The following is a 53,286-nucleotide window of genomic DNA, read 5'->3' on the forward strand; positions in this document are numbered from 1 at the left end:
AGCCGGCGGGCCATGCCTCGACGCATTCGCAGTCCCGGACGCTCGACCGCCACGTACAGCAGCGCCGCCACGGCCAGCGAGGCTCCGTTGTACAGGACGAACGCGGCGAACGGTGCGTTGGCCGCCACATCGCCCGCCACGCCGTCGAGCCACGCAACCACCTGGCGATGCGTCAGGTACAGGCTGAACGCGAGTCGGGCGAGCACTCGGATGCCCGGCAGCGCCCGGCATCCGAGCGGCGTACACGGACTCAGTGCACCGAGCAGTAGGCAGGCGCAGCCGAGGGCCACGAGCGGATAGAGAAAAACGGCACCGCCACGGCCAAGCACATCGACCCGCGTGGCCGCGACAAGCAGCGCCAGGCCCGCGCCGAGTAGCACCCATCCGTGCGACAGCACGCGCGTCCACCAGGCTGGACGGAACGCGCGCAAGGCAGCCAGCAGGACACCGGCCAGCAACCCGTCGACCCGCGTCCATGTCGGGCTGTAGATCCTGCCGACGTAGCCCGCGACCGCGCGCGCTGCGTCTCCGCCCGGCGCGAGATGCGGCGCGATCGCATGCCGCCATTCCCAGTCGCGCAACAGCATGCCGGCACCGAACAGCAGGGCGGCACCGGCGCTTGTCGCGAGCACGCCCGGCATCCGTCCGCGACGCGCCAGCAGCCATGCAGCCAGCGGGAACAGCAGGTAGAAATGCTCCTCGACGCACAGCGACCAGGCGTGTGAATACGCCCGCTGCGTGAGGTGGTCGGGCAAGACGTTCATGGTGAAGGTGAGGAATTGCCAGGCGGGCGGCATCGTCCCGGCCTCGCGCCATGCCGGCAGCGCGAGATACAGCGCCAGCACCGCGAGGTAGGCCGGCAGGATGCGCCACGCCCGGCCCGCGACGAAGCCCGCCCAGTCCGGCGTGCGGCCGACCGCCAGGTCGCGCAGCACGGGCCACCCGATCAGGTAGCCGCTGAGCACGAAGAACAGGTCGACACCCATCCAGCCATGCCGCCCGGGGCCCGAGACGTCGATGCCGTGGCTGGACAGGTGGTACAACATGACGACGCCGATGGCGATGGCGCGCAGCAGATCGAGGCCGGGCGCGCGGGGCGACGGCGAAGGCGACGGCGAAGGCGAAGTCGGAACGGGTGATGGATGCATGGCGCGCAAGTCTACCCGAGCGTAAGGCGTCAAGACTCGGCAATCATCACCGCGTCTCGGCGAGTGCGTTGGCGGTCGCGACCCGCCTGTCGTATGCTGGCGCCGATTCCATTTCTCCTGTTCACATCATGTCCCGCGATACGATCGTCGACACCAGCAAACTACTGAGCTACGTGCTGCGCCATCGCCCGGACAGCATCGGCCTTCAGCTCGATACCAACGGCTGGGCCGATGTCGACGCGCTGTTGCAGCGTCTGGCGGAACATGGCAAGCCGGTCGCGCGCGAACTGCTCGACCGCGTCGTCGCGAACAACGACAAGCAGCGTTTCGCGTTCGATGCCACCCGTACCCGCATCCGCGCCAGCCAGGGACACTCGATCCAGGTCGACCTGGCCCTGCAGCCGGCGCAACCGCCGGACGTGCTGTACCACGGCACGGCGAGCCGCTTCCTGAAGTCGATCCTCGCGTCGGGCCTGCGCGCCGGCAACCGCCAGCACGTGCATCTGTCGGGCGACGTCGGCACCGCTCGCCGCGTCGGTGCACGCTACGGCTTTCCCGTCATCCTGCGCGTCGACACGGCCCGCATGCGCGCGGATGGCGCCGTGTTCTACCGCTCGGACAACGGCGTCTGGCTGACTGGTCCCGTGGCGCCGCGCTACCTGCGCGTGCTGGATGGGAACAGTCGCAACGGCGATTGAGAAGCGGCTCAGCGCTCGTCGGTCGCGGCAGCCAGCAGTTCGGCCGTGTCGCCCGCACCCATCCTGCGCGCCGCGTCGAGGATCGCATTGCCGTCCGCGTCCGGGCGGAACGGGTCGGCGCCGCGCGCCAGCAGCAGGCGGACGATGTCCCCGCGGTTGAACATGGCGGCGAACATCAGCGCCGTCTTGCCGTTCGGGCCCGCGTGGTCGACCGCCGCGCCGTGGTCCAGCAGCAGGGTCGCGATCGCCAGGTCCCCCTTGAAGGCGGCGCCGGCCAGCGGAGTCTGGCCGGCGTCGTTCATGAGTTCCAGATCGGCGCCATGCTCCAGCAGTACCCGGGCCGCGTCCGCATGGCCGTGGTAGCAGGCCAGCATCAGGAGGCTGTCGCCGCGTTCGTTGCGCAGGTTGGGCGGCAGGCCCTGGCCCAGCAGCGTCGCGAGTTCGGCGGCCTCGCCGGTGCGCGCGAAGTGGAAGACCTTGCGCACGAAGGCCAGCGTGTCTTCGTCGAGTTCGCTGGCCGATGGCGGATGAGGCGGTGGTTGCATCGTGGTCTCCTGTGCGTGAAAGCTCGACAGGATTAGAACATAAAGCCGCCGCGCGCACGGCAGCGCCGGATTCGCGCGATATCAAACCCGGCGCTGGAACTCTTCCAGGTGCCGTTCGATCTCAAACACATGCGGGTCGGGCTTGCCGAGTGCGCGCAGGGCCTTGGCCAGTTCCAGCAGGTATTCGCTGTTCGGTCCGCTCGGGCCGCGCGCGGTGGCGATTTGTAGCGCAATGTCGCGCTCACTCGCCGGACCGAGGTACGCGGCGTTTTCGTGCGTGGCGATGTAGACGAGGCCTTCGGTGGCGCTCCCATCCTCGAAGCGGATGTCGGTCGCCAGGCGCAGGTAGCCGTTCTTCTCGCGGTAGTCGAGGTGCGCGAATTCCTCGGGCGTGACGAGGTAGGCCATGCCGTGGCACGTCGCGTCCGGGTCCGGCACCAGGGTCACGACCCGGCCCGGCGCCGTCTCGGTGCCGCGGTGGTCGTGCGAGCCTTGCCAGAAGCGCCGCGTCCATCCCGTGATGCTCGCGGGGCGCCGTTCGATGTAGGGGAAGTCGGCCTTGAAGATGAGGGAGCCGTAGCCGAACAGCCAGACGCTGGCGTGGTTGTCGAACCTGCCCATGCGCTGGTTGATCGCGATGGTGTTATGGGACATCGATGAAAGGAGGTTGCGTGGAGGAAGCTGCATTCTAGCGCGGCCGTTCGGCGGCGTCAGGCGCGTGGCCGCAATGCGCCCGCGGGATTGTGGGCCGCGCCGACCCAGTCGAACAGGAACGCGATGAAGGCGGCCGCGGCCGGCGACAGCGACCGCTGTTCGCGTGTGTAGACGAAGAAGCGGCGCGTCAGCACGGGCGCGTCGAGCGGCAGCATGCGCAGGCCGTGCAGGCGCACGAGCGGCGCGGCGTAAGGCATGCAGACGGTGACGCCCAGGCCGGATGCCACCATGGCCAGCGCGGTGGTCATGTACGTGACTTCGTGGGCCGGCCGCAGCGTCGGCTCGTGCAGCGTGTCCGCGCTGCCGGCTGTCGATTCGGCGGCGCCGCCGTTGCCGTTGCCGCTGCCGCTGCTGCGGCCACGGCCCATGTCCGCCAGCAGCCGCTCCGTGAACTGGCCGCGCAGGGTGATCAGCGGATGCGCGGCCAGGTCGCTCCAGCCGAGCCGGCGGCGCTTCGCCAGCGCATGATCGGTCGGCAGCACCGCTTCGAACGGCATCTCCATCAGCTCGCGTGCTTCCAGTTGCGGGGCGTTGTCGCGTTCGGGGCCGATGCCGAAGTCCGTCTCGCCGGACAGCACGCGCGTCGTGACGGCCTCGACCGGCGAATCGGACAGGCTGATGCGGATGTCCGGGTAGCGCGTGCGCCACGCGGCGATCACCTGCGGGAGCAGGGTGCAGGCCATCAACTGGGGCACGGCCACGCGCACGATGCCCTTCCTGAGTTGCGCCTGGTCCGCAATGTTCGCAAGCGCACGGTCGAGATCGTCGATCATCTGGCTGAATAGGGGGGACAGCTCGTTCCCTGTTTCGGTCAAGGCGATACGCCGCGTGCTGCGGTCGACGACGCGGACGCCGAGCGTCTGTTCCAGCTCCTTGATCAAACCGGACAAGGCCGATTGTGTAACGTGCATGTACTGTGCGGCAAGCGTAAAGTTACCGGTCTTTGCCAGGGCAACAAGGGCGCGCATCTGGCGCAGGGTAGGATTCATCAGAAAGTCCGATAAATAGGACGGAAAATATTGTTTGTATGATAGTCCGTTTTAATTTTTAATGGCGGAAACACTTAATCGTTGAAGGAAACGCCATGAAACTCGCTACCCTGAAGTCGGGCGGCCGCGACGGTACGCTCGTCGTCGTCAGCCGGGACCTGGTCACGTGCCAGGCCGTCCCCAGGATCGCCCGCACCCTGCAGCAGGCGCTGGACGACTGGGACCATGTCGCGCCGACGCTGCGCCAGGTCTATGAGCAACTGAATGCCGGCAAGGCCACCGAGGCGGAATCCTTCATCGAGGAAGCATGCGCGTCGCCGCTGCCGCGTGCCTACCAGTGGGCCGACGGCTCCGCCTACATCAACCATGTGGAACTCGTGCGCAAGGCGCGCGGCGTGCAGGTGCCGCCGTCGTTCTATACCGATCCGCTGATGTACCAGGGCGGTTCGGATTCCTTCGTCGGCCCGTGCGATCCGATCGCCGTGCTGTCCGAGGAGTGGGGCGTCGACCTTGAGGCGGAAGTCGCGGTCGTTACCGGCGACGTGCCGATGGGGGCCACCGTGGAGCAGGCGGCCCGGGCCATCCGCCTCGTCATGCTGGTCAACGACGTCTCCCTGCGCAACCTGATACCGAAAGAGCTGGAAAAAGGCTTCGGCTTCTTCCAGTCCAAGCCGGCCAGCGCGTTCTCCCCGGTGGCCGTGACACCGGACGAGCTCGGCGATGCCTGGCGCGACAGCAAGTTGCACCTTCCGCTGCTGGTGACGTTGAACGACGAGCCGTTCGGCCGTCCCAACGCGGGCGACGACATGACGTTCAGCTTCGCGCAACTGGTCGCGCACGCCGCGAAGACGCGTGAGCTGGCAGCCGGTTCCATCATCGGCTCGGGCACGGTGTCGAACAAGCAGGGCAGCCTGCATGGATCGAGCATCGCCAACGGCGGCGTGGGCTATTGCTGCCTGGCGGAGCTGCGTATGTACGAGACGATCGAACACGGCGCGCCCGGCACGCCTTTCCTGCGCTTCGGCGATACTGTCCGTATCGAGATGCTCGATGCCGACGGCGCCAGCGTGTTCGGCGCCATCGACCAGGAGGTAGCACACTATCACGGGAGGAAGGAATGAAGCTCTATACCTATTTCCGCAGTTCGGCCGCATACCGGGTGCGTATCGCGCTCAACCTGAAGGGGCTGAAGTACGACGCGGTCCCGGTGCACCTTTTGCGTGGCGGCGGTGAGCAGCTGCAAGAGAACTACGTCAAGATGAATCCCAGCGGTCTCGTCCCCACCTTCCAGGACGACTACATCACGCTCACGCAGTCGATGGCCATCCTCGAATACCTCGAGGATGAATACCCGCAAGTCCCGCTGCTGCCGAAGGATGCTTCCGGCCGCGCGCGCGTGCGCGAGCTCGCGCAGATTATTGGCTGCGACATCCATCCTGTAAACAATCTGCGCGTGCTCCGCTACCTCGTCAAGGACCTCGGCCTGTCGGAAGAGATCAAGACGCAGTGGTACCGCCACTGGCTCGTGGGCGGCCTCGAGGTGCTGGAGAAGCACCTGGCGCGCGACCCGAGCGCGGGCCCGCTGTGCCACGGCTACCTGCCGACGATCGCCGACTGCTTCCTCGTGCCCCAGGTGTTCAATGCGCAGCGCCACGGCATCGACATTACTGTCTATCCGAACATCGCGCGCATCAATGCCGCGTGCGTCGAACTGCCCGCCTTCGTGGCGGCGCATCCGTCCAACCAGCCGGACGCCGAGTAAAGCGACCGGCAGATTGACGACGCGGCGCTGCTCAGTGCCGCGTCTGCGAGCCGAAAGTCGAGCGATCCGGCTCGGCCGGCGTCGAGATCTCTTCCAGCGTGTGATCGATGCCGGCCGAATGCTTGGCCGCCATGTCGCCAAGGGAAACGATGCCGATCACTTCCTGCGATTGCTCGTCGACGACGGGTACGCGGCGGATCTGCACGTCGCCCATCTGGCCCAGCACCTCGTCCACCGTCTGGTTCGGCGCGCAGGTGCGCACGTCGGTGCTCATCACGTCGCCCACGCGTGTCTGGCCCGGCGCCTGGCCGGCCGCCGTCGAGCGGACCGTGATGTCGCGGTCGGTGATCATGCCGACGAGCTTCTGGCCGTCCAGCACGGGGATCGAGCCCACATTCAATTCATCCATCATCTGCGCGGCGCGCTGCACGGTGTCCTGCGGCGAAATGCTTTGCACGTCGCGGGTCATCACATCCTGAATGGTCTGCATTTGAACTTCCTCCTGATCTTCACACGGCGATGCATGATGCATGCTTTCGCGAAGATCGGACGCTACGTTGACTCGCGGAACAGTCCGTGAATACGGGGCTTGTGCGAAGCCGGCTCGGCTACAATCTGCGGCTCTTTGACTCGCAACGACACCATGCCTATTCCCGCGCCCGTCCTCGAAGCCTTGCAGCGCGCCGACGCCTCGTGGCGCCCCCATCTGATCACCGGTCTCGACGCGATGATGCGCGCGACGCCGGACTACCTGCCGGACCTCGCCAGCGATCAATACCTGCCGACCGGCGGCCGCCTGTTTGCGGCGTTCGCACTGCCGCTGCCCGACGTGCGCTACGTGCTCGTGGGGGAGGGCCCGTATCCGCGCGAGGAGAGCGCGACCGGCGTGTGCTTCATGGACGGTGCCGTCGGACCATTGTGGTCGGAGACAGGCCTGTCGAAGCCCGTCAACCGCGCGACGTCGCTGCGCAACTTCATGAAGATGCTGCTCGTGGCCGAGGGCCGGCTGAGCGAGGACGACACGGGCGGCGCGGCATTGGCCCCGGTCGCGAAGGCGGCGCAAATGGATGGCTCGATCCAGACCCTGGCCGAGCTGCAGGACAACCTGCTTGGCCACGGGTTCCTGTTACTGAACGCTGCCCTCGTGTTCCGCAAGCACGTGCCCCCGGTCCAGGAAGCGCGTGCGTGGGTACCGTTCCAGCGCGCCGTGTTTGCCGCGCTGGCGGAACGGGCCGACAAGCCGACGCTGGTCCTGTGGGGCAAGATCGCGGAGCAATCGAACAAGGTGCCGGAGACGGCCGGCCTGCCGCAGATCCACGCCGAGCACCCGTACAACCTGTCGTTCATCCGCCACGAAGGGATGCAGAAACTGTTCGGGCCGATGCATTTGCTGCACCGCCGTTAAATTCGGGGTCAGAGCACATTTTTGCGCAATTGATCCAATGCTGTTCGACCGGCTGAGGGCAGGAGGGGGCGGCAACGATCTCCAGGCAGCCGCCATGTCGTCCGCTGACCGAAGCGCCAATGCCCGGCGCGAAACTTGGCAGGAAGCCATTGCCAAAAAAAGGGCTCTGACCCCGAATTGTCCTGACCCCGAATTGTCGAGGCGTTTGCTGCACCGCGGCTAAAAAAGAGGGGGCCAAGCAAAGGCTGGCGAAATACGCTATACTTGACTAAATCGATCAACTAATCAGGTTTTTCTCAACGTCCCGAGGAACGGATGAAAGCAGACGAGAGCCTGGGCGGTTGAAGAGAAGCAAGATTTTAACACTGTCTGGAAAACCAACCGGGGTTCTGATGCGTCTGACCACCAAAGGCCGTTTTGCTGTTACCGCGATGATCGACCTCGCCCTGCGCCAGGGCAATGGTCCGGTCACGCTGTCGGGCATCAGCCAGCGCCAGGCCATTTCGCTGTCGTACCTGGAGCAATTGTTCGGCAAGCTGCGCCGGCACGAGATCGTCGAGTCGGTGCGCGGCCCGGGCGGCGGCTACAGCCTCGCGCGCAGCGCCGACAAGGTGACCGTCGCGGACATCATCATCGCCGTCGACGAGCCGATCGATGCGACCCAGTGCGGCGGCAAGGAAAACTGTCACGGCGCCGATGCCGCCAGCGGCACCCGCTGCATGACCCACGAACTGTGGGCCACGCTGAACGCGAAGATGGTCGATTTCCTCGACTCGGTGACCTTGCAGGATCTCGTCGACCAGCAGAAGCAGAAAGAACAGAACGTCGTGGTGATGCATCGCCACGCGCCGTCGGACAATACTGAAGCTAAGCATATTGGAGTGAACTGATGAACGCGCCCTTGGACAAAAAAATCGAGCAGAGCTTCGTGACTGCGCCGCATTTCCCGATCTACATGGATTATTCGGCCACGACGCCGATCGATCCGCGCGTGGCGGACAAGATGATTCCGTACCTGCGCGAGCAGTTCGGCAATCCGGCGTCGCGCAGCCACGCTTACGGCTGGAGCGCCGAGGCGGCCGTCGAAGAGGCGCGCGCGCAAGTCGCAGCGCTCGTCGGCGCCGATCCGCGCGAGATCATCTGGACCTCGGGCGCGACCGAATCGAACAACCTCGCGATCAAGGGCGCGGCGCAGTTCTACAAGTCCAAGGGCAAGCACATCATCACGGTGAAGACCGAGCACAAGGCCGTGCTGGACACCGTCCGCGAACTGGAACGCCAGGGCTTCGAGGCAACCTACCTGGAACCGCAGGACAATGGCCTGATCACGCTGGAGCAGCTGGAAGCGGCGATGCGTCCGGACACGATCCTCGTCTCCGTGATGCTCGTGAATAACGAGATCGGCGTGGTCCAGCCGATCAAGGAAATCGGCGAACTGTGCCGCAAGAAGGGCATCATCTTCCACAGCGACGCGGCGCAGGCCACCGGCAAGGTCGAGATCAACCTGGAAGAGCTGAAGGTCGACCTGATGAGCTTCAGCGCGCACAAGACCTACGGTCCGAAAGGCATCGGCGCCCTGTACGTGCGCCGCAAGCCGCGCGTGCGCCTGGAAGCGCAGATGCACGGTGGCGGCCACGAGCGCGGCCTGCGTTCGGGCACGCTGGCTCCGCACCAGATCGTCGGCATGGGCGAAGCGTTCCGCATCGCGCAGGAAGAGATGGACACCGAACTCGCGCGCATCAAGGCGCTGCGCGACCGCCTGGCCAAGGGCCTGCTGGAGATCGAAGAGGTCTACATCAACGGCGACATGGAACACCGCGTCCCGCACAACCTGAACGTGTCGTTCAACTTCGTCGAAGGCGAATCGCTGATCATGGCCGTCAAGGACATCGCCGTGTCGTCGGGTTCGGCCTGCACCTCGGCGTCGCTGGAACCGTCGTACGTGCTGCGCGCCCTGGGCCGCAGCGACGAGCTGGCGCACAGCTCGATCCGCTTCACCATCGGCCGTTTCACGACCGAGGAAGACATCGACTTCGCCATCAAGCTGCTGAAGGAAAAAGTCGGCAAGCTGCGCGAACTGTCGCCGCTGTGGGAAATGCACAAGGATGGCATTGACCTGAACTCGATCCAGTGGGCAGCCCACTAATTCACCGAACAGAACACCAAGGAGCACTACCATGGCATATTCCGACAAGGTCCTGGACCACTACGAAAACCCGCGCAACGTCGGCTCGTTCGACAAGAATTCCGACGACGTCGGCACCGGCATGGTCGGCGCACCGGCCTGCGGCGACGTGATGAAGCTGCAGATCAAGGTGAACGAAGCCGGCGTGATCGAAGACGCGAAATTCAAGACGTACGGCTGCGGTTCGGCGATCGCATCGAGCTCGCTCGTGACCGAATGGGTCAAGGGCAAGTCGCTGGACGAAGCCCTGTCCATCAAGAACACGCAGATCGCCGAAGAACTGGCGCTGCCGCCGGTGAAGATCCACTGCTCGATCCTGGCCGAAGACGCCATCAAGGCGGCCGTCGCCGACTACAAGACCAAGCACGCGACCGAAAAAGCGTAACGTCGTAACCCCAAGCTGGAGAGTGAAATGGCTGTGACCCTGACCGAAAAAGCCGCAAAGCACATCAACCGTTACCTCGAACGCCGGGGCAAGGGCGTGGGCCTGCGTTTCGGCGTGCGCACGACCGGCTGCTCCGGCCTGGCCTACAAGCTGGAATACGTCGACGAAGCCAGTGCCGAAGATACGGTCTTCGAATCGCATGGCGTGAAGGTCTTCGTCGATCCGAAGAGCCTGGCGTACATCGACGGCACCGAGCTCGATTTCGCCCGCGAAGGCCTGAACGAAGGCTTCCGCTTCAACAACCCGAACGTCAAGGACAATTGCGGTTGCGGCGAAAGCTTCCGCGTCTGACCGGGAGCGCCGGAACGTGCAAAACCATTTCGAGCTGTTCCAGCTGCCGGCCAGGTTCGACGTCGACATGGACGCGCTGGACGCGGCCTACCGCGAAGTCCAGGGCCGCGTCCATCCGGACCGCTTCGTGAACGCGAGCGACGCGGAAAAACGCGTCGCGATGCAATGGGCCACGCGTGCCAACGAGGCCTACCAGACCCTGCGCAACCCGATGCTGCGCGCGCGCTACCTGTGCGAGCTGAATGGCGTCGACCTGCAGACCGAGTCGAACACCGCAATGCCGATGGACTTCCTGATGGAGCAGATGGAGCTGCGCGAAGCGCTGTCCGACGCGCGCGACGCGAAGGATGCCGGCGCGCTCGACGAGCTCGATGCGCGCATCCGCGGCGAGCGCAAGCAGCGCCTGGCGCAGGTCGGCAAGCTGCTCGACGCCGGGGACTACCAGCAGGCGGCGCAGGGCGTGCGGGCGCTGATGTTCCTCGATAAATTCGGCGACGAATTGCATTACGCGTTCGAGGCATTAGAGTCGTAGGGTGGGCTCTCCGGGCCCACGCGTAACGCCAACATGCGCGAACGTTACGCAACGCGCCGCGAACGTATCCAATAATAAAACCAGGTAACACGACCATGGCACTATTGCAGATCTCCGAACCCGGCATGTCGACCGCGCCGCACCAGCACCGGCTGGCGGTGGGCATCGACCTGGGCACCACCAATTCCCTCGTCGCGACCGTGCGCCATTCGATCCCGGAAGTGCTGACCGACGAGGACGGCCGCTCGCTGCTGCCATCGATCGTGCGCTACCTCCCGAACGGCCACGCCAATATCGGCTACAAGGCCATGGCGGCCCGCACCACCGATCCGAAGAACACCGTCGTCTCCGTCAAGCGCTTCATGGGCCGCGGCCTGAAGGACATCGCGCACGTCGAGAACCTGCCGTATGACTTTGTCGATGGTGGCCGCGAAGGCGGTCACGGGATGGTCCAGCTGAAGACCGTGGCCGGCGTGAAGTCGCCGGTGGAGGTCTCCGCGCAGATCCTGGCCACGTTGCGCCAGACCGCGGAAGACGCGCTCGGCGACGAACTGGTCGGCGCGGTGATCACGGTACCGGCATACTTCGACGACGCGCAGCGCCAGGCGACGAAGGACGCGGCCCAGCTGGCCGGCCTGAACGTGCTGCGCCTGCTGTCCGAGCCGACGGCCGCCGCCATCGCGTATGGTCTCGACCACGGCAAGGAAGGCGTGTTCGCCGTGTACGATCTGGGCGGCGGCACGTTCGACATCTCGATCCTCAAGCTGTCGAAAGGCGTGTTCGAAGTGCTGTCCACGGGCGGCGATTCCGCGCTCGGCGGCGACGACTTCGACCAGCGCCTGTTCTGCTACATCACCCAGCAGGCCGGCCTCGCGCCGCTGTCCGACGTCGACACCGCCACGCTGATGGTCAAGGCGCGCCAGGCCAAGGAACTGCTGTCGACGAACGAAGAGACGACCGTCGAGGCGATCCTGAAATCGGGCGAAGTCGTGCAGGTGACGATCACCGCGAAGACCTTCGCCGAGATCACGCAGCCGCTCGTCGCGAAGACGATGAACGCCGTGCGCAAGGCGATGCGCGACGCGAACGTGTCCGTGGAAGACGTCGATGGCGTCGTGCTCGTCGGCGGCGCCACGCGCATGCCGCACATCCGCCGCGCCGTCGGCGATTTCTTCAAGACGATCCCGCACGCGAACATCGACCCGGACAAGGTCGTCGCGCTGGGCGCCGCCATCCAGGCGAACCTCCTCGCGGGCAACCGCGCGGCCGGCGACGACTGGCTGCTGCTGGACGTGATCCCGCTGTCGCTCGGCATCGAGACGATGGGCGGCCTGGTCGAGAAGATCATCCCGCGCAACTCGACGATCCCGTGCGCCCGCGCGCAGGAATTCACGACCTTCAAGGATGGCCAGACGGCGCTGGCCGTGCACGTGGTGCAGGGCGAGCGCGAGCTCGTGTCCGACTGCCGTTCGCTGGCGCGCTTCGAGCTGCGCGGCATTCCGCCGATGGCGGCCGGCGCGGCGCGCATCCGCGTCACGTACCAGGTCGACGCGGACGGGCTGCTGTCCGTGTCGGCGCGCGAGACGCGCTCCGGCGTGGAAGCGTCGATCACCGTGAAGCCGTCGTACGGCCTCGGCGACGACGAAGTCGCGCGCATGCTGCAGGACTCGTACAACTCGGCGCAAGTGGACATGGTCGCGCGCGCGCTGCGCGAAGAACAGGTCGAGGCCGAGCGCATCCTGCTGGCGACGCAGTCCGCGCTGGATGCCGACACCGAGCTGCTCGACGAAGAAGAGCAGGGCGCGATCGCGCGACTGATGCAGTGCGTGCGCGACGCGACGGCGCGCTCGAACGATACGTCCATCGACGCGGACTCGCGCCAGAACGTGCTGCACGACGCCGTGCAGGCGCTGGCGCGCGGCACCGAGGAATTCGCCGCGCGGCGCATGGACAAGAGCGTGCGCAAGGTGCTGGCAGGTAAAGCGCTCGATCAGGTTTAAACTCGAACGGTAAACAACGTCGTTCCCGGACTGGCCGTCCGCCTTGACGGGAACCCAAGCTGAGCATCAGGAATCGCAACGTGTGCGGTATCGCGGGTGTACCGACTTCGGTAACTCAACTTGGGTCCCCGCCTGCGCGGGGACGACGGTTTTGGGGACGCGGGCCAAGGTCGGCAACCCGGGAACAAACAAACACAAGAGGTCAAGAAGTGCCACAAATCGTCATCCTCCCCCATCCCGTCTTCTGCCCCGAAGGCGCCGTGCTCGAAGGCCAGAGCGGCAAGTCGATCTGCGACACGCTGCTCGAGAACGACATCGAGATCGAACATGCCTGCGACCGCGTGTGCGCATGCACGACGTGCCACGTGGTCGTGCGCGAAGGCTTCGATTCGCTGAACGAGCAGGAGGAAAAGGAAGAGGACATGCTCGACAAGGCCTGGGGCCTCGAGCCGAACTCGCGCCTGTCCTGCCAGGCCATCATCGCCGACGAAGACCTCGTCGTCGAGATCCCGAAGTACACGATCAACCACGCAGCCGAGAACCACTGATCACGACGGGGGACACATGAAGTGGACCGATGTCACGGCCATCGCCGAGGCCTTGTACGAACAGCACCCGGACGTCGATCCGGCCACCGTGCGCTTCGTCGACCTGCATAACTGGGTCGTCGCGCTGGACGGCTTCGACGACGACCGCACGCGCGGCGGCGAACGCGTATTGGAAGCCATCCAGGCAGCATGGATCGATGAAGCCCGCTAAAAAAGAAGCCCCGACAATTTATCAACTGGCCCCGGAAATCAAGCCGGGCCAGTCGATCGAACTGCTGAAGGAACTGCACATCCTCACGCGCGACGGCAAACTGAACCAGGACAGCCGCCGCAAACTGAAGCAGGTCTACCACCTCGTCCAGTTCATCGAGCCCTTGCTGAAGGATGTCGGGGAAAGTGCGACCGTGGTCGACCACGGCGCCGGCAAGTCCTACCTCGGCTTCATCCTGTACGACCTGTTCTTCAAGGGACGAGAAAGCGGCGGCCATATCTACGGCATCGAGACGCGCGAGGAGCTCGTGCAGAAGTCGACGGAACTGGCCGCACGCCTGGGCTTTCCGGGCATGTCGTTCCTGAACCTGTCCGTCGCGGAGTCCACCGAGTCCGACAAGCTGCCGGCCACGATCGACGTGGTGACGGCGCTCCACGCCTGCAACACGGCGACGGACGATGCCATCGATTTCGCGCTGAAGAAGCACGCGAAGCATATCGTGCTGGTGCCGTGCTGCCAGGCCGAAGTCGCGTCCGTGCTGCGCAAGAATAAAGGCAAGGACCTGGGCCGCAGCGCGCTGACGGAAATCTGGCGCCACCCGATCCACACGCGCGAATTCGGCAGCCAGATCACGAACGTGCTGCGCTGCCTGCAGCTGGAGGCGCACGGCTACCAGGTCACCGTGACGGAACTGGTGGGCTGGGAGCACTCGATGAAGAACGAGCTGATCGTCGCCACGTACAAGAACCTGCCGCGCCGCCGGCCGGCGGAGCGCCTGCAGCAGGTGCTGGCGGAAGTCGGCCTCGGGGAACTCTCTTCGCGTTTCTATACTGAGCCAACGACAAGCGAGCCAACGACATGAGCGACCACCACGACCGCTGGATCGACCTGCGCAGCGACACCGTCACCCAACCGTCCGCCGCGATGCGCGCCGCGATGGCCGCTGCAGCCGTCGGCGACGACGTCTACGCCGACGACCCCACCGTCAACCGCCTGCAGGACTTCGCGGCCGAACTGTTCGGCTTCGAAGCGGCCCTGTTCGCGCCGAGCGGCACGCAGACGAACCTCATCGCGCTGATGACGCATTGCGGCCGCGGCGACGAATACCTCGTCGGCCAGGAAGCGCACACTTACAAGTACGAAGGCGGCGGCGCCGCCGTGCTGGGCTCGATCCAGCCGCAGCCGATCGCCAATCAGCCGGACGGTTCGATCGCGGTCTCCGACATCGCCGCGTACATCAAGCCGGACGACATGCACTTCGCGCGCACCCGCGTGCTGGCGCTGGAAAACACGATCGGCGGCCGCGTGCTGCCGCGCGACTACCTGAAGGCGGCGACGGATTTCGCGCATGCGAAGGGCCTGGTCACGCACCTGGACGGCGCCCGTGTCTGCAACGCGGCCGTCAAGCAGGGCATCTCGCTGCGGGAGGCGGTGGCCGGTTTCGACACCGTGTCCGTGTGCCTGTCGAAGGGCCTCGGCGCGCCGGTCGGTTCCGTGCTGCTGGGCCCCAAAGCGTTCATCGAGCAGGGCAAGCGCTGGCGCAAGATGCTGGGCGGCGGCATGCGCCAGGCCGGCGTCATCGCGGCCGCGGCGCATTACGCGCTGGAGCATAACGTCGAGCGCCTCGCCGAGGACCATCAAAATGCGGCCGACCTGTCCGCCGGCCTCGCGCGCATCGAGCCGCTGAAGGTGACGACGCCGCAGACGAACATTTTCTATGTCGAGATCCCGGACGCCGCGTGCGCGCCTCTGCGCGAGGCGTTGAGCCGCCAGGGCATCCGCGCCTCGATCGGCCCTCACACGCGCCTCGTGACGCACCTGGACGTGACGGCCGCGGATGTGAAGACGACCATCGCCGCGTTCGAGGCGTTCTTCCGCGACTGGAAAGCACAATGAGTGACGAAGGAATCCGCCTCGCCAAGCGCGTGGCCGAAACGGTGCCGTGCTCGCGCGGCGAGGCCGAGCGCTATATCGCGGGCGGCTGGGTGACGGTCGATGACGTCGTCGTCGAAGACCCCGCGACGCGCGTGACCGCTGCGCAGACGGTGGCGCTGCTGCCGGGCGCCGAACCCGTCGAGCCGGCGCCGGTGACGATCCTGCTGCACAAGCCGGCCGGCATCGATGCGGCCGGGGCGCTCGCGCTGATCGTACCCGAGACGCTGGCCGCATCGCCCAATGCCCGTTTCCTGCGCCGGCACCTGGCGCGCCTGACCGTCGTCACGCCGCTGGAACCGGAAGCGAGCGGCCTGCTCGTGCTGAGCCAGGACTGGCGCGTGACGCGCAAGCTGGTCGAGGACGGCGCGCGCGTCGAACAGGAATACGTGGCCGAGGTGACGGGCGCGATTCTGGAGGATGGTCTCGCGCGGTTGAACGCCAGCATGCGTGTGAAGGGCAGGGCGACCGTGCCGCTCAAGGCAAGCTGGCAAAGCGAGGCGCGGCTGCGCCTGGCCGGCAAGGACGTCCGTCCCGGGCAGGTCGAAGCGATGTGCGCCGAGGTCGGCTTGACCGTCAAGTCGCTGCGTCGGCTGCGCATCGGACGCGTGGCGCTGGGCCAGCTGCCGGTTGGGCGCTGGCGGTATCTGCACGAGGCCGAACGGTTCTGATTTGCCGGAAAGGCAACCCCGCCTGTACACTGCGTCGCGCAGCGCCTGGCAAAGACGGTCGCCGCGCATCCCGACAGCTACCGCTACGCGATCCGCGAATGCCTGCCGCAGCTGCCGGCCCTGCGCAGCGACCTGCGCGCGATCTATCTCGCGTTCGCGGGCCTGGTGCCGGAACGCCCGCTGCCCGCCATCGACGTCGTCTTCGGCGCCCGCATGTCGGGCGGCACGGCCAGCGGCGACAGGCCGGTGATCGGCCTCGAGGTGACCTGTCCGCCCGGAACCACGCCCGAGCAGTTCCGCACCACGATGCGCGGCTTCTTTGCGCACGAAACGGTCCACACCTGGCAGGACGGCGATACCCCGGCGAAACCGGCTGATTTCCTGCTGGGCCAGGGCTTGACGGAGGGCGTCGCCGATTATCTTGCGACACTGGTCACGGGTGCGATCCCGCGTCCGGAGCGCGACGCCTGGGCGCGGCCGCAGGAAGCCTCGCTGTGGCAGGCATTTCAGCGCGACCGCGAAGCCATCCGAGGCGGCGGCGATATCAACCGGCTGGTCGCAAGCCCTCGCTTCCGGCGCTGGTTCGCGAACTGCGGTTCCGCGCCCGAGGGCTGGCCTTGCGCGGCCGGCTACTGGATCGGCATGCGCATCGCCGAAGCGTACGTGGCGCGCGCGTCCGACAAGCGCGCCGCGATCCCGGCGCGATCCTCAAGGCCAGCGGCTACGGCATGCAAGCCGGTCAGGCCACGTATCCGCCGTCGATCGTCAACGACGCCCCGTTGACATACCCCGCCTCGCTCCCTACGAGGTAAGCCACCAGCCCCGCGATCTCGGCATCCTGCCCCATCCGCCCCAGCGGGATCTGCGCGCGCAGGTAAGCGCGCACGGATTCGTCCGCGACGATCTCCGTCTCCGTCGGCCCCGGCTGCACATTGTTCACCGTGATGCCGCGCGGCCCGAGGTCGCGCGCGAGCCCGCGCGTGAGGCCGGCCACGGCCGCCTTGCTCATCGCGTACAACGCCACGCCCGGGCTGCCCGCGCGGTCCGCCACCATGCTGCCGATGTTGACGACACGCCCGCCTTCTCCCATGTGCGGCGCGGCCGCCTGCGTGGCGACGAACAGGGCGCGCACGTTGACGGCCGCGATGCGGTCGTAATCTTCCAGCGTCGTCTCGGCGAGGTCCTTGTGGACGAGGATGCCCGCGCTGTTGACGAGGATGTCGATGCGGCCGAACTGCGTCGCCACGCCCGCAATGGCCCGCTGCAGCGCCTGCGCGTCGGCGCTGTCCGCGCGCAGGGGCAGGGCGCGGCCGCCCGCTGAGTCGATGCTGGCGGCCAGCTGCAATGCGCGGTCGTGCGCGCTGACGTAGGTGAACGCGACGGTGGCGCCGTCTGCCGCGAGGCGGCGGACGATGGCGGCGCCGATGCCGCGCGAACCGCCGGTGACGAATGCGATCTTGCCGGTGAGGGAAGTCATGGTGAGCCTTTTTTGACTGATTGGTCCAAAATTGAGAATCGATTATACTTTCATTCTGGACTGACTAGTCAAGATAAAAAACGATGGCAAGAACGAAGGTATTCGACCCGGCCGCGGCGCTCGATGCGGCGGTGCGGGTGTTCTGGGAGCAGGGGTACGAGGCGACGTCCACGGACGACCTGGTGCGCGCGATGGGCATCGGCCGCCAGAGCATGTACGACACGTTCGGCGACAAGAAGCAGCTCTATCTCGCCGCGCTCACGCACTACACGGACACGGGCGGCGCGGCGCTGCAGCACCGTCTTGGGGCCGGACAGTCGCCACTGGGTGCATTGGAAGCGTTCCTGCGCGAGATCGCCGGTGCGGACGCGGCCCTGCGCGCGCGCGGCTGCCTCAGCGTCAACGCCATCGCGGAATTCGGGCAGGCCGACGCCGGCGTGCAGGCGCTCGTCGAGCGCTCGCAACGGGTCACGGAAGACATCTTCGCGGAGGTCCTCGTGCGTGCGCGCCGGGCGGGCGAACTGGCGCCCGGCCTCGATCCGGCGTCCGCGGCGCATTTCGTCCACACGGCCATCCGCGGCATGCGCATCAGCGCGAAGGCGGGCGCCGGCGCCGCGCAACTCGGCGCGACGGTGGACTTCGTCATGGCCGCATTGAAGGCGCGCGCGGCGCCCGTCGCGGAAGTCTGAGCGTCAGCCTTCCGTCCTGGCGGCCGCGTCGATCAGGTTGTCGCGCAATTGCACGATGGCCTTCTGCAGCTGCGGGAATTCTTCCGGGCCCAGGCCGGACGCGGCGACCGTCTGCTTGCCGAATCCCAGTCCCTTCTCGCGCAGCGCGCGGCCCGCGTCCGTGAGCGAGATGCGGACGTTGCGCTCGTCTTCCTTGTCGCGCTCGCGGCGCACATAGCCCATCGCTTCCAGCCGCTTGAGCATCGGCGTCACCGTGCTCGGTTCGAGGAACAGCTTTTCGCTCAAGGCCTTGACGGTCAGCTGGTCCTGCTCCCACAGCGCGATGATCGCCAGGTATTGCGGATAGGTGAGGCCCAGCGCGTCCAGCACGGGCTTGTACACGCGCGAATACGCCAGATTGGTCGAGTAGATGGCAAAGCACATGAAGTCCGCCATGCGGGCGGCTTTGGCGCGGGTGTCGTTATCGGCAGGCATGATCATCCATAAAATTATCGCGATAACGATTATCGTACTTGAAATTCCGGAATCGTGCAGGTCACGGCAGGGTCAGCCGCGCCTCCAGCCCGCCCTCCGGCCGGTTGTGCAAGGTGAGCGTCCCGCCGAGACTCCCCGCCAGCTGGCGCGCGATGGCCAGCCCGAGCCCCGTGCCGCCCGTGTCGCGGTTGCGCGATGCCTCCAGCCGGAAGAACGGTTCGAACACGGCTTCCAGCTGCCCGGCGGGGATGCCGGGACCGTTGTCCAGCACGCGGATGAGCACTGCGCCCTGGCGGTCGCGCCCGGCGACGATGTCGGCCCCGCCACCGTAGCGCAACGCATTGTCGACGAGGTTGCCGACGATCCGCCGCAGCGCTTTCGGGCGCGTGTGCACCGGTGCGCCGATGCGGCCGTCGAGGTTCACGGCGCTGCCCGCGTCGCGGTAGTCCAGCACGAGGCTGTCGAGCTGGGCGTCGAGGTCGATGGCGCGCGCCGGCTCGCGTTCGCCGTGCATCGCGCGCGCGTAGCCGATGCCGTCCTTGACCAGGCCTTGCAGCTCTTCCAGGTCGGCGCGCAGGCGCGGCTGCTGGGCTTCGTCGTCCATCATGTCCACGCGCAGGCGCATGCGGGTGATAGGCGTTTGCAGGTCGTGCGAGATGGCGGCCAGGATGCGCACGCGCTCGTCGACGTACGCGGCGATGCGCTTCTGCATGGCGTTGAACGCGCGCGCCGAGCGCAGCACTTCGGACGGGCCGCGTTCCGGCAGCTCGACGGGGCGCAGGTCCGGCCCGAGCGCATCGGCTGCCTCGGCCAGCACGCGCAGCGGACGCACGGCCTGGCGCACCGCGAACCAGCAGCACGCGGCGAGGATCGCCAGCTGCGCCGCGAGCATGTACGGCAGCCATGGCGACAGCGGCACGCCGCGCATCGGCTGCACATCGATGGTCAAGGGAGAGCCGTCCGTCAGGCGCAGGTGGACCTGCATGCGGCCCTCGTTGCCGAGGCCGTTCACGGACAGCGGATAGCTGCGGCCGATGCCTTGTTCGATCGAGTGCGCGATCTGCGCCGACAGCTTCTCGTCCGGCATCGCGCCCACCGTCTCGCCCGGCCCGAGGATGAAGCGGTAGCTGCGCCGCGCGAGCCGTGGCAGCCAGGCCGGACGCTCGGCCGCCGGCAGCAGGTCGAGCAGGGCGACCGAGCTCGCGACCTCGCGTTCCACATATCCCATCATCAGGTTCGTCGTCGCCTGGTCGCGTTCCGTGAACGTGAGCGCGACGGACAGGCCCTGCGCCGCTGCGAGGCCCGCGAACAAGATCAATGCGAGGCGCGCATACAGGCTGCGCGGCCACCAGTTGCTGTTCATGTCGTCCGGCCTTCCAGGATCGTCACCTCGGCCGAGAACACATAGCCCTCGTTGCGCAGGGTCTTGATGTAGCGGGGTTCGCGCGCGCCGTCGCCCAGGCGCTGGCGCAGGCGGCTCACGAGCAGGTCGATCGAGCGGTCGAAGAATTCCGCGTCGTTGCCGTGCGTGAGGCCCATCAGCTGGTCGCGCGACAGCACGCGCTGCGGGTGGTCGAGGAACACGCGCAGCAGGCGATACTCGGCGCCGCTCATCGCGACCTCGACGCCGTTTTCGTCGAGCAGGTGGCGGCCGACCGTGTCGAGGCGCCAGTCGCCGAACGCGATCAGTTTCGCCGCCTCCGTCACCTGCAAATTCGGCGGCAGCATGCGCGTGCGGCGCAGGACGGCGCGAATGCGGGCCAGCAGTTCGCGCACGGCGAACGGCTTCGGCACGTAGTCGTCGGCGCCGAGTTCCAGGCCGACGACGCGGTCCGTCTCGTCGTCGCGCGCCGTCAGCATCACGATCGGGATCGCGCGGTGCTTCCCCGCGCGCAGTTCGCGGCACAAGGTGAGGCCGTCCTCGCCGGGCATCATGATGTCGAGCAGGACCAGGTCGGGCGTCGCGTGCATCAGCGCGTTTCTCATCTCGCGGCCGTTGGCAGCCAGGGTGACGCGCAGGCCCTGCTTTTCCAGATAGGCGCCGACCAGTTCGCGGATGCCGCGGTCATCGTCGACGACCAGGACGTGATCGGACTCGTTCATGGATTCTCCTTCGTTGGTTGCAGGGCTACTGTAGCGCGACGTCGCGGCGTCATTATGTCCGAATGTGTCGGGGGCTGGACAGGACACATGGCCTGACAAAAATGGGAGGTTGCGGACACATCGCGTACACACCGCGGGCGTCCAATGGCGTCTCACACAACAAGGAGGCTCTCATGACCAACCCGATCGAATCCCCGCTGGCCCTGCTGGCCGGCCTGGCCACGGTGGCGTCGCCGTGCGTGCTGCCCGTGCTGCCGTTTTTACTCGGCGCGACCGTGGAACAGTCGAGCCGCCGCCGTCCGCTCTTGATCGTGGCCGGCTTCGTGCTGTCGTTTTCCGCGTTCGCGCTGGCGCTGGGCGCCGTGTCGAGCGCGGCGCAGCTGGCGCAGGAGACGCTGCGGAATATCGCGATCCTGCTGCTGGGCGTATCGGGCCTGTTGCGGATCTGGTCGCGGCCGTGGGACCTCCTCGTCGACACCGTCCGCCCGCTGTGGGCGAAGCTGCGCGGCACCGATGCGGTGCCGCAGCAGAGCGGCGCGTTCGTGCTGGGCCTGTCATTGGGCGCCGTGTGGACGCCGTGCGCGGGGCCCGTCCTCGCCTCGATCCTCGCCCTCGTCGTGCGGGCGCACGATCCCGGTAGAGCCGTGCAGCTCGTCGGCCTGTATGCGCTCGGTGCCGCGCTGCCGATGCTGGCGCTGATCCACGGCGGCCAGGCCATCGTCCAGCGGGTGCGCGGCGTGGCCCGTCATGCGGTGGCCCTGCAGCGCGCGTTCGGCGTCCTCGTGCTGGCCAGCGCGGCCGCGATCTGGTTCCAGGTCGACACGCAGATCGCCGCGCATATCCCGTCCATCTTCCCAACCCTGTAAGGAGCTCACCATGAAAATCCGTTCCCTCATCCATGCCGCCGCCTTCATCGCCGCCGGCGCAAGCATGAGTGCAAGCGCCGCACCCGCACCGGAATTCGCGGGCATCGACAACTGGATCAACAGCGCGCCTTTGAGCATGCAGCAGCTGCGCGGGAAGGTGGTGCTCGTGGACTTCTGGACCTACGACTGCATCAACTGCCAGCATGTGCTGCCGTATGTGAAAGGCTGGCACCAGAAGTACAAGGACCAGGGGCTGGTCGTCGTCGGCGTGCACACGCCGGAATACGGCTTCGAGCGCAACCTGAACAACCTCAAGACGGCCGTGCAGCGCAACGGGATTACCTTCCCGGTCGCGCAGGACAACCGGTATGCCACCTGGAGCGCGTACAACAACCAGTTCTGGCCGGCGTTCTACCTCGTCGACAAGAAGGGCGCAGTCGTTTACACGCACTTCGGCGAAGGGGATTATGCGCAGACCGAGGCGACGATCCGCAAGCTGCTGGCGCAGCAGTGAGTTACGCCGCTTCGGCGGGGGCACCGGCCTTCACCGGCTTCGGCAGCTGCACCAGGCGCGTGCCGGCCAGGCGGTCGTGCAGGAACTGGCGGTCGCGGTCGAACAAGGCCGTGAGACCCCACGCCAGCACGCCCACTGCGACGGCCGTGCCGATCTGGGCCTTGTCCTTCAGGCCCAGTGCCGTGCAGGCGAGGAGGGCGGGCAGGAACCAGCCCCAGGCCAGCAGGTAGCGCACGATGGCCATGCGCAGCGGCAGGCGCGCGCCGCCGGTCGTGACGACCTGCATGCGCCACGTCTTCATCGCGAGGGTGTGGCCGCTGTTGGTCCAGCCCCAGGTGAAATACGCGCCGGTGACGACGAACAGCCAGACTTTCATCGCGTACTGGAACACGGGCGCGTGATTGTTGCGCGTGACGATGAGGAACAGCGCGACCGCCAGCATCTCCACCGCCAGCAACAGGAAGGTCTCGTAGACCATCGCGGTCAGGCGGCGCTTTATGGTCGGAGTCATGCTCGGGGTGTCGTGCACGGTGATCCTGTCTAGGCGTTGTTCGGCGTGATGCCCCAGTTGGCCGGGACCTGCTTTTCCGGCTCCGGTGCGGGCTGGGGATTGGCGGGCGGCGGCGCCGGTGCGGGCTGCACCGGCGCCGGAGGCGGCGGCGGCGTCACGCACGGCGGGGCGGCCGAGACGGTGTTCTTGATCATGCCGGCCGGGCACGACGTCGCGCCCTGGCCCAGCGGTGCGACGACCTTGCCGTTGGCCTGGGACGGCACGACGCGGGGCGTCTTGCGGGCCGTGGCCGAGGCGGCCAGTTTCTTCTTCTGGTCTTCCGGCAGTTGCAGGTAGCTTTCCCACGTGGCGTTCTTTTGCTCGGGGGCGATCTTGCGGGTGCGCGTATAGGTTTCGCGTGCCAGTTCGCGCTGCTCGGGCGTCAGCTTGGCCCATGCGCGCATGCGTTCGTGAACGCGCTGCTGCTCTTCCGGTTTCAGCGTGGCGAAGCGGTTCGCGAGCTGCAGCCATTTCTGCTTGCGCACGCCATCCATCTGGTCCCATTCGGCCTGCAGCGGCTGCAGGGCCACCTGCTGGGCCGGCGTCAGGCTGCGCCACAGGGACTTGTCGCCGCCCTTGTGGCTGCCGGTGGCCGGTTTGGCGGGCTGCGTCGAGGCGGTGGTGGCGTCGGCCGCATCGCGCGCGGTCGGGCCGGATGCGGGAAGGAAGCCGCCTTGCTGGTGGAGGGTCAGTGCGGCCGCGCCAACGAGCACGACGGCGGCGGCGGCGCCGGCAACCTTGAGCTTGTTAGCCGTCATCCTTTACTGGGCTCGCTGCGGCTGTTGTTGTGCTTGCTGCTGTTGCGCCAGGTAAGCGTTGAAGCCGTGGTCGGTGTAGGCGGTCAGGGGCAGGTCGTCGGACAGCACGGCCGCATCCAGCTCGGCCAGCTCGGCCGCACGCTGCTCGCGTTCGTACTGGTACACGCCGACCATGCCGGCCGCCATCAGCAGCAGCGGCGCGACGACGGCGGCACGCGCCACCCACTGCATCGAGAACAGCGCGCCCAGGTCGAACGACGCACGCTGCTGGTTGGCGCGTACTGGCGCAGCGGTAGCATGTGCTCGTTTTCGTGCGAGCGCGGCCGCGCGCGCGGCGGCCAGGCGGTCGGTCGTCGAGGCCGGCAGGTTGTCGAGGTTCTCGTTCAGGGCATGGCGGATCTTGTACGCCAGGTTGATGTCGTCGGTGTTCATAATTTAATTCCCTTGGCCTCCAGGGCTTTTTGCAGGGAATGCGTAGCGCGAGAGCAATGCGTCTTTACACTGCCCTCGGAGCATCCCATCGCTTGGGCCGTCTCGGCCACATCCATGTCCTGCCAGTAACGCATGAGGAACGCTTCCCGTTGACGCGCCGGGAGCTTTTGTATCTCTTCCTCGATCAGGCGCAGGGTTTCCGCACGTTCGACCTGATCCGCGCTCGACTCCGCGGCGGACGTTCCTTCTTCGGCCTCGTAAGATGCCAGTATATCAAAATCCTCGTCGTCGTCGTCGCGGCGGCCGAGGCCTCCGAAGAGGCTGATCCAGGTATTCCTGACCTTTTCGCGGCGGAAGTAATCGAGGATGGTGTTCTGCAGGATGCGCTGGAAAAGCATCGGCAATTCGGCCAGGGGCTTGTCGCCGTATTTCTCCGCGAGCTTGATCATGGCGTCCTGAACGATGTCGAGCGCTGCCTCGTCCTTGCGGACCGCGTACGCCGCCTGCTTGAAGGCGCGCCGCTCGACACTCTCGAGGAAGTCGTTGAGTTCTTTATCAGTGGCCATGCGATAAGTGGTGGGCGCCACCGGTACGTTGCCTGTGGCTTTTCGGAAAACTTTCGAATGCTAGCAAAATTTACGGATGACCGCACCCGAAACCGGCAGGGTCGCGTGTGCGGTCTTCCCTTATTGACTCTAGAATGGTCGGATTAACATTGTTCAGGAGATAGACGTGATGCGCATCCTCGGCAAGGCAAGCTCGATCAACGTCCGCAAGGTCTTGTGGACTGCCAGCGAACTCGGCATCGCGTTCGAACGTGAAGACTGGGGCAGCGGCTTCCGCTCCACGCAGGAACCGGAATTCCTCGCGCTGAATCCGAACGCGATGGTGCCGGTGCTGGTCGATGGCGACGTCGTGCTGTGGGAGTCGAACACGATCTGCCGCTACCTGGCCACGCGCCATGGCGATGGCCGCCTGCTGCCGGCCGAGGCGCTGGCCCGCGCGAAGGTCGAGCAGTGGATGGACTGGCAGGCGACGGAATTGAACAATGCGTGGCGCTACGCGTTCATGGGCCTGCTGCGCAACAGTCCGGCGCATCAGGATCCGGTCCAGATCGCCGCGAGCATCGCCGGCTGGAATCGCCAGATGGGCCTGCTCGAGCGGCACCTGGAAACGGCAGGCGACTACGTGGCGGGCGGGGCGTTCTCGCTGGCCGACATCGTGCTCGGCCTGTCCGCGCACCGCTGGCGCAAGACGCCGATGGACGAGCGTCCCGGCTATCCTGCCATCGCGGCCTGGATGGCGCGGCTTGAGGTACGACCCGCCGCCCGCGCGTGGTTGCCGGACAATATTGTGTGAAAGCGCGCTTGAAAAAATAATTATTTATCTTGACCAGAATGGTGCAACGCAGTAAGGTATGGAACGCTTTGCACCCCCGAAGCTTATTGTCAAGCCAGCTTGTCACACAACGTCAACCTGGGCATGACGCGCTTTCACAATGTAGGCAGTTTGCTCCAACCCGTGCCACAAGCGCGAGAGATTCGCATTCCGCTACAGTAACTCAAGCTGAACGAGTTGCGTCCAGCGCCGGTTCGTAAGGATCCTACGGCATCCTGAAAGATCGACGTGACCGCAGAGAGAAGGGAAGCATGAGCACTGTTGCGTGACACGTATCTCGTCAGGGACGAGCATCCGATCAATCTCCCTATGGGTTTTGAAAGGAAACGTATCATGAGTAACGACGCAGCAGCTCCCATCACGGGCGCTGAGATCGTAGTCCGTTGCCTGGCGGAAGAGGGCGTGAAGCACGTCTTCGGTTACCCCGGCGGTGCGGTTCTCTACATCTACGACGCCATCTTCAAGCAGGACAAATTCCAGCACATCCTGGTACGCCACGAGCAGGCAGCCGTGCACGCGGCCGACGCGTATTCGCGCAGCTCGAATGAAGTGGGCGTATGCCTGGTCACGTCCGGTCCGGGCGTCACCAATGCCGTCACCGGCCTCTCCACCGCATACATGGATTCGATTCCGATGGTCGTGATTTCCGGCCAGGTTCCGACCAATGCGATCGGCCAGGACGCATTCCAGGAATGCGACACCGTGGGCATCACGCGCCCGGTGGTGAAACACAATTTCCTCGTCAAGGACGTCAAAGACCTTGCCGATACCATCAAGAAGGCCTTCTATATCGCACGCACCGGCCGTCCGGGTCCGGTCCTCGTCGATATCCCGAAGGACGTGAGCATGCAGAAGGCGACGTACTCGTACCCGAAAGAGGTCGAGATGCGTTCCTACCGCCCCGTCGACAAGGGCCACGCCGGCCAGATTCGCAAGGCAGTGCAGCTGCTGCTGGCGGCCGAGCGTCCGATGATCTACACGGGCGGCGGCGTCATCCTCGCCAATGCATCGAACGAACTGAACAAGCTGGTCGACAAGCTCGGCTTCCCGGTCACGAACACGCTGATGGGCCTGGGCGCCTACCGCGCCACCGACAGGAAATTCGTCGGCATGCCGGGCATGCACGGCACCTACGAAGCGAACATGGCGATGCAGCACTGCGACGTCCTGATCGCCATCGGCGCCCGCTTCGACGACCGCGTGATCGGCAACCCGAAGCACTTCGCGTCGAACCCGCGCAAGATCATCCACATCGACATCGACCCGTCGTCGATCTCGAAGCGCGTGAAAGTGGACATCCCCATCGTCGGCAACGTCAAGGACGTGCTGGTCGAACTGCTGTCGCAGCTGGATGCCGCCGAGCAGCGTCCGAACCCGGCCGTGCAGAAGTGGTGGCAGCAGATCGAAGACTGGCGCGGCCGCGAGTGCCTGCGCTATGCGACCTCGGATGAGCTGATCAAGCCGCAGTCCGTCGTCGAAAAAGTCTGGGAAGTCACCGGCGGCGACGCGTTCATCACGTCGGACGTGGGCCAGCACCAGATGTGGGCCGCGCAATACTACCCGTTCGACAAGCCGCGCCGCTGGATCAATTCCGGTGGCCTGGGCACGATGGGCGTGGGCCTGCCGTACGCGATGGGCGTGCAGATGGCGAATCCGGGCGCGACCGTGGCCTGCATCACGGGCGAGGGTTCGATCCAGATGAACATCCAGGAACTCGCGACCTGCAAGCAGTATCACCTGACGCCGAAGATCATCCTCCTGAACAACCGCTTCCTGGGCATGGTGCGCCAGTGGCAGGAACTCGACTACGGTTCGCGTTACTCCGAGTCGTACATGGATTCCCTGCCGGACTTCGAGAAGCTGGCCGAAGCGTATGGCCACGTCGGCATGCGCATCGAGAAGCCGGGCGACGTCGACGGCGCGCTGCGCGAAGCGTTCGCCATGAAGGACCGCCTGGTGTTCATGAACTTCATTACCGACCGTAGCGAAAACGTCTGGCCGATGGTCAAGACGGGCAAAGGCTTGTCGGAAATGCTGCTCGGATCGGAGGACCTGTAATGCGACACATCATCTCCGTCCTGCTGGAAAACGAAGCCGGCGCGCTGTCGCGCGTGGTGGGCCTGTTCTCGGCACGCGGCTACAACATCGAGACGCTGACCGTGGCGCCGACCGAAGACGCTACCCTGTCGCGCATGACCATCGTGACGACGGGTTCGGACGACATCATCGAGCAGATCACCAAGCACCTGAACCGCCTCATCGAGGTGGTGAAGGTGGTCGACCTGACCGAAGGCCAGCACATCGAGCGCGAGCTCATGCTGATCAAGGTGAGGGCAGTCGGCAAGGAGCGCGAAGAAATGAAGCGCACCGCCGACATCTTCCGCGGCCGCATCATCGACGTGACGGAAAAAACGTACACGATCGAACTGACGGGCGCGAAGACGAAGCTGGACGCCTTCATCGACGCCATCGACCGCGCCTCGATCCTCGAAACCGTCCGCACGGGCGGGTCCGGCATCGGCCGCGGCGAGCGCATCCTCAAGGTTTGACGCTGGCGATTCATTCGGTGGGCCCTGCGTCCACCAAACAAAATAACGACACACGAAAAGTACAGGATTAAAAATGAAAGTTTTCTACGACAAAGACTGCGACCTCTCCCTCATCAAAGGCAAGAATGTCGCCATCATCGGCTACGGCTCGCAAGGCCACGCACACGCCCAGAACCTGACGGAATCGGGCGTCAACGTCACCGTCGGCCTGCGCCGCGGCGGCGCCTCGTGGGGCAAGGTCGAACAGGCCGGCATCAAGGTCGCTGAAGTCAACGAGGCAGTGAAAGCCGCCGACGTCGTCATGATCCTGCTGCCGGACGAGAACATCGCCGACGTGTACAAGAACAACGTCGAACCGAACATCAAGCAGGGCGCCGTGCTGGCGTTCGCGCACGGCTTCAACGTGCACTACGGCCAGGTCGTGCCGCGCGCCGACCTCGACGTCATCATGGTCGCACCGAAGGCCCCGGGCCACACCGTGCGCGGCACCTACCGCCAGGGTGGCGGCGTGCCGCACCTGGTCGCCGTCTACCAGGACAAGTCCGGCGCAGCCCGCGACATCGCCCTGTCGTACGCGATGGCCAACGGCGGCGGCAAGGCCGGCATCATCGAAACCAACTTCCGTGAAGAAACCGAAACCGACCTGTTCGGCGAACAGGCCGTGCTGTGCGGCGGCGCCGTCGAGCTGATCAAGGCCGGCTTCGAGACGCTGGTGGAAGCCGGCTACGCTCCGGAAATGGCTTACTTCGAGTGCCTGCACGAGCTGAAGCTGATCGTCGACCTGATCTACGAAGGCGGCATCGCCAACATGAACTACTCGATCTCGAACAACGCGGAATACGGCGAATACGTCACCGGCCCGCGCGTCGTGACCGAAGACACCAAGAACGCGATGCGCGCCGTGCTGAAGGACATCCAGACCGGCGAATACGCCAAGTCGTTCATCCTGGAAAACAAGGCCGGCGCCCCGACCCTGATCTCGCGTCGTCGCCTGAACGCCGAGCACCAGATCGAGACGGTCGGCGCACAGCTGCGCGCGATGATGCCGTGGATCGCCAAGAACAAGCTGGTCGACCAGTCGAAGAACTGATCAAGTCGTTAGCTGTTGTACCGTCGCCCCTGCGCAGGCAGGGGGCCAATGTAGCGTTGTCGAAACGCTGAACTTGGGCCCCCGCCTCCGCGGGGGCGGCGTTTTTGCACTGCTTTGCAATCAATTGCAACTTTCCATTACATAAACTCGACTTTTACGTCAAACCGGTTATCGTTCTCCTGCCGCGGCAACAGCCGCGCATGCAATCAAGGAGAACAACAATGTCCATCAAAAAACTCGTCCTGTTGACCGCGCTGGCGTCCGCGTTGTCCGCGCAAGCCCAGTCCGCGCCCGCCACGAGCGGCACCCTGGTCATCGTGCCCGCGTTCGGTGAAGTGAAACATGCCAACGACGAGGCGACCGTCACCTTCGCCGTCGAGGAGCAGGACAAGGATCGCGCGGCAGCCACGGCCCGCGCCAACCAGAAGATGAAGCAGGGCACCGAGATCGTACGCCGCGAAGATCCGCAGGCGGAACTGAAAACGGTCGGCTATTACACCTATCCCGTCTATCCGGAAGTGCCGGACGGCCCGCGTCCGCTGGCGAATCCTGCCGCGCGCCGCGTCCCGATCGGCTGGCGCGTCGGGCAATATCTTGAAGTGAAAACGCGCAACTTGCAGGCGCTGCCGAAGACGGCCGCCGCCGCGCAGAAAGTCGTCAACCTGAACGGCATCGATTATCACCTGAGCCCGGAGCTGCAGAAACGCCTGGACGACGAGCGCATTGCCGCCACCTACCGCAACCTGAACGAGCGCATCGCTTCCATCGCGCGCGCGATGGGCCGCAACGTGAACGACGCCGTCATCGACACGGTCGATTTCGAAGGCAGCGGCAATTACGCGGGCGGCCAGGCCGAGGCCGCGGCACCGCAGATGATGCGCATGTCGGCCAAGCGCGCCGACATGGCCGAGATGCCGGAACCCAGCTTCGAGCCGGGCGAGACGACCTTGCAGATGCGCCTGGTCGGCAAGGTGAAATTCCGCTGAAGGTAGCCGTTCGCTAACACGGGGGGCGGACCTTATAATGGCGGGGTCCGCGCCTCCTCGGTGCATTGTTGAGAAAAAGAAACCTATGCCGACACTACCCCGACGCCGCAAACCCGGCGCCATCAAGGCGCCCCGCTTCGCCCGCTTCAGCCGCGTCCGCAAGACGGACGCCGCCGCGTCGCGCCCGCGCCGGGGCATCTACCTGCTGCCGAACGCCTTCACGACGGCCGCGCTGTTCGGCGGCTTCTACGCGATCGTGATGGCGATGAACCAGCGCTTCGACCACGCCTGCTGGGCCGTGTTCATCGCGATGGTGCTGGACAGCCTGGACGGCCGCGTCGCCCGCCTGACGAACACGCAATCGGAGTTCGGCGCGCAGTACGACAGCCTGTCCGACATGGTCTCGTTCGGCGCCGCGCCGGCCCTCGTCATCTACGAATGGTCGCTGCGCGGCCTGGGCAAGCTGGGCTGGATCGCCGCGTTCGTCTACTGCGCCGGCGCCGCGCTGCGCCTGGCCCGCTTCAACACGAATATCGAGGTCGTCGACAAGCGCTTCTTCCAAGGCTTGCCGAGCCCGGCCGCTGCTGCGTTGGTCGTCGGCTTCGTGATGATGATGACGGACCCGGACATCAACGTCAGCGCGCGCAAGGTCGACTGGATCTCGTGGGGCATCACGCTGTTCGCGGGCCTGACGATGGTGACCAATGTCCCGTTCTACAGCTTCAAGGACGTCAATTTCCGCAAGTCGGTGCCGTTCATCGTCGTGTTCCTGATCGCGCTCGCGCTGGCGCTGCTGGCGATCGATCCGCCCAAGGTGCTGTGGCCGCTGTTCGTCCTGTATGGCCTGTCGGGCTATGCCGTGTATCTGTACCGGCTCGCGAAGGGCAAGCCCGTCAGCATCGTCCAGACGGACGAAGAGGCGCTGGATCCGAGCGAGCGGCGCTGAGGCCGCCCCACGAAAAACGCCCCGGAGGGCGTCATGCGAAGCGGGACCGTGCGCGGTCCCGTTGTCATTTCTATCGGGCGTCAGCTTGCCTTGCCAGTCGACTTGCCATGTTGCTGGCCCTGCTGGCTGCCCTGGACGTTGCCCTGGATCGTGCCGTCACGCGCATCGGCTTCGACGCGGACACCGGCCTCCGCGCCGTTGCCGCCGCTTTGCAGGTTGCCGCGGTGGGCACTGCCATTCCCGCCACCCTGCTGGAACGGATCGCGGAAGTTCTTCAGCGTGTCCTGCTGGGTGCGCAGGCTGTTCTGCGTTTCTTCGGAGGCTGCGCGAGACACCTCGTCGGCCAGGGATTTGGCCGTGCGCGACGTCTGGGGCACGTGCTGCTCGGCGACACGGGCCAGTTCGACCTGGGAGTCCGCCACGACGCGCGAGAGATGCTGCTGGTAGGCGCGAATCTTTTCCGCCGCCGGTTGGGCGCGCGATGCGGCGGCCGAGATGGCCTCGGTCGGATGCGTTGTGGTCATCAGTTGTTGACTGGCGATATTCGTTTCTTCCAGCAAGGTCTGGCCCAGCTGGATGTTGGCTTCGACGATGTTCTGGATCGAACGCGACCACGATTTCGACATGTCGTTGAGAAACGCAACCTGTGCATCCAGGTGCGAACGAACTGCGGGCGTAACGGATTGCGAGAATAGGAACATGTGTGACCTCATGAAAGTGTATCCGGTCTGAAAATTGCGACGCTGTGGCACAAAGATGCCAGAAATCAATTGATAGTTAGATTTTGCATCGCACAATCGCACTGCTCAGCACATATGTGTTCTAGCGCGAGTTCGTTAGACTAGACGCTTTTCATGACTTTTCAATGTCGGTTTCAACCGTGCGCACGACGTTTCTGTCCTGAATAATAAACTTCCGTCGTTTTCGGCCAATATATTTTTCGCCTCATATTCGCCGGGAAATTTATGATGAATTGCTGCATTGCAGCAGGTCTGTCATGGAAGAATGGAACGGGTCGGCGGCGCGTGGCGCCATGCCTGGAGCGAAGCGTCCGGGTGTCAATCCCGGGCCGTGCGCCATTCCTGCGAGCTCGCTGTCGATTCGTGCTCCGGGCAATTGGTCTGACGCCACTTGCCGTGCTTCTCGATCATGTCGATGCTCGTCGTCGGCGCGCGCTCCGTCATGCAATAGGTGCCACCGCCCGAGATCACGCGCTCGCGGCGCGCGCCGTCGCCCGTGTTGTTGACGAGTTCCGCCACCTTCGGCGCCTGGTACCACGCGTTCGGCGCCATGTCGGCCGCGGCCTGGATGCCCCTGCGCAGGCGGATCTGCGGGCTGTCCGGCGGGGCGACGATATACGGATTGTTTTCCTTGCGCAGCGCGCGGTCGATGGCGCCGACGTCGCGCCGGGCGCGTTCCAGCATGGCGGCGCCGGCGGAGGGCGGCGGCGGTGCCGCGGGCGTGCTCGCGGCGGCGGGCGTGTCGGCCGCGGGCGGCGCCACGGCGGGTGCGGCCGGCACGGTCACGCGGGGCAGGGTGATTGCGCCTGCGCGCGGCGCTGCCTGCGGGCGTGCGGGCGCCTGTTCCTCTTGTTCGCGCCGCGGCTGGGGTGCGGCGGGCGCCGGCAGCCGGATCCACTGGATCGTCGAGCGCGGCGGGTCGGGCGCGACGGTGGGCGGACGGCGCGTCATCTGCCAGCCCAGGACCAGGACGGCATGCACGACGAGCGTGACCGCGATGCCGACGTGGCGGCGGTCGCGCGGCGGGAGCAGGGCAGGGGCGGTGGCGATCATGTCGGCCCAGTATAGCCAGCGCCGATCGCCACATCCTCACACATTGTTGCGCCGCCAGCCTGGATCAGCGGCGGCGGAAACGGTCGTCGTACAGCGGGTCGGGCCCGTTGAGCATCTGGCGCACGACGCCCTGCGCATCGAAGTGCACGTTCATCATCGAGTTCCACACGCCCGCTTCCTTGTAGCGGTACGACCAGACTTCGTAGTCGTGCGCGTACACCCGCGACACCTCGGCCGGGCGGCCGAAATTGCGCAGGATGTCGTCCTTGGTCCACCGGTCGACCTTGACCTTGCCGAAGTTCTCGCTCGTGAGCACCTGGTCGTACGAGACGAGGCGGCCGTCCGGGCCGATGCGCGCCATGTACTGGAACTGGCCCATCGGCTGGCCACGGTATTCGAGCACCTGGCCGCCGGCGGGGTCCGGATAGACGGCGTTCGGCTGCCCGAGCTGCGCAGTGACGGCGGTCAGCGGCGCCCCGATGGGCGGCGGCTGGCGCAAGATCGTCGTGCAGCCTGACAGGACCAGCGCCAGGGCGGTTACGCGCAGGGTCGAACGGAGCGGGTTCATCATCGCAATCTCCTGGGTTACAGGCCCTTCGAACGGTCGTCGAGCAGCGGATCCGGCGTGTCGTCCGTGCGCCGTACTTCGCCGCGGACGTTGAAATAGATGTTCCTGTACGAGTTCCAGACACCGTCCTGCTTGTAGCGGTACGACCAGACTTCGTCACCCGTCGCGCGGTCGCGCGAGACTTCGGCGGGGCGGCCGAAGCTGCGCAGGACGTCGTCCTTCGTCCAGCGCGCCGGCTGCACCTTGGCGAAGTTCTCGCTGGTGAGCGCCTGCTCGTACGCCACGAGGCGGCCGTCGGCGCCGATGTGTGCCATGTGGTTGTACTGGCCCATCGGCTGGCCGCGGTATTCCAGCACCTGGCCGCCGGCGGGATCGGGGTAGACGGCGTCCGGCTTGCCCAGCTTCGCGGTCACGTCGGCCAGCGGCGTGCCGGCCGGCGGTGTGCGGCTGAAGGTCGAGCAGGCAGACAGGGACAGGGCGATGCCCAGGACGGCGGCGGTGCGGATGAGAGTATTTTTCATGTATGTACGGTTCAGCGGGCATGCCATTGTGGCATCGCCAACCCGCCGATTTTAACGGAAGCGGCGGAAAAACTGGCCTCGCCCGCGCTTTTCCCATATACTTCCCGGTCTTGGCCTTCGGGCCAGGTTTTTTATCAATTCACGGTGCGCTGGGTTCCGACTCTTGCACCGCATGTGAAAGGCAACATCATGACCGTAGAAAACATCAACAAGGCCGCGATCATCGCGGACAACGCACGCGGCGACAAAGACACCGGTTCGCCGGAAGTCCAGGTTGCACTGCTGACCGCCCGCATCAATGAACTGAACGGCCACTTCAAGGAACACCAGAAGGATCACCACTCCCGTCGTGGCCTGATCATGATGGTCAACCGTCGTAAGAGCCTGCTGGCTTACCTGAAGGCCAAGGATCTGAACCGTTACCGCGACCTGATCGCCAAACTCGGCCTGCGTAAGTAATCAGCAGTTCCCGAGCATTGCGCCAGACGGCCCAAGCTTCGAAATGCCTGCGTCAGTTTCACTGTCGCGGGCATTTTTCGTTTTGGCCGTCGTTGAGTTTTTCTTTGAAGTAAGTCGGGGTCAGAGCACAACCGTGAACACCGTGCTCTGACCCCGAAGGAAAAAAATGTAGTCGAGGTGAACGACAGCGCCTGAAAATCTGTCGGCAAATAGAAAGGGATTACCCATGTTTAACAAAGTTACGAAAACCTTCCAGTACGGCGACCATACCGTCACCCTCGAGACCGGCGAAATCGCCCGTCAAGCCAGTGGCGCCGTCCTCGTGTCGGTCGAAGACACCGTCGTCCTCGCGACCGTCGTGGCCAAGAAGGATGCCAAGCCAGGCCAGGATTTCTTCCCGCTGACCGTCGACTACATCGAGAAGAGCTACGCCGCGGGCAAGATCCCGGGCGGCTTCTTCAAGCGTGAAGGCCGTCCGTCTGAGAAGGAGACGCTGACGTCGCGCCTGATCGACCGTCCGATCCGTCCGCTGTTCCCGGAAGGCTATCTGAACGAAGTCCAGGTAATCATCCACGTCCTGTCCGTCAATCCGGAAATCGATCCGGACATTCCGTCGATGATCGGCGCCTCGGCCGCCCTGTGCATCGCCGGCATCCCGTTCAACGGCCCGATCGGCGCGGCCCGCGTCGGCTACGCGAACGGCCAGTACATCCTGAACCCGACCACGACCCAGCTCAAGACCTCGCAGATGGACCTGGTCGTCGCCGGTACCGAGCACGCCGTGCTGATGGTCGAATCCGAAGCGCAGCAGCTGTCGGAAGAAGTCATGCTGGGCGCGGTCGTCTACGGCCACGAGCAGATGAAGGCCGTCATCGACGCGATCCACGCGCTGGTCGAAGAAGGCGGCAAGCCGGAAGTCGAATGGGCGCCGGCACCGAAGAACGAAGCACTGATCGCGCAAGTCGCGCAACTGGCCGACGCGAAAATCCGCGACGCCTACCAGACCCGCGAAAAATCGGCGCGCCAGCAAAAACTGAAGTCGCTGTCGACCGAAGTGCTGGCCGGCCTGGCCGCGCAGGGCGTCGAAGCGGATGCAGCCGAAGTCGGCAACATCCTGTTCGACATGGAAGCCAAGGTCGTGCGTTCGCAGATCCTGGAAGGCGAGCCGCGCATCGACGGCCGCGACACCCGCACCGTGCGTCCGATCTCGATCCGCACGAGCGTCCTGCCGCGCACCCACGGTTCCGCGCTGTTCACCCGCGGCGAAACCCAGGCCCTCGTGATCGCCACGCTGGGCACCGGCCGCGACAGCCAGAAGATCGACGCGCTGATGGGCGAGTACACCGACGACTTCATGATGCACTACAACATGCCCCCGTTCGCCACCGGTGAAACCGGCCGCGTGGGCACGCCGAAGCGCCGCGAAATCGGCCACGGCCGCCTGGCCAAGCGCGCGCTGGTCGCCGCGCTGCCGTCGCCGGAAGAGTTCAGCTACTCGGTCCGCCTGGTGTCGGAAATCACCGAGTCGAACGGTTCGTCGTCGATGGCGTCCGTCTGCGGCGGCTGCCTGGCACTGATGGACGCCGGCGTCCCGATGAAGGCCCACGTGGCCGGCATCGCGATGGGCCTGATCAAGGAAGGCGGCAAGTTCGCCGTCCTGACCGACATCCTGGGCGATGAAGACCACCTGGGCGACATGGACTTCAAGGTCGCCGGCACCACCGCGGGCATCACCGCGCTGCAGATGGACATCAAGATCCAGGGCATCACGAAGGAAATCATGCAGGTGGCGCTGGCGCAAGCCAAGGAAGCCCGCCAGCACATCCTGGTCGAGATGCAGAAGGCCGTGCCGTCTGTGAAGACGGAACTGTCGGACTTCGCACCGCGCCTGATCACCATCAAGATCAACCCGGAAAAGATCCGTGACGTGATCGGCAAGGGCGGCGCCGTGATCCGCGCGCTGACCGAAGAGACCGGCACGCAGATCGACATCACCGACGAAGGCATCGTGACCATCGCGTCGGTCGACGCCGCCGCCGGCCAGGAAGCCAAGCGCCGTATCGAAGAGCTGACCGCATCGGTCGAAGTGGGCAAGACCTACGACGGCACCGTGCTGAAGCTGCTGGACTTCGGCGCCATCGTCCAGGTCATGCCGGGCAAGGACGGCCTGCTGCACATCTCGCAGATCGCCAACGAGCGTGTGAACGCCGTCGCCGACTACCTGAAAGAAGGCCAGCAAGTGCGCGTGAAGGTCCTCGAGACCGACGAGCGCGGCCGCCTGAAGCTGTCGATGAAGGCAGCGGCTGCGGATGACGCGGCGGCAGCGGCGCAGTAAGCCTTGCCCGCGGACGCCGCGGCGTCCAGACTACGAAAACCGCCAGTGCGTGAGCCTGGCGGTTTTTTTTATTGGCGGGGCCTATCTCAAGCCTGCCTGGTGCCAAATTTGGTGCTGAATTTAGGTCTATGGTAGGATGTCGTCATCGACCGTGGAGGCACCATGAACTTCGTGCAGAACATTCAGCCCATCAGCTACCTGAAAACGCACACCAGCGATGTGGTCAAGCAGGTTCAGGAGACGCGTCAGCCTGTGATGATTACCGTGAACGGCAAGGTTCAGGCTGTCATCCAGGATCCCTTGAGCTATCAAAAAATGCAGGATCAGCTCACGATGCTCCGCATTCTGGCGCATGGCCAGAAGCAAATCGAAAAAGGCGAGGTAACCGATCATGAAGATCTCTTTGCCCGGTTCGACGCGGAAGACAAGGAAAGCTGAACGCCTCCATGAACATCATCTGGACGAATGCCGCGCGCGACGATGTGCTTGAAATCCGCGCGTACCTGAAGCGGTATCAGTCGCCCGCATTCGTCAAGAAGGTCACTGAACAGATCCGGGACGAAGCCGGTTCACTCAAGGACTGGCCTTCCAAGGGTACCTACGTGCCGGAATTGGAAGAGCTCCAGCTGGATCAGTATCGCGAGCTTCTTGCGGGCCAGCATCGCATCATCTTCGAACGCGCGAGCGAAGCGTTCTACATTCACATTGTTTGTCATACGAGCCGCGATCTCGAGGTACTCCTGCGTCGACGGCTGTTGGCCGATGCGTGAACCAACCTTTCCCGCCATCTCATTCATGGTCTTGGATTAACTCATTCATCAATGTGATATCTCAGCCGTAGTCGATTGCCGAGATATTCCTTTTGGAAATGCTAAGTATTTGAACATGAAATTGGATTTATATCTCATCCGTTCGCATAATGTCCTTACACCAAACGAACCGGAGAAGAGAAATGAACATCGCCAAGAACATGGAATCGATCTTTGTCGCAGCCGTCGTCGTCGTCGCCAGCGTGGCGAACGCGATCGCCGCACCCGCCGCGCCGCTGGAAATTGCCGCGCCCCGCGCCGTCGTGTCGGCTGCGCCCGTGATGGAATCCCCGCTGATCACCATCGTCGTCGTCGGCAAACGCCTGACGGCTGAACAGAAAGCAAAACGTGCCTGAGCCGGCGTCATGCAGCATTGCCCATCGTCACCGCATGTAGTTTCCCTGTTCATCAGCAATTAAAACCGCCAGTGCGTGAGCCTGGCGGTTTTTTGTTTCTGCCGCCCCACAGAATTCGCATTTCCTGCGCCTTTACCAAAAGAAGTTTATCAAAGTTACCACTACGGTAAACCTTTGACGCCTCATGCTGCAAAGCTGCAGAATATATCGAGGTTTCCCCGCCTATCGTGTCGTGTTGTGCAGGAAATGGGTGGTATAGTTGGTCATTTGACAGAATTGCCGGGGCCGCAAACGGGCCCAAACGGCACAACCTTTCACTCCAAAAAAGGAATACAGATGACGACCCAGGACTACGCGAACCGCATCAGCCAGCTCATCCAGGATCATCAGGCCGACATCGGCTCGGAGTGGATCGAGCAGCTGGAAGCGCTGACGGTGCGGTCGAGCGTCGTCTCGAAAGACCAGCTGCGCAAGCACTGCCAGCAATTCCTGGTCGCGTTCGCCCAGGCCACGCGCGGCGGCGAACTGCAGAACATCGACCACCGTTCGTGGGACGAGGTGCGCGACATCCTGAGCGAGATCTCGTCGACCCGCGCCAGGAACGGCTCGACTCCCAGCGAGACGGCGACCTTCGTGTTCTCGCTGAAGCAGCCGCTGTTCACGCGCCTGAACGAAGGCTTCGCGGGCGACCCGGCCGCGCTCGCATCGGCCTCGTGGACCATCAGCTCGCTGCTCGACAAGATGGGCCTGTACACCATCGAAGTGTTCCAGCGCGCGCGCGACCAGATCATCGTGCGCCAGCAGCAGGAATTGCTGGAACTGTCGACGCCCGTCGTCAAACTGTGGGATGGCATCCTCGCGCTGCCGCTGATCGGCACGCTGGATTCGGCGCGCACCCAGGTAGTGATGGAGAACATCCTGCAGAAGATCGTCGACACGGGCGCCGCGATCGCCATCATCGACATCACCGGCGTGCCGACCGTCGACACGCTCGTCGCGCAGCACCTCATGAAAACGATCGCGGCCGCGCGCCTGATGGGCGCCGACTGCATCATCAGCGGCATCCGTCCGCAGATCGCGCAGACCATCGTGCACCTGGGCGTGAACCTGGAAGACGTCGTGACGAAGGCCACGCTGGCGGACGCGTTCCTCGTCGCGCTCGAGCGCACCGGCACGTCCGTCATCAAACGCACCGCCCACGCATAAGGACCGCGCATGGAACGCATCCCGATCCTCCGCATGGGCGACCTCCTGCTGGTGACGATCCAGGTCGACATGCACGACCGCCTGGCGATGACGCTGCAGGACGACCTCACCGAACGCATCGTGCGCGACCGCGCCAAGGGCGTCCTGATCGACATCTCGGCGCTCGACCTGGTGGACTCGTTCATCGGCCGCATGATCAGCAACACGGCCGCGATGGCGCGCGTGCTCGATGCGCAGACCGTGGTGGTCGGCATGCAGCCGGCCGTCGCGATCACGCTGGTCGAACTGGGTCTCACGCTGCACGGCGTGAAGACGGCACTCAACGTCGAGAAGGGCATGGCCCTGTTGGGAAAGACTGATTTTTGATGAGCGCTGCTCTCAACAACGCGGTGGTCTTCGAGTCCGAACTGCTCGAGCGGCACCGCCAGGACCGCACCGAACGCACGGCGCTGCCGCTACGCTCGGACGAGGACGTCGTCGCGCTGCGCAAGCACGTGCGCGAACGGGCCGTCGCGATCGCGCTGTCGCTCGTCGACCAGACCAAGCTCGTGACGGCGGCCAGCGAGCTGGCGCGCAATACGCTCAAGTACGGCGGCGGCGGCATGGTCTACCTCGATGCGCTGACGGACGGCTTCCGCAAAGGCGTCGGCCTGATCTTCGTCGATAACGGTCCCGGCATCCCCGACCTCGAGATGGCGCTGCGCGACGGCTACACGACGGGCGGCGGTCTCGGGCTTGGCCTCGGCGGTTCGAAACGCCTCGTCGACGAATTCGACATCGATTCCCGCGCGGGGGAGGGCACTGCGGTGTCGGTCGTCAAATGGAAACGCTGATCAGTTCGCTGTCCCCGCAGCTCAACTTCGCCATCACCCACGCCAGCGACGTCTCGGCCGCACGCCGCGCCGGGCAGAAGCTGGCGGACGCGCTCGGCTTCGACGACGTCAAGGCCGGCCGCCTCGCGATCATCATCACGGAAGCGGCCACCAACATCCTCAAGCACGCGGGCGAGGGCACCGTCACGATCATGCGCACGCAGTCCGGCGTCGCGATGCCGGGCGTGGATGTCGTCGCCATCGACAACGGGCCCGGCATCGCCGACCTCGATTTCGCGCTGCGCGACGGCGTCTCGACGGCCGGCACGGCGGGCACGGGCCTCGGTGCGCTGCGCCGCCAGGCCGATGAATTCGACGCGTGGACCCGGCACGGCGGCGGCAGCGCCTTCTTCATGCGTGTCTGGCAGGGCGCCGCGCCACCCGAGCCCTGCGGCATCGAAGTGGGCGCGCTGTGCACGCCGCTCGCTGGCGAGGAAGAGAGCGGCGACGGCTGGGGCGTCACCTGCGATCTCGATGGCGCCACCCTGGTCGGCGTGGACGGACTCGGTCACGGGCCGGAAGCGGCCAAGGCCGCCGCCGGCGCCATCCAGGCGCTGCAAAAGCGTCCGGCCGCCCGGCCTGCCGAGGTGCTGCAGACGGCGCACGAACTGCTGCGCATCACGCGCGGTGCCGCGATGTCCGTGGCAAGGATCGACTACAGCGGCGGCGACATCCGTTTCGCCGGCATCGGCAACGTGGCCGCCGTCGTGTTCGACGGCACGGCGCGCCGCGCGCTCGTCTCGCACAACGGCATCGTGGGCCACAACATGCGCAAGGTACAGGAATTCACCGCGCCGTTCCCGCCCGGCGCGCTGTGCGTGCTGGCCTCGGACGGCATCCAGACCCAGTGGGACATCGGCGCGTACCCGGGCCTGCATGTGCACGCGCCCGCGCTCGTGGCGGCCGTGCTGATGCGCGACTTCATTCGCCGCCGCGACGATGCGATGGTGCTGGTCGCGCGCCGGAGAACGTCATGAACGTCCAGCGCATCCTCGCCGTGGGCCTCGACGACGAACAGGACGTCGTGCTCGTGCGCCAGCGCGCGCGCCAGGTCTCGCACCTGCTCGGGTTTTCGCAGCAGGACCAGGTACGCATCGCCACCGCCGTCTCGGAAGTGGCGCGCGGCGCCTGCCAGGCCGGCTTCGGCGGCCGCGCCGCGTTCCTGATCCGCGAGGCGGGCCGGCGCCAGTCGCTCGAGGTGACGATCAGCGGCGGCAAGGGCGCGCACGGCGGCTTGCCGGACGATGCCGTCGTCACCGCGCACCGCCTGATGGACGAGTGCGAGGTCGCCGAGGACGAGCAGGGCGCCGGCGTGATCACGATGCGCAAGGCGCTGCCGCAGCAGCTGTGGATCGACCATGCGCGCCTGGCCGAGGTCGCGGGCCAGCTGGCCAAGGACAGCCCCGTCGCGAACACGTACAACGAACTGGAGCTGCAGAACCGCGAACTGGTCGCCACGCTGGCGGAACTGCGCGAGCGCCAGGAAGACCTGCTGTCACTGACGCGCGAACTGGAAGACACGAACCGCGGCATCGTCGCGCTGTACGCCGAGATCGAGGACAAGGCCGACCATTTGCGCCGCGCCGACGAGATGAAGTCGCGCTTCCTGTCGAACACGAGCCACGAGCTGCGCACGCCGCTGTCGTCGATCCGCGCGCTGGCCAAGCTGCTGCTGGACCGCATGGACGGCGACCTGACGCCGGAACAGGAGCGCCAGGTGCGCTTCATCGAGGCCGCCGCGGCCGACCTGTCGGAACTCGTCAACGACCTGCTCGACCTGGCCAAGATCGAGGCGGGCCGCGTCGAGGTGGTGGTGGCGCCCATCGTCGTGGACAACCTGTTCCGCGCGCTCAAGGGCATGCTCCGTCCGCTCGTCGACGACGCGCGGGTCGACCTGATCTTCGAACCGTGCGACTATGTCGACGCATTCGATTCGGACGAGGGCAAGATCGCGCAGATCCTGCGCAACTTCATTTCGAACGCCCTGAAATTCACCGAGCAGGGCGCGGTGCGCGTGTCGGCCTTCCACGACCCCGAGGCCGACACGATCACGTTCGCGGTGGCCGATACCGGGATCGGCATCAGCCCGGACAACCTGCAGTTGATCTTCGAAGAGTTCAGCCAGATCGAACACCCGCTGCAGCGGCGCAGCAAGGGCACCGGCCTCGGCCTTCCCCTGTGCCGCAAGCTGGCGGATCTACTCGGCGGCCGCGTGGACGTGGTCAGCCAGCCCGGCGTCGGCTCCACCTTCAGCCTCGTGCTGCCGCGCTTCTTCCCGGCCCAAACTGTGCAGCGCAACGCTGGAATCTGAGGAACGCAACATGACTACCCCGACTTTGATCCTCAACGTCGACGACAACGACGGCGCCCGCTACGCCAAGACGCGCATCCTGCAGAGCGCCGGCTTCGACGTCGTCGAGGCCAGCAACGGGACCGATGCGCTGAATGTCGTCAAGCGCGGCGGCGTGGCGCTCGTGCTGCTCGACGTGAAGCTCCCGGACATCAACGGCATCGAGGTGTGCCGCCGCATCAAGGCCGACCCGGACAGCGCGATGGTCCTCGTGCTGCAGACGTCGGCCGCGCTGACGGGCCGCGCCGACAAGATCCGCGGCCTGGAAGGCGGCGCCGACAACTATCTCGCGGCGCCGATCGAGGCCGACGAACTGGTCGCCAACGTCAACGCGCTGCTGCGCATGCGCCAGACCCAGAGCGCGCTGCGCGACAGCGAGGAACGCTTCCGCCAGCTCACCGACAACATCGAGGACGTGTTCTGGATGTTCTCCGTGCCGGCGCGCGCGCTCGAATACGTCAGCCCGGCCTATGCGACGATCTGGGGCCGCCCCATCGACACGCTGGAACGCGAGCCGGGCAGCTGGCTCTCGGCCGTGCATCCGGACGACCGCGCCTACGTCGCGTCGCTGTGGGATGCGCTGCAGACCGCGCCGCACTACGAAGCCGAATTCCGCGTGATGATGCCGGACGGCTCGCCGCGCTGGGTGCGCGACCGCCTGTTCCCCGTGCGCGACCGGCGCGACGAGGTGTACCGCGTGGCGCGCGTGACGAGCGACATCACGCGCCGCAAGGAGATGGAAGCCCTGCTGCGCGCGGCCGACGCCAACAAGAACGAATTCCTCGCGACGCTCGCGCACGAGCTGCGCAATCCGCTGTCGCCGATCCGCAATGCGGCGGCGCTGCTGGGTGTGTCCGGCAATGGCGCCAGCGAGCACCAGGCGCGCGCGCGCGACGTCATCACGCGCCAGGTCGACCATCTCGCCCACCTCGTCGACGACCTGCTCGACGTGGCGCGCATCTCGGAGGGCAAGATCGTCCTGCGCCAGGAAGAGGTCGAGCTGAAAGGCGTGATCGCCCAGGCGGTCGAAACGGCCGGCCCGCTGATCGCGGCGCGCGAGCACAAGCTGGACGTCGTCCAGCCGGCCCGCCAGATCTGGCTGAGGGGCGACCCGGTGCGCCTCGCGCAATCGATGGGCAACCTGCTGCACAATGCGGCCAAGTTCACGCCGAAGGGCGGCAGGATCAGGGTCGAGGTGACGCTGCAGGACGCCGTCGTGCGCATCGCCGTGCAGGACAACGGCATCGGCATCGCCGAGGACAACCTGTCGCGCATTTTCGGCATGTTCGCGCAGGCCGCCGTCCCGCCGGACCGCGCACCGGAAGGCCTCGGCATCGGCCTGTCGCTCGTCTCGCGCCTGCTCGAGATGCACGGCGGCCGGTTGTCCGCCACGAGCCCCGGCATCGGCCTCGGCTCCACGTTCACCGTCGAGCTGCCGGTGCTGCGCACGGCGGAGCAGGGCGCGCAGGCGGCCGAGGCGCCGTCCGGCGCACCGGCGCCGGCGTCGGGCGGCCGCAAGATCCTGCTCGTCGACGACAACGTCGATGCGATGGAGATGATGGCTTTCCTGCTGGCCGAGATGGGCTACGAGGCGCACACGACCGCGGATGCCGGCAACCTCGTGCAGATGGCGCTGGCGTTGCGGCCGGACGTGATCGTGCTCGACATCGGCCTGCCGGGCGTGGACGGCTACGAACTGGCGCGCATGCTCAAGCGGCATCCGCAGCTGGCCTCGACCCGCCTCGTCGCGCATACCGGCTACGGTTCGCCGGAAGACCGGCGCAAGGCGCAGGACGCCGGGTTCGATGCGCACCTCGTCAAGCCGGCCGAGCTGGAGGATCTGGAAAAGGCATTGCAGGGTTGATGGAACGTGCGTCAGCGCACGTACATTCGCGCTGCATCGGCCTAATCTGGCGCCATCATTGCCACCGATGGAGGCCATCATGCCCAAGGGAGCCAGCCCGAAACGCGAGCGCGAGTACAAGAAGCTCGAGACGGAATTCAAGAAGGAACACCGCTATCCCGGCCGCGAGGAAGAGGTCGCGTCGCGCATCGTGAACAAGCAGCGCGCGGAGCACGGCGAGACGAAGCAGTCGTCGGGCGGCGGGTCGAAGCAGTCGGCGAAGAAGTAAAACCCCCGGACTTGCGCCCGGGGGCTGGTGCGGTTACTTGTCGGTCACCGTAAAGTCGCCGAACGCCTTCAGCTGCTCGCCGACGGCCTTCGAATCGCCCACCACGACGATGGACTGGTTCTCCGGCGCGAAGTACTTCTTCGCCACGTCGCGCACCTGTTCCGGCGTGACCTTTTCGATCAGCGGCACGTACTGGCCCAGGAACTCGGCCGGCAGGCCCACGAGCCAGTTGCTGGACAGCGTGTTCGCGACGGCACGCTGCATCTGGTTGCTCAGCAGGTAGCCGCCCGCCACGTAGCGCTTGTGCATCTTCATCTCGTCCGCCGGGACGAGGTCCGCGCCGATGCGCTTGTACTCGTTGAAGTACTCGGTCAGCGCGGCGCCCGTGACTTCGTTGCGCACGTCCGCGCCGCCGACGATGCCGCCGCCTTCGCGCAGCAGGCGCGCGCCGGCCGAGGCGCCGTAGGTGTAACCCTTCTCCTCGCGCAGGTTGATGTTCACCCGGCTCGAAAAGCCGCCGCCCAGGATCGTGCTGGCCAGGCGCAGCGGGATCTGGTCGGACGCCGTCGCGGCGATGCCGGGGCTGCCCAGGCGCAGCGTCGACTGCACGCTGCCGCCCCGTTCCAGCAGCAGGCGCACGGGTTTTGCCGTGGCCGGGGCCTTCGGCACGTCGGCCGTGGCCGGACCGCTCGCCTTCCAGTCGCCGAACGCCTTCTGCGCGAGTTTCAGGGCATCCGCTTCCTTGATGCGCCCCGTGATCACGAGCAGCGCGCGCTCCGGACGGAAGCGTTTCGCGTGCTCGGTGCGCAGCAGGACTTCCGTCGTCGACTCGATCGATTCCGCCGTCGGCGTCATGTGGCCGTACGGGTGATCGCCGTAGATCGCACGGCTGATCGCGCGCTCGGCGCGGAAGCGCGGCGTCGTCTCGGACACGCGCAGGCTTTGCAGTGCGTTCGCCTTGGCCAGCGCCACTTCGTTGGCCGGGAAGGCCGGCGTGCGCACGACTTCGGCCAGCAACTGCATCATCGGCCCGGCCTGCGACGCGAGCGCGCTGGCCTGGACCGCGATGCCGTCCGCGCCGGCGCCGGCGGCCACGGAGCCGCCCATGCCCTGCGCCGCTTCCGCGATCGCGCGCGAATCGCGTTTCGCCGTGCCTTCGTTGAGCAGGCCGGCCAGCAGGTTGGCGAAGCCCGGGTGTTTCGCATCGTCCGCGACGAGGCCCGCGTCGCGCACGGCCAGCACCATGTCCACGCGCGGGATGCCCGTGCGTGGCACGATCCACACCTGCAGGCCGTTGGCCAGGGTCTTCTTGCCGATGTGCGGGACGGGCAGGGGTTTGTCTTTCGCATAGGCCGGCATCGCGGCCGGCATCGCGTCCTTCGGCACGTCCGCGGCTTGCGCCGGGTGGGCGAACAAAGCGCCCACGATCATCGTCAGCATCAGTTTGTTCATCGATGCGCTCCTCATTTCTTTGCTGCCGGTTTACGGTCGATGACGGTGCGGTTCGCCTTCGTCAGGTAGGTGGCGGCCACGCGCTGGAGGTCGGCGGACGTCACGCCCTCGATCCAGCCCGGCACCTTGTTGACGACGTTGGCGTCGCCCCACAGCGTCTGCAGCTTGGCGAGCGTGTCGGCGCGCGACAGGATGTTTTCCAGGTCGTTGTTCCAGTCCGCGAGCATGCGGGTCTTCACGCGCTTCAAGGTGGCGGCGTCGACGCCGTCCTTGACGACCTTCGCGATCTGCTCGTCCATCGCGGCCAGCATCGCGTCCGCGCTGCTGTTCGGCTTGTACAGGCCGAACACGGTGAACAGCGTGGGACCGCCGTATTCGAACGGGCCGGTGAGGCCGAAGCCGCCCTGGACGTTCAGCGCGATCTCGCGGCCCTTGACGAGATTCAGGTAGAACAGCGACGCGTCGCCGCCCGCCAGCAGTTCTGACAGCACGGCCATCGGCGCCTGGTCCGCGCTGCCCTGCGGCGGCACTTTCCAGCCGACGGCGACGGCCGGCACCTGCGCCAGCGCGTCGCTTTGCTCGATGCGTTTTTCCTGGGTGTTCAGGCCCTCCGTGAAGTCGGAGCCTTGCGGCACGGGGCGGGCCGCGATGCCGCCGAAGTACTTCTGCGCGAGCGCGAAGGCCTGCGCGGGCGTGACGTCGCCGGCGATCGCCAGCACGGCGTTGTTCGGACCGTAGTAATCGCGGTGGAAGGCTCGCACGTCGTCGAGGCTCGCGCCTTCGAGGTCCTCGAAGCTGCCGTAGCCGTCGTGGTTGTTCTCCCATTTCTGGAACGCGAGCTGGCTGATGTCGAGCCAGAAGAAGCCGCCGTACGGCTTGTTCTTGACGTTCACGCGGATCTCTTCCTTGACCACGTCCTGCTGGTTCTTCAGCGTGGCCGGGTTGAAGGCGAGCGTCTTCATGCGGTCGGCCTCGAGCCACAGGATCGGCTCGAGCGACGACACGGGCGCCGTCTCGATGTAGTTCGTGAAGTCGGGACGCGTGGAGCCGTTGTTGTTGCCGCCGCCGCCCGTGATGGCGCGGTCGAACACGCCCTTCGGCGCGTTCGGCGTGCCCTGGAACATCAGGTGCTCGAACAGGTGGGCGAAGCCCGTGCGGTTGCGCGGCTCGAGGCGCATGCCGACGTGGTACACGACGGATACGCCGACGGTCGGCGAACCATGGTCTTCGGAGACGACGACCGTCAGGCCGTTGTCGAGCTTCTTGACGTTGACCGGCAGGGTCCACTGGTCGCTGGTCGCCGCGAGCGAGGTTAGCGAGAGTGACAACCCGGCCAGCAGGGCGGGCAGGTAGCGCAGGCGCATTGATCACCTTTTATGAAGTTATGGGTCAGGGCATCGAATTTATCTTAACGCAACAAATGCAGGGCCGGCATGAAATGTTGATACATACATCGGCGACAAATGGTGACAAACGGTGACATTTGAAGGCAGCCCGGCGCGCGATAATGACCGGCTCGCCTATGCATGCCAGCCCGCCCCCATGTCGTTCAGGTGGTCATTTTTGCAGTTCGTCGCAATCCGCTGGGCCGGGCGGGGCCGTCCGTTTATCCTGTTTGCCATCACACCAACCCATACAAAACAAAAACAGGAATTCGGAGAATCGGATGAACAAGATTTTCTCGCTCGCCCCCGTCGGTGCCGCCCTGTGTGTCGCGCAGTTGTTCGTCCTCGGGCTCGCGCATGCCGCCCCGGACCTCGCGACCGAAACGCGCCCCGTCGATGCCCGCGTCGTGCGGGTCAAGGTCGACGGCGCCGTCGACCTGAAGATCCGCCAGGGCGCCACGCCGGCCCTGACGCTCAAGGGCGAATCGCGCTACCTGGAACGCACGATGACGTCGCAGAACGGCGATACGCTGAACATCGATACGGACATCCGCGGCCACGTGCGCACCGGCTCGCTTCATGCGGAACTCGTGCTGCCGGCGCTGCGGTCGGTGACCTCGGAAAGCCTGGGCTCGACGGACATTTCCGGCTTTTCCGGCGACGAGCTGGAACTGACCCTGGACGGCGCCGGCTCGATGAAGATCGCGGGCAGCTACCGCCTCGTGCGGGCAAGCCTGGGCGGCATCGGCAGCATGGAGATGCAGGGCCTGAACGGGGAGGGCGTCGAACTGAACCTGCAGGGTGCCGGATACATCTCGCTGGCGGGACGCGCGAAATGGCTGAAGGCCGACCTGGGCGGCCTGGGCAACCTGGACGCGCAGCAGTGTAACGCGGACTCCGTCGACATCGACCTGTCCGGCCTCGGCAACGCGCGCGTGACGGCGCGCCAGAACGCGAACCTGAATTTGTCCGGCATGGGTTCCGTCACGGTGTACGGCAAGCCCCAGAACCGCAAGGTCGCGGTCGACGGGCTGGGGAAAGTGAGCTGGAAGTAAAAGAAGATTTATCTCGAAACAAAAGAACAAAGAGGCGAGGCCTCACGAATCCGAACGAGACGATGAGAAAACTGACCGTTGCGATCCTGTTCGCGCTGGGCCTGCACGGTAGTGCGATGGCGGGCCTCGCGGAGGGCGCCAATGCCTACAATGCCCGCAACTATGCGCTGGCCCTGAAGGAAATCACACCGCTTGCCAAGGCCGGCAACGCGGACGCGGAGCATTTGCTGGGCCTGATGTACTACATGGGCCGCGGCGTGCCGCGCGACTACAAGCAGGCGTTCGCCTGGCACTACAAGGCGGCCGTGCAGGGCAAGGCCGACGCGCAATACGTGATCGGCGCCATGTACTACACGGGCAATGCCGTGCCCCAGGACCAGAAACTGGCCGTGCAGTGGTTCCGCAAGGCCGCCGAGCAGGGCCATCCGGACGCCCAGCACGCGCTCGCCCTGATGTACCGCTACCACGTGGCGGGCATGCCGCAAGACCTCGTCATCGCGTACATGCTGTGCAACCTGGCGGCCGCCAACGGCCACCGCAATGCCATCGAGCAGCGCGCTTCGCTCGTCAAGCAGATGAGCCAGGAACAGATCGACGAAGCGCAATCGATGTCGCGCAACTGGAAACCGGGCACGCCGCTGCCGACGCAATCGCATACGGGCAGCGGCGGTTCCTGAACAGTTTTGTTACCTTCAAATGTAAGGACGATGCCGACGCTGGTATAGGGCGTCGTCCTACGCGCGCATGGCCAAACCTTGGTGTCCCGCTTGCCTTTGCGGGACTACGATGAGAACCCCTCAAGCAGTTTTCACGAGCTGTACGACAACGCATCCATTGGAGGCAATCATGGCAAACCAAGGCAATAATCAGGGCGGCAACAAGGGCAACAACCAGAGCGGCGATACCAGCAACCGCGGTTTCGCATCGATGGACCCGCAGAAGCAGCGCGAAATCGCCTCGGAAGGCGGCAAAGCTGCGCACGCCTCGGGCAACGCCCACGAGTTCACGTCGGAAGAGGCACGCCGTGCCGGCTCGATGAGCCACAAGAACGACGGCGGCAGCCAGCAGAGCCAGGGTGGCGGCAGCCAGCAAAGCGGTAACAGCACCCGCGGCGGCACGCCCGAGCAGCACGCCAAGGCCGGCTCGCAGAGCCACAAGAACGACAAGAAGTAATGTGATGCGCTGAACGCCGCAGGCAGGCCGCGCGCGCCGGCGCCGCCGGCGAGTTCGCATGCTGCCTGGCCGTTCTATATCGCACACACAATGTTCACGACACCGCCAGCCTTTCGAGGCTGGCGGTGTCGTTTCATGCGTCCGTCCGGCTACTACACGATCTGTGAGCCGAGAAGTAAATTTACTACATTCTTCCATTAAATGAGCAGTTTCTTGCTCATTGTTAGCGATAGCAGCCATTTTCTGGCGCGGCATGCTTGGGTGATCGGGTCCGATGGGGTACCATTGCTCATCATTTAACTAGGGTATGCCATGCGTGCAATAGAAATCGTCCAACCCGGTGGGCCCGAGGTGCTTCAGCCTTGCGAGCGCCCCATGCCCGAGCTGAAGCCGGGTGAAATCCTCATCCGCGTCCACGCGGCCGGCGTCAACCGGCCCGACGTGTTCCAGCGGCTGGGCCAGTATCCCGTGCCGCCCGGCGCGTCCGACCTGCCCGGCCTCGAAGTGGCCGGCGAGATCGTCGACGGCGACCTGTCCGGCAGCGGGTTCGAGAAAGGCGACCTCGTCTGCGCCCTCGTGCAGGGCGGCGGCTATGCCGAGTACTGCGCGGCGCCGCTGGCGCAATGCCTGCCGGTGCCGCAAGGCTTGAGCGCACTCGAGGCGGCCGCGCTGCCGGAGACGTTCTTCACCGTGTGGAGCAACGTGTTCCAGCGCGGCGCGCTGGGCGAAGGGGAGACCCTGCTCGTCCAGGGCGGCAGCTCCGGTATCGGTACCACGGCGATCCAGCTGGCGAAGGCGCTGGGCCACCGCGTGTTCGCGACGGCGGGCAGCGCCGACAAATGCCGCGCGTGCGAGGACCTGGGCGCCGAGCGGGCGATCAACTACAAGACCGAGGACTTCGCGCCCATCGTCAAGGAACTGACGGGCGGGAAGGGCGTCGACGTCGTGCTCGACATGGTGGGCGGCGACTACGTGGCGCGCGAGGTGTCATGCCTGGCGGACGACGGCCGCATCGTCATCATCGCCCTGCTGGGCGGGGCGAAGGCGAACGTCGACCTGGGCCAGGTGCTGCGTCGCCGCCTGACGATCACGGGTTCCACCTTGCGTCCGCGCCCGGTCGCGTTCAAGGCGCGGATCGCGCGCGAACTGCGCGAGCGCGTGTGGCCGCTGCTGGCGGCCGGCCAGATCAAGCCCGTCATCTACAAGACGTTCGCGCTCGAGGAAGCCGCCGCCGCGCACACGCTGATGGAAAGCAGCGCGCACGTCGGCAAGATCATGCTGCGTGTCGCCGAACACTAATAAGACAATGAATAATCGACTGAACAACCATGCCCGGCCCGGTTTGACCGGCTTTTCAACGCCCGTTACAATAACGGGTTATTTGACCGTGAGGTTGTAATGCGTGCCAAGCTCATCGTAGGCAACTGGAAGATGAATGGCAGCCGCGCGGCCAATGAAGCTTTGCTGAAGGGGATCGTCGCCGGCCTCGACAATGCGCGTGCAGTGTGCGCTGTCTGCGTGCCGACACCATTCCTGCAGCAGTGCGAAGACGTGCTGACCGGTACGCCGGTCGCCTGGGGTGCGCAGGACGTGTCGATGCACGCGTTCGGCGCGTACACCGGCGAAGTGTGCGCGAAGATGCTGACCGAGTTCGGTTGCCGCTACGTGATCGTCGGCCATTCCGAGCGCCGCGCCTACCACCGCGAAGACAGCGCGCTGGTGGCGAAGAAGGCGCAGGCGGTACTGGCCGAAGGGATGATCCCGATCGTGTGCGTCGGCGAAACGCTGGAGCAGCGCGAGGCGGGCGAGACGGCGCAGGTGGTCGGCGCCCAGCTCGACGCGGTGCTGGAAGCGCTCGACGCGGCATCGGTGGGAAGAATCGTCGTGGCCTATGAGCCCGTGTGGGCCATCGGCTCCGGCAGGAACGCGACGCCGGCGATGGCGCAGGAAGTGCATGCGCAATTGCGCGCGCAACTGAAGGCGCGCAACGCGGAAGCGGCGGAAGTCGTGCCGATCCTGTACGGCGGCAGCATGAAGCCGGAGAATGCGAAGGAACTGCTGTCCCAGCCGGATATCGATGGCGGGCTGATCGGCGGCGCGGCCTTGAAGGCGGAAGATTTTCTTGCCATCATACACGCCGCCTGAATAGTGCCGGGTTGGAAATTCCATCCGGGCGATGAAGCAAAAACGTCGTTCCCGCCCTGGCCGGTCGCCTTGGCGGGAACCCAAGTTTCGGGCGCTGCCACGATGCTTGGAAAATTGGGTCCCAGCCTTCGCAGGGACGACGTGGTGCAAAGTTTTTGCAAACGTAGTCAACCTTGGAATGGAATAAACAATGAACGTGTTGTTCAATCTGATCGTCGTCGTACAGGTCATCTCCGCGCTGGCCATCATCGGTCTCGTGCTCGTCCAGCACGGCAAGGGTGCGGACATGGGCGCCGCCTTCGGTTCCGGCGCGTCCGGCAGCCTGTTCGGCGCCAGCGGTTCGTCGAACTTCCTGTCGAAATCGACGGCCGTCGCCGCCGCGATCTTCTTCGCGTCGACGCTGGGCCTGGCGTACTTCGGCACCAACCGTCCGCACGCGAGTGTCGGCGGCGGCGTGATGGAACGTGTGGCGGTCCCGGCCGCCAAGGTTCCTGCCGGCGCAGGCGATGCCGTCCCGACGACCGCACCGGCTCCGGCACCTGCCGCACCTGCACCGTCGGCCACGCAAGACGTGCCGGCGCCTGCGCCGGCAGCCGCACCGGCTGCTCCGGCACCCGCGCCTGCCAAGTAATTTTGCGGCGCGGCCACTTCCTGCAAGCGCGAGCAGGGTGGTGTAACATTCTGCGGGCTTCGGCCCGCCAGCGCCGGCGACCGGACTCTCGACTCGGTTCGCCGTAAACACGGGTTTTAAAAAAGTTGAGAAAAAGAGTATTTTTTCTTGGTTTAGCGCAATTTGAGCATTGAAAAATGCTGCTAAGTCAGAGTAGAATACTGGTCTCCAGCCGACGTGGTGAAATTGGTAGACACGCTATCTTGAGGGGGTAGTGGCGCAAGCTGTGCGAGTTCGAGTCTCGCCGTCGGCACCAAGATACAAGAAGCCAGCTAGGGCGCATGAGCTTCCGCTCGTTAGCACTAGCTGGCTTTTTTACGAGGATCTGTCGGAGGCTTTGAAGAACCGTCCCCTGCGGCGGCCCTTCTGGCCCGAGAAGCCCGGTCGTACGAACGTGCGGCGAGCCTCGAAGGTCGGGATCGGCAACGCGGAACAGGTGATTGAGAGTCTCCAGTCGTACGATCCTGGTGTAGGCCAATAGCCAGGATTGCGCGATGCGGTACTGCAGCCCCTGCAGTGTTTTTTCAACCGATCGTTCAACTAAGGCTTCATCGTGAACCTCGAGAACTACTTCCCCGTCTTACTCTTCATCGTGATCGGCACCGTCGTCGGCGTCGCATCGCAGGTGTTGGGCCGTGTCGTCGGTCCGCATCGTCCCGACCCCGCCAAGCTCTCTCCGTATGAATGCGGCTTCGAAGCCTTCGAAGACGCGCGCATGAAGTTCGACGTCCGGTACTACCTGGTCGCGATCCTGTTTATTTTGTTTGATCTGGAAACGGCATTCTTCTTCCCTTGGGGCGTTTCGATGCGCGACCTGGGCCTGCCTGGATTCCTCACGATGATGGTGTTCATCGTCGAATTCATCGTCGGGTTCTGGTACATCTGGAAGAAAGGTGCCCTTGATTGGGAATAAGCCATGGCTATTGAAGGCGTTTTAAACGAAGGTTTTGTCACTACCACAGCCGACAAACTGATCAACTGGGCGCGTACCGGGTCGATGTGGCCCATGACGTTCGGCCTGGCATGCTGTGCGGTCGAGATGATGCACGCGGGCGCCGCGCGCTATGACCTCGACCGTTTCGGCGTTGTGTTCCGCC

At 65.4% G+C, this 53,286-nt stretch carries 64 protein-coding genes and 1 tRNA gene (2 of these 65 cut by a window edge); 46 read left to right on the forward strand and 19 right to left on the reverse strand.

What is annotated here, in order from left to right:
- Positions 1-1,148, reverse strand: partial view of an acyltransferase family protein gene (locus QPK29_RS16050; protein ID WP_371768063.1) — the 5' portion only. The gene continues 22 nt to the left of window position 1, outside the view; the window shows 1,148 of its 1,170 coding nt (coding positions 1-1,148); its start codon is at positions 1,146-1,148; its stop codon lies beyond the left edge, outside the window.
- A 128-nt stretch (positions 1,149-1,276) separates the two neighbouring features.
- Here QPK29_RS16050 and QPK29_RS16055 point away from each other — a divergent pair, with 128 nt between their 5' ends.
- On the forward strand, positions 1,277-1,846 hold the full coding sequence (locus QPK29_RS16055) for an RNA 2'-phosphotransferase (RefSeq protein ID WP_200949053.1): 570 nt from the start codon (positions 1,277-1,279) through the stop codon (positions 1,844-1,846).
- A gap of 8 nt (positions 1,847-1,854) precedes the next feature.
- Here the strand turns inward: QPK29_RS16055 and QPK29_RS16060 are convergent, their stop codons facing one another.
- The 3 genes from QPK29_RS16060 to QPK29_RS16070 form a co-directional block, all read right to left on the reverse strand.
- Complete coding sequence (locus QPK29_RS16060; RefSeq protein ID WP_371768064.1) at positions 1,855-2,391, reverse strand: ankyrin repeat domain-containing protein; 537 nt, start codon at positions 2,389-2,391, stop codon at positions 1,855-1,857.
- 81 nt (positions 2,392-2,472) lie between these two features.
- Positions 2,473-3,045, reverse strand: a complete 573-nt coding sequence (locus QPK29_RS16065; RefSeq protein ID WP_056132412.1) for a gamma-glutamylcyclotransferase — start codon at positions 3,043-3,045, stop codon at positions 2,473-2,475.
- A 56-nt stretch (positions 3,046-3,101) separates the two neighbouring features.
- Positions 3,102-4,094, reverse strand: coding sequence for a LysR family transcriptional regulator (locus QPK29_RS16070; RefSeq protein ID WP_371768065.1), 993 nt, complete (start codon positions 4,092-4,094; stop codon positions 3,102-3,104).
- A gap of 95 nt (positions 4,095-4,189) precedes the next feature.
- Between QPK29_RS16070 and QPK29_RS16075 the strand changes: the two genes are divergently transcribed.
- Together QPK29_RS16075 and maiA are read left to right on the forward strand one after the other, a co-directional pair.
- Entirely contained in the window at positions 4,190-5,215 is a 1,026-nt protein-coding gene (locus tag QPK29_RS16075) for a fumarylacetoacetate hydrolase family protein (RefSeq protein WP_371768066.1), read from the forward strand.
- Positions 5,212-5,856: a maleylacetoacetate isomerase gene (maiA, locus tag QPK29_RS16080; protein WP_160410012.1), complete on the forward strand. Its 645-nt coding sequence runs from the start codon at positions 5,212-5,214 to the stop codon at positions 5,854-5,856. Before QPK29_RS16075 ends, maiA begins: the two co-directional genes overlap by 4 nt.
- 31 nt (positions 5,857-5,887) lie before the next feature.
- Here the strand turns inward: maiA and QPK29_RS16085 are convergent, their stop codons facing one another.
- Positions 5,888-6,346, reverse strand: coding sequence for a CBS domain-containing protein (locus QPK29_RS16085; RefSeq protein ID WP_056132425.1), 459 nt, complete (start codon positions 6,344-6,346; stop codon positions 5,888-5,890).
- A gap of 153 nt (positions 6,347-6,499) precedes the next feature.
- Between QPK29_RS16085 and QPK29_RS16090 the strand changes: the two genes are divergently transcribed.
- From QPK29_RS16090 to QPK29_RS16150, 13 genes are all read left to right on the forward strand, one after another.
- Positions 6,500-7,261, forward strand: a complete 762-nt coding sequence (locus QPK29_RS16090) for a uracil-DNA glycosylase family protein (RefSeq protein ID WP_371768067.1) — start codon at positions 6,500-6,502, stop codon at positions 7,259-7,261.
- Between the two features lie 392 nt (positions 7,262-7,653).
- A complete protein-coding gene (gene iscR / locus QPK29_RS16095; RefSeq protein WP_056136955.1) occupies positions 7,654-8,151 on the forward strand; it encodes a Fe-S cluster assembly transcriptional regulator IscR in 498 nt (165 codons plus the stop codon).
- Positions 8,151-9,407, forward strand: coding sequence for an IscS subfamily cysteine desulfurase (locus QPK29_RS16100; RefSeq protein WP_056136957.1), 1,257 nt, complete (start codon positions 8,151-8,153; stop codon positions 9,405-9,407). Before iscR ends, QPK29_RS16100 begins: the two co-directional genes overlap by 1 nt.
- 31 nt (positions 9,408-9,438) lie before the next feature.
- Positions 9,439-9,831: a Fe-S cluster assembly scaffold IscU gene (gene iscU, locus QPK29_RS16105; protein ID WP_025511909.1), complete on the forward strand. Its 393-nt coding sequence runs from the start codon at positions 9,439-9,441 to the stop codon at positions 9,829-9,831.
- A gap of 27 nt (positions 9,832-9,858) precedes the next feature.
- Positions 9,859-10,182, forward strand: a complete 324-nt coding sequence (iscA, locus tag QPK29_RS16110; RefSeq protein WP_056136961.1) for an iron-sulfur cluster assembly protein IscA — start codon at positions 9,859-9,861, stop codon at positions 10,180-10,182.
- Between the two features lie 16 nt (positions 10,183-10,198).
- Positions 10,199-10,714: a Fe-S protein assembly co-chaperone HscB gene (gene hscB / locus QPK29_RS16115; RefSeq protein WP_056136963.1), complete on the forward strand. Its 516-nt coding sequence runs from the start codon at positions 10,199-10,201 to the stop codon at positions 10,712-10,714.
- A gap of 95 nt (positions 10,715-10,809) precedes the next feature.
- Positions 10,810-12,714 carry a Fe-S protein assembly chaperone HscA gene (hscA, locus tag QPK29_RS16120; protein ID WP_371768068.1) on the forward strand — a complete coding sequence of 635 codons (1,905 nt, stop codon included), beginning with the start codon at positions 10,810-10,812 and terminating at the stop codon, positions 12,712-12,714.
- A 209-nt stretch (positions 12,715-12,923) separates the two neighbouring features.
- Complete coding sequence (gene fdx, locus QPK29_RS16125) at positions 12,924-13,262, forward strand: ISC system 2Fe-2S type ferredoxin (protein ID WP_056136967.1); 339 nt, start codon at positions 12,924-12,926, stop codon at positions 13,260-13,262.
- A 16-nt stretch (positions 13,263-13,278) separates the two neighbouring features.
- Positions 13,279-13,473, forward strand: a complete 195-nt coding sequence (gene iscX, locus QPK29_RS16130) for a Fe-S cluster assembly protein IscX (protein WP_036230754.1) — start codon at positions 13,279-13,281, stop codon at positions 13,471-13,473.
- Positions 13,460-14,335 carry a class I SAM-dependent methyltransferase gene (locus tag QPK29_RS16135; RefSeq protein WP_371768069.1) on the forward strand — a complete coding sequence of 292 codons (876 nt, stop codon included), beginning with the start codon at positions 13,460-13,462 and terminating at the stop codon, positions 14,333-14,335. Before iscX ends, QPK29_RS16135 begins: the two co-directional genes overlap by 14 nt.
- Positions 14,332-15,369 carry a low-specificity L-threonine aldolase gene (ltaE, locus tag QPK29_RS16140; protein WP_056136971.1) on the forward strand — a complete coding sequence of 346 codons (1,038 nt, stop codon included), beginning with the start codon at positions 14,332-14,334 and terminating at the stop codon, positions 15,367-15,369. The genes QPK29_RS16135 and ltaE overlap by 4 nt, the downstream gene beginning before the upstream one ends.
- Entirely contained in the window at positions 15,366-16,076 is a 711-nt protein-coding gene (locus QPK29_RS16145; RefSeq protein ID WP_371768070.1) for a S4 domain-containing protein, read from the forward strand. Before ltaE ends, QPK29_RS16145 begins: the two co-directional genes overlap by 4 nt.
- Positions 16,077-16,241: 165 nt before the next feature.
- Positions 16,242-16,859, forward strand: a complete 618-nt coding sequence (locus QPK29_RS16150) for a hypothetical protein (protein WP_371768071.1) — start codon at positions 16,242-16,244, stop codon at positions 16,857-16,859.
- Here QPK29_RS16150 and QPK29_RS16155 read toward each other — a convergent pair.
- Complete coding sequence (locus QPK29_RS16155) at positions 16,816-17,553, reverse strand: 3-oxoacyl-ACP reductase family protein (RefSeq protein ID WP_371768072.1); 738 nt, start codon at positions 17,551-17,553, stop codon at positions 16,816-16,818. The two genes, QPK29_RS16150 and QPK29_RS16155, sit on opposite strands and share 44 nt — an antisense overlap.
- 83 nt (positions 17,554-17,636) lie before the next feature.
- On the opposite strand from QPK29_RS16155, the gene QPK29_RS16160 reads away from it, so the two are divergent.
- On the forward strand, positions 17,637-18,242 hold the full coding sequence (locus tag QPK29_RS16160) for a TetR/AcrR family transcriptional regulator (RefSeq protein WP_160410015.1): 606 nt from the start codon (positions 17,637-17,639) through the stop codon (positions 18,240-18,242).
- Between the two features lie 3 nt (positions 18,243-18,245).
- Here the strand turns inward: QPK29_RS16160 and QPK29_RS16165 are convergent, their stop codons facing one another.
- From QPK29_RS16165 to QPK29_RS16175, 3 genes are all read right to left on the reverse strand, one after another.
- Complete coding sequence (locus QPK29_RS16165; RefSeq protein WP_082577689.1) at positions 18,246-18,716, reverse strand: MarR family winged helix-turn-helix transcriptional regulator; 471 nt, start codon at positions 18,714-18,716, stop codon at positions 18,246-18,248.
- Between the two features lie 61 nt (positions 18,717-18,777).
- Entirely contained in the window at positions 18,778-20,079 is a 1,302-nt protein-coding gene (locus QPK29_RS16170) for an ATP-binding protein (RefSeq protein ID WP_160410016.1), read from the reverse strand.
- The gene (locus QPK29_RS16175) at positions 20,076-20,819 is read right to left on the reverse strand and encodes a response regulator (protein WP_160410017.1); all 744 of its coding nucleotides are present in this window, start codon (positions 20,817-20,819) and stop codon (positions 20,076-20,078) included. The genes QPK29_RS16170 and QPK29_RS16175 overlap by 4 nt, the downstream gene beginning before the upstream one ends.
- Before the next feature lie 173 nt (positions 20,820-20,992).
- Between QPK29_RS16175 and QPK29_RS16180 the strand changes: the two genes are divergently transcribed.
- On the forward strand, positions 20,993-21,685 hold the full coding sequence (locus tag QPK29_RS16180; protein WP_160410018.1) for a cytochrome c biogenesis CcdA family protein: 693 nt from the start codon (positions 20,993-20,995) through the stop codon (positions 21,683-21,685).
- Positions 21,686-21,695: 10 nt separating this feature from the next.
- Positions 21,696-22,199: a thioredoxin family protein gene (locus QPK29_RS16185; protein ID WP_160410019.1), complete on the forward strand. Its 504-nt coding sequence runs from the start codon at positions 21,696-21,698 to the stop codon at positions 22,197-22,199.
- Position 22,200: 1 nt separating this feature from the next.
- On the opposite strand, the gene QPK29_RS16190 is transcribed toward QPK29_RS16185, so the two are convergent.
- The 4 genes from QPK29_RS16190 to QPK29_RS16205 are packed head-to-tail and all read right to left on the reverse strand — an operon-like array spanning position 22,201 to position 24,505.
- Positions 22,201-22,710 (reverse strand): RDD family protein, encoded by a 510-nt coding sequence (locus QPK29_RS16190; RefSeq protein WP_082577661.1) that lies wholly within the window; start codon positions 22,708-22,710, stop codon positions 22,201-22,203.
- Positions 22,711-22,739: 29 nt separating this feature from the next.
- Entirely contained in the window at positions 22,740-23,507 is a 768-nt protein-coding gene (locus QPK29_RS16195) for a DUF3106 domain-containing protein (protein ID WP_371768073.1), read from the reverse strand.
- A 3-nt stretch (positions 23,508-23,510) separates the two neighbouring features.
- Positions 23,511-23,939: a DUF3619 family protein gene (locus QPK29_RS16200; RefSeq protein WP_056136990.1), complete on the reverse strand. Its 429-nt coding sequence runs from the start codon at positions 23,937-23,939 to the stop codon at positions 23,511-23,513.
- Positions 23,936-24,505 (reverse strand): RNA polymerase sigma factor, encoded by a 570-nt coding sequence (locus tag QPK29_RS16205; protein WP_056136992.1) that lies wholly within the window; start codon positions 24,503-24,505, stop codon positions 23,936-23,938. Before QPK29_RS16205 ends, QPK29_RS16200 begins: the two co-directional genes overlap by 4 nt.
- A 166-nt stretch (positions 24,506-24,671) precedes the next feature.
- Here QPK29_RS16205 and QPK29_RS16210 point away from each other — a divergent pair, with 166 nt between their 5' ends.
- From QPK29_RS16210 to pssA, 6 genes are all read left to right on the forward strand, one after another.
- Positions 24,672-25,298: a glutathione S-transferase family protein gene (locus QPK29_RS16210; RefSeq protein ID WP_371768074.1), complete on the forward strand. Its 627-nt coding sequence runs from the start codon at positions 24,672-24,674 to the stop codon at positions 25,296-25,298.
- A 372-nt stretch (positions 25,299-25,670) separates the two neighbouring features.
- Complete coding sequence (locus QPK29_RS16215) at positions 25,671-27,395, forward strand: acetolactate synthase 3 catalytic subunit (protein WP_056136995.1); 1,725 nt, start codon at positions 25,671-25,673, stop codon at positions 27,393-27,395.
- Positions 27,395-27,886 carry an acetolactate synthase small subunit gene (ilvN, locus tag QPK29_RS16220; RefSeq protein ID WP_056136997.1) on the forward strand — a complete coding sequence of 164 codons (492 nt, stop codon included), beginning with the start codon at positions 27,395-27,397 and terminating at the stop codon, positions 27,884-27,886. The genes QPK29_RS16215 and ilvN overlap by 1 nt, the downstream gene beginning before the upstream one ends.
- A 73-nt stretch (positions 27,887-27,959) precedes the next feature.
- Positions 27,960-28,976 carry a ketol-acid reductoisomerase gene (gene ilvC / locus QPK29_RS16225; protein WP_056136998.1) on the forward strand — a complete coding sequence of 339 codons (1,017 nt, stop codon included), beginning with the start codon at positions 27,960-27,962 and terminating at the stop codon, positions 28,974-28,976.
- A 221-nt stretch (positions 28,977-29,197) separates the two neighbouring features.
- Positions 29,198-29,962 (forward strand): SIMPL domain-containing protein, encoded by a 765-nt coding sequence (locus QPK29_RS16230; protein WP_056137000.1) that lies wholly within the window; start codon positions 29,198-29,200, stop codon positions 29,960-29,962.
- An 85-nt stretch (positions 29,963-30,047) separates the two neighbouring features.
- A complete protein-coding gene (gene pssA / locus QPK29_RS16235; protein WP_056137002.1) occupies positions 30,048-30,908 on the forward strand; it encodes a CDP-diacylglycerol--serine O-phosphatidyltransferase in 861 nt (286 codons plus the stop codon).
- Between the two features lie 80 nt (positions 30,909-30,988).
- On the opposite strand, the gene QPK29_RS16240 is transcribed toward pssA, so the two are convergent.
- From QPK29_RS16240 to QPK29_RS16255, 4 genes are all read right to left on the reverse strand, one after another.
- A complete protein-coding gene (locus QPK29_RS16240) occupies positions 30,989-31,621 on the reverse strand; it encodes a phasin family protein (protein ID WP_400189781.1) in 633 nt (210 codons plus the stop codon).
- A 345-nt stretch (positions 31,622-31,966) separates the two neighbouring features.
- Entirely contained in the window at positions 31,967-32,701 is a 735-nt protein-coding gene (locus tag QPK29_RS16245; RefSeq protein WP_371768075.1) for a hypothetical protein, read from the reverse strand.
- 64 nt (positions 32,702-32,765) lie between these two features.
- Positions 32,766-33,272 carry a hypothetical protein gene (locus QPK29_RS16250; protein ID WP_371768076.1) on the reverse strand — a complete coding sequence of 169 codons (507 nt, stop codon included), beginning with the start codon at positions 33,270-33,272 and terminating at the stop codon, positions 32,766-32,768.
- Positions 33,273-33,286: 14 nt separating this feature from the next.
- Complete coding sequence (locus QPK29_RS16255; RefSeq protein ID WP_371768077.1) at positions 33,287-33,790, reverse strand: hypothetical protein; 504 nt, start codon at positions 33,788-33,790, stop codon at positions 33,287-33,289.
- 189 nt (positions 33,791-33,979) lie between these two features.
- On the opposite strand from QPK29_RS16255, the gene rpsO reads away from it, so the two are divergent.
- The 12 genes from rpsO (at position 33,980) to QPK29_RS16315 (ending at position 44,309) form a co-directional block, all read left to right on the forward strand.
- The gene (gene rpsO / locus QPK29_RS16260; RefSeq protein WP_056137414.1) at positions 33,980-34,249 is read left to right on the forward strand and encodes a 30S ribosomal protein S15; all 270 of its coding nucleotides are present in this window, start codon (positions 33,980-33,982) and stop codon (positions 34,247-34,249) included.
- Between the two features lie 226 nt (positions 34,250-34,475).
- A complete protein-coding gene (gene pnp, locus QPK29_RS16265; RefSeq protein ID WP_056137010.1) occupies positions 34,476-36,584 on the forward strand; it encodes a polyribonucleotide nucleotidyltransferase in 2,109 nt (702 codons plus the stop codon).
- Between the two features lie 162 nt (positions 36,585-36,746).
- Complete coding sequence (locus tag QPK29_RS16270) at positions 36,747-37,022, forward strand: type II toxin-antitoxin system Phd/YefM family antitoxin (RefSeq protein WP_371768078.1); 276 nt, start codon at positions 36,747-36,749, stop codon at positions 37,020-37,022.
- Between the two features lie 8 nt (positions 37,023-37,030).
- Positions 37,031-37,354, forward strand: a complete 324-nt coding sequence (locus tag QPK29_RS16275; RefSeq protein ID WP_371768079.1) for a type II toxin-antitoxin system RelE/ParE family toxin — start codon at positions 37,031-37,033, stop codon at positions 37,352-37,354.
- Positions 37,355-37,536: 182 nt separating this feature from the next.
- Entirely contained in the window at positions 37,537-37,749 is a 213-nt protein-coding gene (locus QPK29_RS16280) for a hypothetical protein (protein ID WP_056137016.1), read from the forward strand.
- 336 nt (positions 37,750-38,085) lie between these two features.
- A complete protein-coding gene (locus tag QPK29_RS16285) occupies positions 38,086-38,955 on the forward strand; it encodes an STAS domain-containing protein (RefSeq protein ID WP_371768080.1) in 870 nt (289 codons plus the stop codon).
- Between the two features lie 9 nt (positions 38,956-38,964).
- Complete coding sequence (locus QPK29_RS16290; protein WP_056137019.1) at positions 38,965-39,321, forward strand: STAS domain-containing protein; 357 nt, start codon at positions 38,965-38,967, stop codon at positions 39,319-39,321.
- Complete coding sequence (locus tag QPK29_RS16295; RefSeq protein ID WP_082577662.1) at positions 39,321-39,788, forward strand: anti-sigma regulatory factor; 468 nt, start codon at positions 39,321-39,323, stop codon at positions 39,786-39,788. Before QPK29_RS16290 ends, QPK29_RS16295 begins: the two co-directional genes overlap by 1 nt.
- Positions 39,776-40,804 (forward strand): SpoIIE family protein phosphatase, encoded by a 1,029-nt coding sequence (locus QPK29_RS16300; RefSeq protein ID WP_056137020.1) that lies wholly within the window; start codon positions 39,776-39,778, stop codon positions 40,802-40,804. Before QPK29_RS16295 ends, QPK29_RS16300 begins: the two co-directional genes overlap by 13 nt.
- The gene (locus tag QPK29_RS16305) at positions 40,801-42,138 is read left to right on the forward strand and encodes a sensor histidine kinase (protein WP_371768081.1); all 1,338 of its coding nucleotides are present in this window, start codon (positions 40,801-40,803) and stop codon (positions 42,136-42,138) included. Before QPK29_RS16300 ends, QPK29_RS16305 begins: the two co-directional genes overlap by 4 nt.
- Before the next feature lie 10 nt (positions 42,139-42,148).
- Positions 42,149-44,041 carry a hybrid sensor histidine kinase/response regulator gene (locus QPK29_RS16310; RefSeq protein WP_371768082.1) on the forward strand — a complete coding sequence of 631 codons (1,893 nt, stop codon included), beginning with the start codon at positions 42,149-42,151 and terminating at the stop codon, positions 44,039-44,041.
- A gap of 79 nt (positions 44,042-44,120) precedes the next feature.
- Positions 44,121-44,309 carry a hypothetical protein gene (locus QPK29_RS16315; protein ID WP_056137417.1) on the forward strand — a complete coding sequence of 63 codons (189 nt, stop codon included), beginning with the start codon at positions 44,121-44,123 and terminating at the stop codon, positions 44,307-44,309.
- A gap of 33 nt (positions 44,310-44,342) precedes the next feature.
- Here QPK29_RS16315 and QPK29_RS16320 read toward each other — a convergent pair whose 3' ends face one another.
- Positions 44,343-45,761 carry a M16 family metallopeptidase gene (locus QPK29_RS16320; RefSeq protein ID WP_056137026.1) on the reverse strand — a complete coding sequence of 473 codons (1,419 nt, stop codon included), beginning with the start codon at positions 45,759-45,761 and terminating at the stop codon, positions 44,343-44,345.
- Between the two features lie 11 nt (positions 45,762-45,772).
- Complete coding sequence (locus QPK29_RS16325) at positions 45,773-47,125, reverse strand: M16 family metallopeptidase (RefSeq protein ID WP_371768083.1); 1,353 nt, start codon at positions 47,123-47,125, stop codon at positions 45,773-45,775.
- A gap of 302 nt (positions 47,126-47,427) precedes the next feature.
- Here QPK29_RS16325 and QPK29_RS16330 point away from each other — a divergent pair, with 302 nt between their 5' ends.
- The 9 genes from QPK29_RS16330 to QPK29_RS16370 all read left to right on the forward strand — a co-directional run.
- Positions 47,428-48,201 carry a GIN domain-containing protein gene (locus QPK29_RS16330; protein WP_371768084.1) on the forward strand — a complete coding sequence of 258 codons (774 nt, stop codon included), beginning with the start codon at positions 47,428-47,430 and terminating at the stop codon, positions 48,199-48,201.
- Between the two features lie 62 nt (positions 48,202-48,263).
- Positions 48,264-48,878, forward strand: a complete 615-nt coding sequence (locus QPK29_RS16335) for a tetratricopeptide repeat protein (RefSeq protein ID WP_056137032.1) — start codon at positions 48,264-48,266, stop codon at positions 48,876-48,878.
- A 169-nt stretch (positions 48,879-49,047) separates the two neighbouring features.
- A complete protein-coding gene (locus QPK29_RS16340; RefSeq protein WP_036230653.1) occupies positions 49,048-49,374 on the forward strand; it encodes a KGG domain-containing protein in 327 nt (108 codons plus the stop codon).
- A 312-nt stretch (positions 49,375-49,686) separates the two neighbouring features.
- The gene (locus tag QPK29_RS16345; RefSeq protein ID WP_371768085.1) at positions 49,687-50,673 is read left to right on the forward strand and encodes an NAD(P)H-quinone oxidoreductase; all 987 of its coding nucleotides are present in this window, start codon (positions 49,687-49,689) and stop codon (positions 50,671-50,673) included.
- A 99-nt stretch (positions 50,674-50,772) separates the two neighbouring features.
- The gene (gene tpiA, locus QPK29_RS16350; protein WP_371768086.1) at positions 50,773-51,519 is read left to right on the forward strand and encodes a triose-phosphate isomerase; all 747 of its coding nucleotides are present in this window, start codon (positions 50,773-50,775) and stop codon (positions 51,517-51,519) included.
- Between the two features lie 190 nt (positions 51,520-51,709).
- Positions 51,710-52,150: a preprotein translocase subunit SecG gene (gene secG / locus QPK29_RS16355; protein ID WP_371768087.1), complete on the forward strand. Its 441-nt coding sequence runs from the start codon at positions 51,710-51,712 to the stop codon at positions 52,148-52,150.
- Positions 52,151-52,360: 210 nt separating this feature from the next.
- A tRNA-Leu gene (locus QPK29_RS16360) sits at positions 52,361-52,445 on the forward strand.
- A 297-nt stretch (positions 52,446-52,742) separates the two neighbouring features.
- Positions 52,743-53,102: an NADH-quinone oxidoreductase subunit A gene (locus QPK29_RS16365; protein WP_056137041.1), complete on the forward strand. Its 360-nt coding sequence runs from the start codon at positions 52,743-52,745 to the stop codon at positions 53,100-53,102.
- Positions 53,103-53,105: 3 nt separating this feature from the next.
- A protein-coding gene (locus QPK29_RS16370) for a NuoB/complex I 20 kDa subunit family protein (protein WP_036230641.1) crosses the window boundary here: on the forward strand, positions 53,106-53,286 show its 5' portion. 296 nt of this gene lie beyond the right edge of the window; the window shows 181 of its 477 coding nt (coding positions 1-181); its start codon is at positions 53,106-53,108; its stop codon lies beyond the right edge, outside the window.

This window comes from Massilia orientalis (genome assembly GCF_030411975.2).
GTDB classification, from domain to species: Bacteria; Pseudomonadota; Gammaproteobacteria; order Burkholderiales; family Burkholderiaceae_D; genus Telluria; species Telluria orientalis.

Excerpts from the sequence above, each read along its gene's own strand:
- QPK29_RS16055 (WP_200949053.1), top strand. The coding sequence starts at position 1,277 with ATGTCCCGCGATACGATCGTCGACACCAGCAAACTACTGAGCTACGTG.
- QPK29_RS16060 (WP_371768064.1), bottom strand. The coding sequence starts at position 2,391 with ATGCAACCACCGCCTCATCCGCCATCGGCCAGCGAACTCGACGAAGAC.
- QPK29_RS16065 (WP_056132412.1), bottom strand. The coding sequence starts at position 3,045 with ATGTCCCATAACACCATCGCGATCAACCAGCGCATGGGCAGGTTCGAC.
- QPK29_RS16070 (WP_371768065.1), bottom strand. The coding sequence starts at position 4,094 with ATGAATCCTACCCTGCGCCAGATGCGCGCCCTTGTTGCCCTGGCAAAG.
- QPK29_RS16075 (WP_371768066.1), top strand. The coding sequence starts at position 4,190 with ATGAAACTCGCTACCCTGAAGTCGGGCGGCCGCGACGGTACGCTCGTC.
- maiA (WP_160410012.1), top strand. The coding sequence starts at position 5,212 with ATGAAGCTCTATACCTATTTCCGCAGTTCGGCCGCATACCGGGTGCGT.
- QPK29_RS16085 (WP_056132425.1), bottom strand. The coding sequence starts at position 6,346 with ATGCAGACCATTCAGGATGTGATGACCCGCGACGTGCAAAGCATTTCG.
- QPK29_RS16090 (WP_371768067.1), top strand. The coding sequence starts at position 6,500 with ATGCCTATTCCCGCGCCCGTCCTCGAAGCCTTGCAGCGCGCCGACGCC.
- iscR (WP_056136955.1), top strand. The coding sequence starts at position 7,654 with ATGCGTCTGACCACCAAAGGCCGTTTTGCTGTTACCGCGATGATCGAC.
- QPK29_RS16100 (WP_056136957.1), top strand. The coding sequence starts at position 8,151 with ATGAACGCGCCCTTGGACAAAAAAATCGAGCAGAGCTTCGTGACTGCG.
- iscU (WP_025511909.1), top strand. The coding sequence starts at position 9,439 with ATGGCATATTCCGACAAGGTCCTGGACCACTACGAAAACCCGCGCAAC.
- iscA (WP_056136961.1), top strand. The coding sequence starts at position 9,859 with ATGGCTGTGACCCTGACCGAAAAAGCCGCAAAGCACATCAACCGTTAC.
- hscA (WP_371768068.1), top strand. The coding sequence starts at position 10,810 with ATGGCACTATTGCAGATCTCCGAACCCGGCATGTCGACCGCGCCGCAC.
- iscX (WP_036230754.1), top strand. The coding sequence starts at position 13,279 with ATGAAGTGGACCGATGTCACGGCCATCGCCGAGGCCTTGTACGAACAG.
- QPK29_RS16135 (WP_371768069.1), top strand. The coding sequence starts at position 13,460 with ATGAAGCCCGCTAAAAAAGAAGCCCCGACAATTTATCAACTGGCCCCG.
- ltaE (WP_056136971.1), top strand. The coding sequence starts at position 14,332 with ATGAGCGACCACCACGACCGCTGGATCGACCTGCGCAGCGACACCGTC.
- QPK29_RS16145 (WP_371768070.1), top strand. The coding sequence starts at position 15,366 with ATGAGTGACGAAGGAATCCGCCTCGCCAAGCGCGTGGCCGAAACGGTG.
- QPK29_RS16155 (WP_371768072.1), bottom strand. The coding sequence starts at position 17,553 with ATGACTTCCCTCACCGGCAAGATCGCATTCGTCACCGGCGGTTCGCGC.
- QPK29_RS16160 (WP_160410015.1), top strand. The coding sequence starts at position 17,637 with ATGGCAAGAACGAAGGTATTCGACCCGGCCGCGGCGCTCGATGCGGCG.
- QPK29_RS16165 (WP_082577689.1), bottom strand. The coding sequence starts at position 18,716 with ATGCCTGCCGATAACGACACCCGCGCCAAAGCCGCCCGCATGGCGGAC.
- QPK29_RS16170 (WP_160410016.1), bottom strand. The coding sequence starts at position 20,079 with ATGAACAGCAACTGGTGGCCGCGCAGCCTGTATGCGCGCCTCGCATTG.
- QPK29_RS16175 (WP_160410017.1), bottom strand. The coding sequence starts at position 20,819 with ATGAACGAGTCCGATCACGTCCTGGTCGTCGACGATGACCGCGGCATC.
- QPK29_RS16180 (WP_160410018.1), top strand. The coding sequence starts at position 20,993 with ATGACCAACCCGATCGAATCCCCGCTGGCCCTGCTGGCCGGCCTGGCC.
- QPK29_RS16185 (WP_160410019.1), top strand. The coding sequence starts at position 21,696 with ATGAAAATCCGTTCCCTCATCCATGCCGCCGCCTTCATCGCCGCCGGC.
- QPK29_RS16190 (WP_082577661.1), bottom strand. The coding sequence starts at position 22,710 with ATGACTCCGACCATAAAGCGCCGCCTGACCGCGATGGTCTACGAGACC.
- QPK29_RS16195 (WP_371768073.1), bottom strand. The coding sequence starts at position 23,507 with ATGACGGCTAACAAGCTCAAGGTTGCCGGCGCCGCCGCCGCCGTCGTG.
- QPK29_RS16200 (WP_056136990.1), bottom strand. The coding sequence starts at position 23,939 with ATGAACACCGACGACATCAACCTGGCGTACAAGATCCGCCATGCCCTG.
- QPK29_RS16205 (WP_056136992.1), bottom strand. The coding sequence starts at position 24,505 with ATGGCCACTGATAAAGAACTCAACGACTTCCTCGAGAGTGTCGAGCGG.
- QPK29_RS16215 (WP_056136995.1), top strand. The coding sequence starts at position 25,671 with ATGAGTAACGACGCAGCAGCTCCCATCACGGGCGCTGAGATCGTAGTC.
- ilvN (WP_056136997.1), top strand. The coding sequence starts at position 27,395 with ATGCGACACATCATCTCCGTCCTGCTGGAAAACGAAGCCGGCGCGCTG.
- ilvC (WP_056136998.1), top strand. The coding sequence starts at position 27,960 with ATGAAAGTTTTCTACGACAAAGACTGCGACCTCTCCCTCATCAAAGGC.
- QPK29_RS16230 (WP_056137000.1), top strand. The coding sequence starts at position 29,198 with ATGTCCATCAAAAAACTCGTCCTGTTGACCGCGCTGGCGTCCGCGTTG.
- pssA (WP_056137002.1), top strand. The coding sequence starts at position 30,048 with ATGCCGACACTACCCCGACGCCGCAAACCCGGCGCCATCAAGGCGCCC.
- QPK29_RS16240 (WP_400189781.1), bottom strand. The coding sequence starts at position 31,621 with ATGAGGTCACACATGTTCCTATTCTCGCAATCCGTTACGCCCGCAGTT.
- QPK29_RS16245 (WP_371768075.1), bottom strand. The coding sequence starts at position 32,701 with ATGATCGCCACCGCCCCTGCCCTGCTCCCGCCGCGCGACCGCCGCCAC.
- QPK29_RS16250 (WP_371768076.1), bottom strand. The coding sequence starts at position 33,272 with ATGATGAACCCGCTCCGTTCGACCCTGCGCGTAACCGCCCTGGCGCTG.
- QPK29_RS16255 (WP_371768077.1), bottom strand. The coding sequence starts at position 33,790 with ATGAAAAATACTCTCATCCGCACCGCCGCCGTCCTGGGCATCGCCCTG.
- rpsO (WP_056137414.1), top strand. The coding sequence starts at position 33,980 with ATGACCGTAGAAAACATCAACAAGGCCGCGATCATCGCGGACAACGCA.
- pnp (WP_056137010.1), top strand. The coding sequence starts at position 34,476 with ATGTTTAACAAAGTTACGAAAACCTTCCAGTACGGCGACCATACCGTC.
- QPK29_RS16270 (WP_371768078.1), top strand. The coding sequence starts at position 36,747 with ATGAACTTCGTGCAGAACATTCAGCCCATCAGCTACCTGAAAACGCAC.
- QPK29_RS16275 (WP_371768079.1), top strand. The coding sequence starts at position 37,031 with ATGAACATCATCTGGACGAATGCCGCGCGCGACGATGTGCTTGAAATC.
- QPK29_RS16280 (WP_056137016.1), top strand. The coding sequence starts at position 37,537 with ATGAACATCGCCAAGAACATGGAATCGATCTTTGTCGCAGCCGTCGTC.
- QPK29_RS16285 (WP_371768080.1), top strand. The coding sequence starts at position 38,086 with ATGACGACCCAGGACTACGCGAACCGCATCAGCCAGCTCATCCAGGAT.
- QPK29_RS16290 (WP_056137019.1), top strand. The coding sequence starts at position 38,965 with ATGGAACGCATCCCGATCCTCCGCATGGGCGACCTCCTGCTGGTGACG.
- QPK29_RS16295 (WP_082577662.1), top strand. The coding sequence starts at position 39,321 with ATGAGCGCTGCTCTCAACAACGCGGTGGTCTTCGAGTCCGAACTGCTC.
- QPK29_RS16300 (WP_056137020.1), top strand. The coding sequence starts at position 39,776 with ATGGAAACGCTGATCAGTTCGCTGTCCCCGCAGCTCAACTTCGCCATC.
- QPK29_RS16305 (WP_371768081.1), top strand. The coding sequence starts at position 40,801 with ATGAACGTCCAGCGCATCCTCGCCGTGGGCCTCGACGACGAACAGGAC.
- QPK29_RS16310 (WP_371768082.1), top strand. The coding sequence starts at position 42,149 with ATGACTACCCCGACTTTGATCCTCAACGTCGACGACAACGACGGCGCC.
- QPK29_RS16315 (WP_056137417.1), top strand. The coding sequence starts at position 44,121 with ATGCCCAAGGGAGCCAGCCCGAAACGCGAGCGCGAGTACAAGAAGCTC.
- QPK29_RS16320 (WP_056137026.1), bottom strand. The coding sequence starts at position 45,761 with ATGAACAAACTGATGCTGACGATGATCGTGGGCGCTTTGTTCGCCCAC.
- QPK29_RS16325 (WP_371768083.1), bottom strand. The coding sequence starts at position 47,125 with ATGCGCCTGCGCTACCTGCCCGCCCTGCTGGCCGGGTTGTCACTCTCG.
- QPK29_RS16330 (WP_371768084.1), top strand. The coding sequence starts at position 47,428 with ATGAACAAGATTTTCTCGCTCGCCCCCGTCGGTGCCGCCCTGTGTGTC.
- QPK29_RS16335 (WP_056137032.1), top strand. The coding sequence starts at position 48,264 with ATGAGAAAACTGACCGTTGCGATCCTGTTCGCGCTGGGCCTGCACGGT.
- QPK29_RS16340 (WP_036230653.1), top strand. The coding sequence starts at position 49,048 with ATGGCAAACCAAGGCAATAATCAGGGCGGCAACAAGGGCAACAACCAG.
- QPK29_RS16345 (WP_371768085.1), top strand. The coding sequence starts at position 49,687 with ATGCGTGCAATAGAAATCGTCCAACCCGGTGGGCCCGAGGTGCTTCAG.
- tpiA (WP_371768086.1), top strand. The coding sequence starts at position 50,773 with ATGCGTGCCAAGCTCATCGTAGGCAACTGGAAGATGAATGGCAGCCGC.
- secG (WP_371768087.1), top strand. The coding sequence starts at position 51,710 with ATGAACGTGTTGTTCAATCTGATCGTCGTCGTACAGGTCATCTCCGCG.